Annotated in this window: 51 protein-coding genes and 1 pseudogene (2 of these 52 running past the window's edge); 24 read left to right on the top strand and 28 right to left on the bottom strand. The window is 73.1% G+C overall.

What is annotated here, in order from left to right:
- From E4U91_RS09125 to E4U91_RS09090, 8 genes are all read right to left on the bottom strand, one after another.
- Nucleotides 1–679, bottom strand: partial view of an ABC transporter ATP-binding protein gene (locus E4U91_RS09125; RefSeq protein WP_137306379.1) — the 5' portion only. 233 nt of this gene lie to the left of the window's left edge; 679 of the gene's 912 nt are visible here — the first part of the coding sequence; its start codon is at nt 677–679; the stop codon falls past the left edge of the window.
- Between the two features lie 5 nt (nt 680–684).
- On the bottom strand, nt 685–2511 hold the full coding sequence (locus E4U91_RS09120; RefSeq protein WP_137306378.1) for a branched-chain amino acid ABC transporter permease: 1827 nt from the start codon (nt 2509–2511) through the stop codon (nt 685–687).
- 5 nt (nt 2512–2516) lie between these two features.
- Nucleotides 2517–3449, bottom strand: a complete 933-nt coding sequence (locus tag E4U91_RS09115; protein ID WP_067231986.1) for a branched-chain amino acid ABC transporter permease — start codon at nt 3447–3449, stop codon at nt 2517–2519.
- A 120-nt stretch (nt 3450–3569) separates the two neighbouring features.
- On the bottom strand, nt 3570–4796 hold the full coding sequence (locus tag E4U91_RS09110) for a branched-chain amino acid ABC transporter substrate-binding protein (protein WP_137306377.1): 1227 nt from the start codon (nt 4794–4796) through the stop codon (nt 3570–3572).
- 265 nt (nt 4797–5061) lie between these two features.
- A complete protein-coding gene (locus tag E4U91_RS09105; RefSeq protein WP_137306376.1) occupies nt 5062–5691 on the bottom strand; it encodes a Tat pathway signal sequence domain protein in 630 nt (209 codons plus the stop codon).
- Nucleotides 5688–6110: a hypothetical protein gene (locus E4U91_RS09100; protein WP_241678538.1), complete on the bottom strand. Its 423-nt coding sequence runs from the start codon at nt 6108–6110 to the stop codon at nt 5688–5690. The genes E4U91_RS09105 and E4U91_RS09100 overlap by 4 nt, the downstream gene beginning before the upstream one ends.
- Nucleotides 6111–6250: 140 nt before the next feature.
- Entirely contained in the window at nt 6251–6727 is a 477-nt protein-coding gene (locus E4U91_RS09095; RefSeq protein ID WP_137306375.1) for a PaaI family thioesterase, read from the bottom strand.
- Nucleotides 6728–6794: 67 nt separating this feature from the next.
- Complete coding sequence (locus E4U91_RS09090; protein WP_137306374.1) at nt 6795–9074, bottom strand: FdhF/YdeP family oxidoreductase; 2280 nt, start codon at nt 9072–9074, stop codon at nt 6795–6797.
- A 328-nt stretch (nt 9075–9402) separates the two neighbouring features.
- On the opposite strand from E4U91_RS09090, the gene polA reads away from it, so the two are divergent.
- Nucleotides 9403–12129, top strand: a complete 2727-nt coding sequence (gene polA / locus E4U91_RS09085; RefSeq protein ID WP_137306373.1) for a DNA polymerase I — start codon at nt 9403–9405, stop codon at nt 12127–12129.
- A gap of 118 nt (nt 12130–12247) precedes the next feature.
- Nucleotides 12248–12616 carry a hypothetical protein gene (locus E4U91_RS09080; RefSeq protein WP_137306372.1) on the top strand — a complete coding sequence of 123 codons (369 nt, stop codon included), beginning with the start codon at nt 12248–12250 and terminating at the stop codon, nt 12614–12616.
- Here the strand turns inward: E4U91_RS09080 and E4U91_RS09075 are convergent.
- Nucleotides 12582–13589 (bottom strand): DUF4184 family protein, encoded by a 1008-nt coding sequence (locus E4U91_RS09075; protein ID WP_137306371.1) that lies wholly within the window; start codon nt 13587–13589, stop codon nt 12582–12584. The two genes, E4U91_RS09080 and E4U91_RS09075, sit on opposite strands and share 35 nt — an antisense overlap.
- A 372-nt stretch (nt 13590–13961) precedes the next feature.
- Between E4U91_RS09075 and E4U91_RS09070 the strand changes: the two genes are divergently transcribed.
- Nucleotides 13962–15752 (top strand): lytic transglycosylase domain-containing protein, encoded by a 1791-nt coding sequence (locus tag E4U91_RS09070; RefSeq protein WP_137306370.1) that lies wholly within the window; start codon nt 13962–13964, stop codon nt 15750–15752.
- 37 nt (nt 15753–15789) lie between these two features.
- Here E4U91_RS09070 and hrpB read toward each other — a convergent pair whose 3' ends face one another.
- Complete coding sequence (hrpB, locus tag E4U91_RS09065) at nt 15790–18384, bottom strand: ATP-dependent helicase HrpB (protein WP_137306369.1); 2595 nt, start codon at nt 18382–18384, stop codon at nt 15790–15792.
- Between the two features lie 40 nt (nt 18385–18424).
- Nucleotides 18425–19306, bottom strand: coding sequence for a class I SAM-dependent methyltransferase (locus E4U91_RS09060; RefSeq protein WP_422070892.1), 882 nt, complete (start codon nt 19304–19306; stop codon nt 18425–18427).
- Between the two features lie 324 nt (nt 19307–19630).
- Here E4U91_RS09060 and rpsA point away from each other — a divergent pair, with 324 nt between their 5' ends.
- The 4 genes from rpsA to E4U91_RS09040 all read left to right on the top strand — a co-directional run bounded on the left by rpsA (nt 19631) and on the right by E4U91_RS09040 (nt 23407).
- Nucleotides 19631–21127, top strand: coding sequence for a 30S ribosomal protein S1 (gene rpsA, locus E4U91_RS09055; protein WP_137306368.1), 1497 nt, complete (start codon nt 19631–19633; stop codon nt 21125–21127).
- A 193-nt stretch (nt 21128–21320) separates the two neighbouring features.
- On the top strand, nt 21321–22259 hold the full coding sequence (locus E4U91_RS09050) for a PAC2 family protein (protein WP_137306367.1): 939 nt from the start codon (nt 21321–21323) through the stop codon (nt 22257–22259).
- Nucleotides 22260–22337: 78 nt separating this feature from the next.
- Nucleotides 22338–22976: a dephospho-CoA kinase gene (coaE, locus tag E4U91_RS09045; RefSeq protein WP_137306366.1), complete on the top strand. Its 639-nt coding sequence runs from the start codon at nt 22338–22340 to the stop codon at nt 22974–22976.
- Nucleotides 22977–23026: 50 nt separating this feature from the next.
- Nucleotides 23027–23407 (top strand): tetratricopeptide repeat protein, encoded by a 381-nt coding sequence (locus E4U91_RS09040; RefSeq protein WP_137306365.1) that lies wholly within the window; start codon nt 23027–23029, stop codon nt 23405–23407.
- Nucleotides 23408–23488: 81 nt separating this feature from the next.
- Here E4U91_RS09040 and E4U91_RS09035 read toward each other — a convergent pair whose 3' ends face one another.
- A complete protein-coding gene (locus E4U91_RS09035) occupies nt 23489–23755 on the bottom strand; it encodes a DUF6343 family protein (RefSeq protein WP_174867778.1) in 267 nt (88 codons plus the stop codon).
- Nucleotides 23756–23808: 53 nt separating this feature from the next.
- Between E4U91_RS09035 and E4U91_RS09030 the strand changes: the two genes are divergently transcribed.
- The 3 genes from E4U91_RS09030 to E4U91_RS09020 are packed head-to-tail and all read left to right on the top strand — an operon-like array spanning nt 23809 to nt 26032.
- The gene (locus E4U91_RS09030) at nt 23809–24735 is read left to right on the top strand and encodes an acyltransferase domain-containing protein (RefSeq protein ID WP_137306363.1); all 927 of its coding nucleotides are present in this window, start codon (nt 23809–23811) and stop codon (nt 24733–24735) included.
- A 49-nt stretch (nt 24736–24784) separates the two neighbouring features.
- On the top strand, nt 24785–25480 hold the full coding sequence (locus E4U91_RS09025; RefSeq protein ID WP_137306362.1) for a class I SAM-dependent methyltransferase: 696 nt from the start codon (nt 24785–24787) through the stop codon (nt 25478–25480).
- Between the two features lie 60 nt (nt 25481–25540).
- Entirely contained in the window at nt 25541–26032 is a 492-nt protein-coding gene (locus E4U91_RS09020; RefSeq protein ID WP_137306361.1) for a DoxX family protein, read from the top strand.
- Between the two features lie 60 nt (nt 26033–26092).
- Here the strand turns inward: E4U91_RS09020 and E4U91_RS09015 are convergent, their stop codons facing one another.
- A complete protein-coding gene (locus E4U91_RS09015) occupies nt 26093–26683 on the bottom strand; it encodes an RNA-binding S4 domain-containing protein (protein ID WP_137306360.1) in 591 nt (196 codons plus the stop codon).
- A 68-nt stretch (nt 26684–26751) separates the two neighbouring features.
- Here E4U91_RS09015 and E4U91_RS09010 point away from each other — a divergent pair, with 68 nt between their 5' ends.
- A complete protein-coding gene (locus tag E4U91_RS09010; protein ID WP_137306359.1) occupies nt 26752–27498 on the top strand; it encodes a uracil-DNA glycosylase in 747 nt (248 codons plus the stop codon).
- 44 nt (nt 27499–27542) lie between these two features.
- Here E4U91_RS09010 and E4U91_RS09005 read toward each other — a convergent pair whose 3' ends face one another.
- Together E4U91_RS09005 and E4U91_RS09000 are read right to left on the bottom strand one after the other, a co-directional pair.
- Nucleotides 27543–27848 (bottom strand): GNAT family N-acetyltransferase, encoded by a 306-nt coding sequence (locus E4U91_RS09005; RefSeq protein WP_137306358.1) that lies wholly within the window; start codon nt 27846–27848, stop codon nt 27543–27545.
- On the bottom strand, nt 27845–28267 hold the full coding sequence (locus tag E4U91_RS09000) for a RidA family protein (RefSeq protein ID WP_137306357.1): 423 nt from the start codon (nt 28265–28267) through the stop codon (nt 27845–27847). Before E4U91_RS09000 ends, E4U91_RS09005 begins: the two co-directional genes overlap by 4 nt.
- A 277-nt stretch (nt 28268–28544) precedes the next feature.
- Here E4U91_RS09000 and E4U91_RS08995 point away from each other — a divergent pair, with 277 nt between their 5' ends.
- The gene (locus tag E4U91_RS08995; RefSeq protein ID WP_137306356.1) at nt 28545–30503 is read left to right on the top strand and encodes an FUSC family protein; all 1959 of its coding nucleotides are present in this window, start codon (nt 28545–28547) and stop codon (nt 30501–30503) included.
- Here E4U91_RS08995 and E4U91_RS08990 read toward each other — a convergent pair.
- Nucleotides 30473–31426: an endonuclease/exonuclease/phosphatase family protein gene (locus E4U91_RS08990; RefSeq protein WP_137306355.1), complete on the bottom strand. Its 954-nt coding sequence runs from the start codon at nt 31424–31426 to the stop codon at nt 30473–30475. The genes E4U91_RS08995 and E4U91_RS08990 overlap by 31 nt on opposite strands.
- Nucleotides 31427–31741: 315 nt before the next feature.
- On the opposite strand from E4U91_RS08990, the gene E4U91_RS08985 reads away from it, so the two are divergent.
- Entirely contained in the window at nt 31742–32431 is a 690-nt protein-coding gene (locus E4U91_RS08985) for a DUF899 domain-containing protein (protein WP_137306354.1), read from the top strand.
- A 173-nt stretch (nt 32432–32604) separates the two neighbouring features.
- Nucleotides 32605–32763 (top strand): hypothetical protein, encoded by a 159-nt coding sequence (locus E4U91_RS08980; RefSeq protein ID WP_168218026.1) that lies wholly within the window; start codon nt 32605–32607, stop codon nt 32761–32763.
- 89 nt (nt 32764–32852) lie between these two features.
- Here the strand turns inward: E4U91_RS08980 and E4U91_RS08975 are convergent, their stop codons facing one another.
- The 3 genes and pseudogenes from E4U91_RS08975 to E4U91_RS08965 all read right to left on the bottom strand — a co-directional run.
- Nucleotides 32853–34715, bottom strand: a complete 1863-nt coding sequence (locus E4U91_RS08975; protein WP_174867919.1) for an ABC transporter ATP-binding protein — start codon at nt 34713–34715, stop codon at nt 32853–32855.
- Nucleotides 34716–35156: 441 nt separating this feature from the next.
- Entirely contained in the window at nt 35157–35609 is a 453-nt protein-coding gene (locus E4U91_RS08970) for a hypothetical protein (RefSeq protein ID WP_137306352.1), read from the bottom strand.
- 365 nt (nt 35610–35974) lie between these two features.
- Nucleotides 35975–36673 (bottom strand): annotated as a pseudogene (locus E4U91_RS08965) (ATP-binding protein); the annotation flags it as partial.
- Between the two features lie 240 nt (nt 36674–36913).
- Between E4U91_RS08965 and E4U91_RS08960 the strand changes: the two are divergent.
- Both E4U91_RS08960 and E4U91_RS08955 read left to right on the top strand, forming a co-directional pair.
- Nucleotides 36914–37774 carry a helix-turn-helix domain-containing protein gene (locus E4U91_RS08960; RefSeq protein WP_137306351.1) on the top strand — a complete coding sequence of 287 codons (861 nt, stop codon included), beginning with the start codon at nt 36914–36916 and terminating at the stop codon, nt 37772–37774.
- The gene (locus E4U91_RS08955) at nt 37775–38047 is read left to right on the top strand and encodes a DUF397 domain-containing protein (RefSeq protein ID WP_137306350.1); all 273 of its coding nucleotides are present in this window, start codon (nt 37775–37777) and stop codon (nt 38045–38047) included.
- A 163-nt stretch (nt 38048–38210) separates the two neighbouring features.
- Here the strand turns inward: E4U91_RS08955 and E4U91_RS08950 are convergent, their stop codons facing one another.
- The 3 genes from E4U91_RS08950 to E4U91_RS08940 form a co-directional block, all read right to left on the bottom strand.
- The gene (locus tag E4U91_RS08950) at nt 38211–39698 is read right to left on the bottom strand and encodes a glutamate synthase subunit beta (protein ID WP_137306349.1); all 1488 of its coding nucleotides are present in this window, start codon (nt 39696–39698) and stop codon (nt 38211–38213) included.
- A 135-nt stretch (nt 39699–39833) separates the two neighbouring features.
- Nucleotides 39834–40313: an anthrone oxygenase family protein gene (locus E4U91_RS08945; RefSeq protein ID WP_137306348.1), complete on the bottom strand. Its 480-nt coding sequence runs from the start codon at nt 40311–40313 to the stop codon at nt 39834–39836.
- 241 nt (nt 40314–40554) lie between these two features.
- Entirely contained in the window at nt 40555–41316 is a 762-nt protein-coding gene (locus E4U91_RS08940) for a DUF2293 domain-containing protein (protein ID WP_137306347.1), read from the bottom strand.
- Between the two features lie 50 nt (nt 41317–41366).
- Between E4U91_RS08940 and E4U91_RS08935 the strand changes: the two genes are divergently transcribed.
- Nucleotides 41367–42017: a nucleoside/nucleotide kinase family protein gene (locus E4U91_RS08935; protein WP_174867777.1), complete on the top strand. Its 651-nt coding sequence runs from the start codon at nt 41367–41369 to the stop codon at nt 42015–42017.
- 30 nt (nt 42018–42047) lie between these two features.
- Here E4U91_RS08935 and E4U91_RS08930 read toward each other — a convergent pair whose 3' ends face one another.
- Nucleotides 42048–43175: a magnesium and cobalt transport protein CorA gene (locus E4U91_RS08930; RefSeq protein ID WP_137306345.1), complete on the bottom strand. Its 1128-nt coding sequence runs from the start codon at nt 43173–43175 to the stop codon at nt 42048–42050.
- 317 nt (nt 43176–43492) lie between these two features.
- Here E4U91_RS08930 and E4U91_RS08925 point away from each other — a divergent pair, with 317 nt between their 5' ends.
- On the top strand, nt 43493–44287 hold the full coding sequence (locus E4U91_RS08925; protein WP_137306344.1) for a methyltransferase domain-containing protein: 795 nt from the start codon (nt 43493–43495) through the stop codon (nt 44285–44287).
- A gap of 47 nt (nt 44288–44334) precedes the next feature.
- Here the strand turns inward: E4U91_RS08925 and E4U91_RS08920 are convergent, their stop codons facing one another.
- From E4U91_RS08920 to E4U91_RS08905, 4 genes are all read right to left on the bottom strand, one after another.
- Nucleotides 44335–45276 (bottom strand): carbohydrate kinase family protein, encoded by a 942-nt coding sequence (locus tag E4U91_RS08920; RefSeq protein ID WP_137310733.1) that lies wholly within the window; start codon nt 45274–45276, stop codon nt 44335–44337.
- Nucleotides 45261–46169, bottom strand: a complete 909-nt coding sequence (locus tag E4U91_RS08915) for a pseudouridine-5'-phosphate glycosidase (protein WP_241678536.1) — start codon at nt 46167–46169, stop codon at nt 45261–45263. Before E4U91_RS08915 ends, E4U91_RS08920 begins: the two co-directional genes overlap by 16 nt.
- An 84-nt stretch (nt 46170–46253) precedes the next feature.
- Nucleotides 46254–46808 (bottom strand): methylated-DNA--[protein]-cysteine S-methyltransferase, encoded by a 555-nt coding sequence (locus E4U91_RS08910; protein WP_137306342.1) that lies wholly within the window; start codon nt 46806–46808, stop codon nt 46254–46256.
- Between the two features lie 76 nt (nt 46809–46884).
- Nucleotides 46885–47775 carry a glycerophosphodiester phosphodiesterase gene (locus E4U91_RS08905; protein WP_137306341.1) on the bottom strand — a complete coding sequence of 297 codons (891 nt, stop codon included), beginning with the start codon at nt 47773–47775 and terminating at the stop codon, nt 46885–46887.
- Nucleotides 47776–48058: 283 nt separating this feature from the next.
- Here E4U91_RS08905 and E4U91_RS08900 point away from each other — a divergent pair, with 283 nt between their 5' ends.
- The 6 genes from E4U91_RS08900 to E4U91_RS08875 all read left to right on the top strand — a co-directional run bounded on the left by E4U91_RS08900 (nt 48059) and on the right by E4U91_RS08875 (nt 56435).
- Complete coding sequence (locus E4U91_RS08900; protein ID WP_137306340.1) at nt 48059–48922, top strand: MHYT domain-containing protein; 864 nt, start codon at nt 48059–48061, stop codon at nt 48920–48922.
- A 40-nt stretch (nt 48923–48962) separates the two neighbouring features.
- Nucleotides 48963–51119: an excinuclease ABC subunit UvrB gene (uvrB, locus tag E4U91_RS08895; RefSeq protein WP_137306339.1), complete on the top strand. Its 2157-nt coding sequence runs from the start codon at nt 48963–48965 to the stop codon at nt 51117–51119.
- A 194-nt stretch (nt 51120–51313) separates the two neighbouring features.
- Nucleotides 51314–51892, top strand: coding sequence for a TerD family protein (locus E4U91_RS08890; RefSeq protein WP_137306338.1), 579 nt, complete (start codon nt 51314–51316; stop codon nt 51890–51892).
- A gap of 47 nt (nt 51893–51939) precedes the next feature.
- Complete coding sequence (locus tag E4U91_RS08885) at nt 51940–53985, top strand: TerD family protein (RefSeq protein WP_137306337.1); 2046 nt, start codon at nt 51940–51942, stop codon at nt 53983–53985.
- Nucleotides 53986–54208: 223 nt separating this feature from the next.
- Entirely contained in the window at nt 54209–55186 is a 978-nt protein-coding gene (locus tag E4U91_RS08880; protein WP_137306336.1) for a TerC family protein, read from the top strand.
- A 148-nt stretch (nt 55187–55334) separates the two neighbouring features.
- Nucleotides 55335–56435 carry a calcium:cation antiporter gene (locus E4U91_RS08875; RefSeq protein WP_137310732.1) on the top strand — a complete coding sequence of 367 codons (1101 nt, stop codon included), beginning with the start codon at nt 55335–55337 and terminating at the stop codon, nt 56433–56435.
- Nucleotides 56436–56483: 48 nt separating this feature from the next.
- Here E4U91_RS08875 and E4U91_RS08870 read toward each other — a convergent pair whose 3' ends face one another.
- Nucleotides 56484–56781, bottom strand: the final stretch of a protein-coding gene (locus E4U91_RS08870) for a S66 family peptidase (RefSeq protein WP_137306335.1). It continues 749 nt past the right edge of the window; only the last 298 of its 1047 coding nucleotides appear in the window; the start codon falls outside the window, past its right edge; the stop codon is at nt 56484–56486.

The raw sequence follows: 56781 nt of genomic DNA, 5'->3' as shown, positions 1-56781 counted from the left end.
CGTGCTCGATGACCAGGACCGCGATGCCCATGTCGCGGATCGCGAAGACCAGTTCCTCGGTGGCCCGGGTCTCCTGCGGGTTCATGCCCGCGGTGGGCTCGTCCAGCAGGAGCAGGCCCGGCTCGCTGGCGAGGGCGCGGGCGATCTCCAGCTTGCGCTGCTCGCCGTAGGGCAGGTTGCGGGCCAGGTGCTCCGCCTTGCCCGCGAGGCCCACGAACTCCAGGAGTTCCATGGCGCGGGCGCGGGAGGCGGCCTCGGCCCGGTGGAAGCCGGGGCCCCGCAGCAGGGCGGACCAGAGCCCTTCCCTGGTGCGGGTGTGCCGGCCGACGAGGACGTTCTCCAGGACCGTCATGTTCGCGAACAGACGGATGTTCTGGAAGGTCCGGGCGATGCCGGCCGCGGTCACCTTGAAGGACTTCGGCGGCAGGACGGTGCCCTTGTAGCGGACCTCGCCCTCGGTGGGGATGTACAGGCCGGTCAGGCAGTTGAAGAAGGTCGTCTTGCCGGCGCCGTTGGGGCCGATGAGCCCGACGATCTCACCGGCGTTGACGGTGAGGTCGACGTTGCGCACGGCGGTGAGGCCGCCGAAGCGCATGGTCACGCCGCGGGCGTCGAGGACGGTCTCGCCGGGCACGGCGGGGCCGGGTGCGGTGTCCCTGGTGGTGGTGTCGGTGGTCATGGTGGTCAGGCCCCTGCCTTGGTGAGGACGGCGGGTGCTTCCGTCTCTTCGTGGAATTCCAGCTGGCGGCGGCGGTTGGGGATGAGGCCTTCCGGACGGAACCGCATCAGCAGGACGAGCGCGAGACCGAAGGCGAGGAGCTGGTAGTTGCCGAGGAACTGGAGCTTGGCCGGGATCAGGTAGAGCAGCGCGGCACCGACGAGCGGGCCGGAGATGGTGCCCATGCCGCCGAGCACGACGGCCGCCAGCAGGAAGGCCGAGTTGGGCGGCACGACGTGGGCGAACTGGTACTGCTCCGGCGTCACCGTGTAGGTGACGTGCGCCTGGACCGAACCGGCGAGGCCGGCCAGGCAGGCGCCGAGGGCGAACGCGATCAGCTTCACGCGGAAGCCGTTGATGCCCATGGCGAGGGCCGCGGTCTCGTCCTCGCGGATGGCGATCCAGGCCCGGCCGATGCGCGAGTCGCTGCTGCGCCGGAAGACCACGACCACGATCAGCGTGATCAGCAGCATCAGCAGGAAGTAGTTGGCGAAGCGGGCCAGGGTGAAGCCGAGGATCGTGTGTTCCTGGCCGAAGTCGAAGCCGAGGATGTCCAGGTTCGGGATGGACGAGATGCCGTTCGAGCCGTTGGTGACGTCCGGACCGGAGGTGCCGTCCATGTTCAGCACGGTGATGCGGAAGATCTCACCGAAGCCGAGGGTGACGATGGCCAGGTAGTCGCCGCGCAGCCGGAGCGTCGGGGCGCCGATGATGACGCCGAAGATCATGGCGACCACGGCACCGCACAGCGCCGACGCCCAGAACGGCCACTGCACGTGCAGCGGCGACGAGGGCGACCCGGAGACCAGGGCGGAGGTGTAGGCACCGACGCCGAGGAACGCCACGTAACCCAGGTCGAGCAGGCCGGCGAGGCCGACGACGATGTTCAGGCCGAGGGCGACGGTGGCGAAGATCAGGATGTAGACGCCGATCGTCGCGTACTGGTCGTCGGACTGGGTGAAGGGGAACAGGGCCGCGGCCACGAAGGCGCTGATCATGGTGAGGGTGCGGTGCCGGGCCGTGATCGCCGAGACCCGGGCCACGAGCCCGGCCTTGGCGAGGGCGCCGAAGCCGAAGCCGACGATGATCAGGAAGCCGATGAACTGCTGGTCGTACTCGGTGCCGATGCCGTACGTGAAGACGATCAGGCCGACCGCCATGACGGCGACGATGACCAGGATGTCGACGAAGGCCGGCCGCTGGGGGGCCGGGCCGGGGCTCTTGGCGGCCACGGCGGCCTTGACGACGGCCCAGTTCTGGCGCCGCTGGTGCTTGAACTGCTCCCAGGACGTGTCCTCGGGGTCGATCGGCTCGGGCTCCGGCCAGGTGAAGGGCAGCGCGAGGACACCGACGAGGGCGATCAGGGTGGCGAGGGCGACGACGTAGGCGCCCGGTTCCAGGTTGACGACACCGCCGAGTTCGGCGCTGATGTCGATGACCGTGTACCAGGCCGTCACGAACGTGCCGAGGACGGCGAGCTTCAGCGCGCTGTCGGCGGAGCCGGGGAACAGCCTGCCGAGGCCCCACAGGCCGTACGACGCGAGCCCGAGCAGGACGCCGAGCAGGCCGCCGATGAGAACCAGGACCTGCAGGCCGCCCGGGTAGCCGTAGACGGTGAGGTCGCCGGGGTACTCGGAGGTCCACGTCCACGCGAGGAAGGTGGAGACCACGGCCAGGGCGCTGCCGCCCGTGGCGAGGGCGCGGCCGGCGGCGGTGGGGAGACCGATGAAGCCCTTGGGGGTGCCCTCGACGGGCGCACTGGGGCTGAGCGGAGCGGTGGTCTGCGTCGTCATCGGTATCACGCCCTGTCCGCCACGCGCTCGCCGAGCAGGCCCTGGGGCCTGAACAGCAGCACGAGGATGAGGAGTACGAAGGCCCAGACGTTGGCCCAGGACTGCCCGCCGAGCTGGTCGAAGCCGGGGATGTCGGCGATGTAGGCGGTGGCCATGGTCTCGGCGAGGCCGAGGACCAGCCCGCCGATCATGGCGCCGTAGATGTTGCCGATGCCGCCGAGGACCGCGGCGGTGAAGGCCTTCAGACCGAGGATGAAGCCCATGCGGAACTGCACCTGGCCGTACTTCAGCCCGTAGGCGACGGCGCCGACCGCGGCGAACGCGGCACCGAGGGCGAAGGCGACCACGATGATGCGGTCGGTGTTGATGCCCATCAGCTTGGCGGTGTCGGGGTCCTGCGCGGTGGCCTGCATGCCGCGGCCGGTGCGGGTCTTCATGACGAAGTACGCGAGGATCGCCATGCTGATCGGGGCGGCGACGATCAGGAACACATCACCGGTCTGGATGGTGACGCTGCCGATCTCGAAGGGCCCGCCGGCGATCTCCGGGAAGTTGATGGACTCCTTGGCGCCGGGGTACCAGGCCCAGACGGCCTGCTGGAGCGCCAGGGAGAGGCCGATCGCGGTGATCAGCGGGGCCAGGCGCGGAGCGGTGCGCAGCGGCCGGTAGGCGAATCGTTCCGCTCCTACGGCGACCAGGACGGCGGCGATGACGGCTCCGACGAGCATCAGCGGCAGGGCCACCCACATCGACGTTCCGTCCGGCAACACGTACAGGTAGACCGTGAGGGCGCCGAACCCTCCGATCATGAAGATCTCGCCATGGGCGAAGTTGATGAGCTGGACGATGCCATAGACCATCGTGTAGCCGATGGCGACCAGCCCGTACATGGATCCCAGTAGCAGGCCGTTGACCAGCTGCTGCGGCAGTTCGTTCACCGCATGTCCTCCGAGACGGTTCGGATAGTTTCGACGGATGGAACCGGATGCGAGTCCGCGCGGGGCGCCAGTGGTACAGCGCCCCGCGCGGCTCTGTGGTTCTGAGTGGTGCGGGGTGGGTCAGCCGGTGAAGGTGCCGGACTTGACCGCCTTCCAGGCACCGTTCTCGACCGCGTAGACGGTGAGCTGCTTGTTGGTGGCGTCACCGAACTCGTCGAAGGAGACCTTGCCGGTCACCCCGTCGAAGGAGACGTTCTGCACGGCGGCCGTGACCTTGGCGCGGGCGTCGTCCGGGAGCTTGCCGTCGTTGTCGTCGACGACCTTCTTCACGCCCTCGATGATCGCCCAGGCGGCGTCGTAGGAGTAACCGCCGTAGGCCGCGTACTCCTCCTTGTAGCCGCCCGCCTTGTAGTCGGCGACGAACTGCTTGGCCGAGGCGAGGGTCTCGACCGGGGCGCCGACGGAGGTGGCGAGGTCACCGGCGGCGTTGGCGCCGGCGAGCTTGATGAAGGTCGGGTCGTAGATGCCGTCGCCGCCGACCACCGGGATCTTGGCGCCGCTGGCCTTGATCTGCTTGCTCAGCGGACCGGCCTGCGGGTACTCACCGCCGTAGTAGACGACGTCGGCGCCCGAGTTCTTGACCTTGGTGGCCACCGCGGAGAAGTCCTTGGTGTCCGGGTCGATGTGGTCGGTGCCGACGACCTGGCCGCCGATCTTCTTGAACTCGGCGGTGAACGTCGAGGCCAGGCCCGCGCCGTAGGTCTTCTTGTCGTCGATGACGAAGACCTTCTTCTTCTTGGCGTCGTTGAAGACGTACTGCGCCGCGAACGGACCCTGGATGGCGTCCGTGGTCGCCGTGCGGAAGTACGACTTGTACTGGCGCTCCTTCTTGGTCTGCCAGTTGGCGCCCTGGGTCAGGCCCGGGCCGGTGTTGGCCGGGGATATCTGGACCAGCTTGGCGTCGTCGAAGACCTTCTGCATGGACTCGGCCACGGAGGAGTTCAGCGGACCGACGACACCCAGGACGTCCTTGTCGGCGACGAGGGTGGAGGCGTTCTGCTGGCCCGAGGAGGGCTGCGCCTGGTCGTCGAGGGCCTTGATCTCGAACTTGACGCCGTCGACGTAGTTCTTCTTGTTGGCCGTCTTGGCGGCCAGATCGACCGAGTTCTTGATGCCGAGGCCCAGCGCGGACAGGTCACCGGTCAGCGGGGCGTCGACACCGATGACCACCGTGGTCCCCCCGGAGTCGGAACCCTTGTCGCCACTGTCGCGCGAGCCGCAGGCGGTGAGGGTGAGTGCTCCCGCTGCCAGCGCGGCGGTGATGGCGATGAGCGAACGTTGACGCACGATCCAGTCCTTTCCCTGGCACGGCCCCCTCCCCCTGGAAGAGGCCGAGTCGAGCGCTGGGCCGAAGTGACAATCCGACCTCGCGGTGACTGGCCGTGACTCTAGGCGCGTGAAGGGAAGGTGGAGGAGACCCTGACCAAGGCTGTGACGCTCTTGTTATGACACGAGGTAATGCAGAGCGGTACTGAGGGGGTGGAACAGCGGAATTCCGGCCGATTCGCCCTGTCCGCATGCTGAGAACCCGCAGGACGCGCCGTTTTCCCGATCAGGCGTCTCGGGCGTTTTGGTGATGACCGGATTCGTTGCTGCAGGCTACCTGCAGCGCCCGGGAGAGGGCCTGCGCATACCTCGCCCCCAGGATGAAACTCTGCTCTTGTATTGCGCGCGTATTACGTAGAGTTACGTCGAGGAAAGGAAGTCCGGCGTTTTCCGGCACCGTTCCGCATTCCGTGACATGCATGGTGATCACGATCGTGCGGGCGGCACCCGCCTCCGTCCGGAAGGGCGTGCGCGGGGCCGTGGTCAGGGACAGCCCGGCGTACGGCTGCGACACCCGGGTCACGGTCACCTCCGGACCCGCGTCCACGCTCAACAGCACCTCGAACGCGAAGGATTGCGGCCCGGAGCCGGGCGGCGGGGCGTGCGGTCCGACGAAGGTCACGTACACCACCTGGGCGGGGTACGGCAGTTGGGACGGCGCGGGCGGCGTGGGCGGCGGGAGGTGGGGGCGGGTCGCGTAGAGGCAGCCGCCGGCGACCAGGAGGAGGGCGGCGGTCAGGGCCGCGGCAAGGGGGCGTCCCCGCAGGGCAGTTGGGCGGCCCGGGGTGGGACGTCGTCCCACGGGCCGGGGGACCGCCGTGCCCTCGCCGGGTTCGACCGGGCCGATGGCGTTCACTGCCAGGGGCCCTCGCCCGGACCGCCGGAGCGGTACCACGCGACACACCCCTCGCGGGCCCGGCGGTCGATCAGCGCGTCGGCCGCCGCGGCGCCGGCGCGCCCCTTCTCGGCGCGGGCCTCGTCCACCACGTTCCGCAGGATCTCGTACTGCCCGTTGGACAGGCCCATCGACTGGTAGTCACCGTACGTGGTGCCGTCCAGCACCTCGCGGGACCAGTGGGCGACCACCCGGGTGCACAGGTCCTCGGGTGGCGCGGGTGGCGCGGGGGAGGCGGCGGGCGGTGCGGTGGTGTGCGCGTCGTCCGCTCCGGTGGCCGCCGGGGCGCCGCAGCCGGTCGCCAGTACGCCGGCCAGGGCGCCCGCCAGCAGTGCCGCCCCGAGGCGTCCGGTCCCCGGTCGGAGCCTTCGCGTTGCCATGGCCCGACGCTAGGGCGCGGGGCGGGGTGGGGGCAACGGGGCGGGGGCGACGGGGACGGGGAGGGCGGGGGCGACGGGGACGGGGACGGGGAGGGCGGGGGCGACGGGGACGGGCAGGGCGGGGGCGACGGGGACGGGCGTCAGCCGTTGGTGTCCTGGCCCGTGCGCACGTCCCGCAGCAGACAGGTCAGCCGCGCGGTGCACACCCGCCGCCCCTCCTCGTCGCTGATCACGACCTCGTACGTGGCCGTGGAGCGCCCCCGGTGCACGGGCGTGGCCACACCGGTCACCAGGCCCGAGCGGACCCCGCGGTGGTGCGTGCAGTTCAGGTCCACGCCCACGGCGATCCTGGAGCTGCCGCCGTGCAGCATCGACCCGACGGAGCCCAGGGTCTCGGCCAGCACCGCCGAGGCCCCGCCGTGCAGCAGCCCGTACGGCTGGGTGTTGCCCTCGACCGGCATCGTGCCGACCACGCGCTCGGCGGAGGCCTCGAGGATCTGCACGCCCATGCGCGTGCCCAGGTGCCCGGCGGAGAACATCGCGTGCAGGTCCACGCCGAGCGCGGCGTACTCGTCGATGACCTCTTGCGGGAACTTCACGTGCTGCTGCTCACCCATGGTGCCCGGGCTCCGTTCGTCGTCGTACAGGACGGGCAGCGCCGGCCGGCGCCGCCTGAGCAAACGCTCAGTCGGTGGCCGATTGTTCCAGACGCACCACGACGGACTTGCTGGCCGGGGTGTTGCTGGTGTCCGCGGTGGCGTCCAGCGGCACCAGGACGTTCGTCTCCGGGTAGTAGGCCGCCGCACAGCCCCGTGCCGTCGGGTAGACCACCACCCGGAAGCCCGGCGCCCGCCGCTCCACCCCGTCCTTCCACTCGCTCACCAGGTCCACGTACGACCCGTCCGCCACGCCCAGCGCCCGTGCGTCCCCGGCGTTGACCAGGACGACCCTGCGGCCGCCCCGGATGCCCCGGTAGCGGTCGTCCAGGCCGTAGATCGTGGTGTTGTACTGGTCGTGCGAGCGCAGCGTCTGCAGCAGCAGCCGGCCCTCGGGCAGCTCCGGGTACTCGACCGGCGCGGCCGTGAAGTTGGCCTTGCCGGTCGCCGTCGGGAAGCGGCGCTCGTCGCGCGGGGCGTGCGGCAGCGCGAAGCCGCCGGGCCGCGCCACGCGCGCGTTGAAGTCCGTGAAGCCGGGGACCACGCGCGCGATGCGGTCCCGGACCGCCGCGTAGTCCCCCTCGAACTCCTCCCACGGCACGACGCTGCGCCCGCCGAGCACCCGCCGCGCGAGCCGGCACACGATGGCCGGCTCCGACAGCAGGTGCCCGCTCGCCGGCTCCAGCCGGCCGCGGGAGGCGTGCACCATGCCCATCGAGTCTTCGACGGTCACGAACTGCTCGCCGCTGTCCTGCACGTCGCGCTCGGTGCGGCCGAGGGTGGGCAGGATCAGCGCCCGCGCGCCCGTGACGACGTGCGAGCGGTTCAGCTTCGTCGACACGTGCACCGTCAGCCGGGCCCGCCGCACGGCCGCCTCGGTGACCTCCGTGTCGGGGGAGGCGGAGACGAAGTTGCCGCCCATCGCGAAGAACACCTTCGCCTCGCCGTCGCGCAGGGCGCGGATGGCGCGCACCACGTCGTAGCCGTGGGCGCGCGGCGGGGTGAAGCCGAACTCCTCCTCCAGGGCGTCCAGGAACGCCGGGGCGGGCCGCTCGAAGATGCCCATCGTGCGGTCGCCCTGCACGTTGGAGTGGCCGCGCACCGGGCACACGCCCGCGCCGGGGCGGCCGATGTTGCCGCGCAGCAGCAGGAAGTTGACCACCTCCCGGATCGTCGGCACCGAGTGCTTGTGCTGGGTCAGGCCCATGGCCCAGCAGACGATGGTGCGCTGCGACGCGAGGACCATGTCCAGGGCCCGCTCGATCTCCGCGCGCGTGAGGCCGGTCGCCCTGAGGGTCTCGTCCCAGTCCGCGGCGCGGGCCGCCGCGGCGAACTCCTCGAAGCCGTGGGTGTGCTCGCGGACGAACTCCTCGTCGACCGCGCCCTCCGTCTCCAGCACCAGCTTGTTCAGGAGGCGGAACAGGGCCTGGTCGCCGCCGATGCGGATCTGCAGGAACAGGTCGGTGAGGGCGGCGCCCGCGGTGAGCCCCTTGGCCGTCTGCGGGTTCTTGAACCGCTCCAGCCCCGCCTCCGGCAGCGGGTTGACGCTGATGATCCGCGCGCCGTTCGCCTTGGCCTCCTCCAGCGCGGTCAGCATGCGGGGGTGGTTGGTGCCCGGGTTCTGGCCGGCCACGATGATCAGGTCGGCCCGGTGCAGGTCCTCCAGCAGGACGCTGCCCTTGCCGATGCCGATGGTCTCGTTGAGCGCCGAACCGGACGACTCGTGGCACATGTTGGAGCAGTCCGGCAGGTTGTTCGTGCCCAGCTCGCGCGCGAAGAGCTGGTAGAGGAACGCGGCCTCGTTGCTGGTGCGGCCCGAGGTGTAGAAGACGGCCTCGTCGGGGGAGGCGAGGGCGCCGATCTCCTCGGCGACGATGTCGAACGCGCGCTCCCAGGTGACCGGTTCGTAGTGGTCGCCGCCCTCGGGCAGGTACATGGGGTGGGTGAGGCGGCCCTGCTGTCCCAGCCAGTAGCCGCTGCGGCCCGCCAGGTCGGCGACCGGGTGCGCGGCGAAGAACTCCGGCGTGACCCGGCGCAGGGTGGCCTCCTCGGCGACCGCCTTCGCGCCGTTCTCGCAGAACTCCGCCTTGTGCCGGTGGTCCGGCTCGGGCCAGGCGCAGCCCGGGCAGTCGAAGCCGTCCTTCTGGTTGACGTTCAGCAGGGTCAGCATCGTGCGCCGGACGCCCATCTGCCGCTGGGCGGCGCGCAGCGTGTGCCCGATGGCGGCCAGCCCGGCCGCGGCGTGCTGCGGTCCGGCGACCTGCGGCGCGTCCTGCACCGGATCGGCCTGGGGCGGCTTCGTTGCCATCGCGCACTCTCCTTCGCGCACACCGACGAACTTCCGCCCCGATCCTCGCACGCACGACCGACGGGGGGACGGGCCGGGCACGACAGCGGGCACCGGCGCCGGCACCCACTGTCACCGCACCGCACCGCACCGCACCGCACCGCACCGCAGCGCGGCGCTCCGCGGCGCGTCCCGGCCGGCGCTCCCGGCCCGCGCCCGTCACGTCCCTGCCGTCACGTCCCTGCCGTCATGCCCCCCGGGGGGGGCACCCCCTCCGTCACCGCCCGGTCATCGCCCCCGGTCGAGCCGACGGACGCTCGTGTCAGTGGGGCGTGGCAGGATCGGGGGCGTGGCAGAGACAGCAGCGAAGAAGACCGAGACGACCCCCGGCGGCAGCCGGCCCCGCCTGATGCTCATGGACGGGCACTCGCTGGCCTACCGCGCGTTCTTCGCGCTGCCCGCGGAGAACTTCACCACCGCGACGGGCCAGCCGACCAACGCGATCTACGGCTTCGCGTCGATGCTGGCGAACACGCTGCGCGACGAGGCGCCCACGCACTTCGCCGTCGCCTTCGACGTCTCGCGCAAGACGTGGCGCTCCGAGGAGTTCACCGAGTACAAGGCCAACCGCTCCAAGACCCCGGACGAGTTCCGCGGCCAGGTCGAGCTGATCGGCGAGCTGCTCGACGCGATGCACGCCCAGCGCTTCGCCGTGGAGGGGTTCGAGGCGGACGACGTCATCGCCACCCTCGCCACCCGCGCCGAGGCCGAGGGCTTCGACGTGCTGATCGTCACCGGCGACCGCGACTCCTTCCAGCTGGTCTCCGAGCACACCACGGTGCTGTACCCGACCAAGGGCGTGTCGGAGCTGACCCGCTTCACCCCGGAGAAGGTTTTCGAGAAGTACGGGTTGACGCCCGCCCAGTACCCCGACTTCGCGGCCCTGCGCGGCGACCCGTCCGACAACCTCCCGGGCATCCCCGGCGTCGGCGAGAAGACCGCCGCCAAGTGGATCAACCAGTTCGGCTCCTTCGCCGAGCTGGTCGAGCGCGTCGACGAGGTCAAGGGCAAGGCCGGCCAGAACCTCCGCGACCACCTGGAGTCGGTCAAGCTCAACCGCCGCCTCACCGAGCTGGAGCGCCAGGTCGAGCTGGACCGCACCGTCGCCGACCTCGAGCGCGCGCCCTACGACCGCAAGGCGGTCGCGATGGTGCTGGACACCCTGGAGATCCGCAACCCGTCGTTGCGCGAGCGGCTGCTCGCCGTCGACCCGGGCGCCGAGCAGGCCGACCCGGCCCCGGTGGTCCTGGCCGGCGTGGAGCTCGACGGCACGGTCCTCGGCACCGGCGAGCTGGCCGGCTGGCTCAGCGAGCACGCCGGGCAGCCGCTCGGCGTGGCCACCGTCGACACCTGGGCGTTGGGCACCGGTTCGGTCGCCGAGGTCGCCCTCGCCGCGGGCGGGGGAGCGGCCGCCTGGTTCGACCCCACCGAGCTCGACGAGGCCGACGAGCGCGCGTGGGCGGCCTGGCTGGCCGACCCGGAGCGGCCCAAGGTCTTCCACGACGTCAAGAGCGCCATGCGGGTCTTCGCCGAGCACGGCTGGGGCATCACCGGCGTCTCGATGGACACCGCCCTCGCCGCGTACCTGGTCAAGCCGGGCCGCCGGTCCTTCGACCTCGACGCGCTGTCCCTGGAGTACCTCAACCGCGAGCTGGCCCCCGCCGCCACCGCCGACGGCCAGCTGGCCTTCGGCGCGGACGACGGCGCCGAGGCCGAGGCGCTCATGGTGCAGGCCCGCGCGGTCCACGACCTCGGTGACGCCTTCCGCGGCCGGCTGGAGGAGGTCGGCGCGGCCGACCTGCTGCGCGACGTGGAGCTGCCCACCTCCGCGCTCCTCGCGCGCATGGAGCGGCACGGCATCGCCGCCGACCGCGCCCACCTGGAGGCCATGGAGCAGATGTTCGCGGGCGCCGTCCAGCAGGCCGTCAAGGAGGCCCACGCGGCCGCCGGGCACGAGTTCAACCTGGGCTCGCCCAAGCAGCTCCAGGAGGTCCTCTTCGGCGAGCTGGGCCTGCCCAAGACGAAGAAGACCAAGACCGGCTACACCACGGACGCCGACGCCCTCGCCTGGCTGGCCGGCCAGACGGACAACGAACTGCCGGTGATCATGCTCCGCCACCGGGAGCAGGCGAAGCTGCGCGTCACCGTCGAGGGCCTGATCAAGACGATCGCGACCGACGGCCGCATCCACACCACGTTCAACCAGACCGTCGCCGCCACCGGCCGGCTGTCCTCGACGGACCCGAACCTGCAGAACATCCCGGTCCGCACCGACGAGGGCCGAGCGATCCGCCGCGGGTTCGTCGTGGGCGAGAGCTTCGAGTCCCTGATGACGGCCGACTACAGCCAGATCGAGCTGCGCGTGATGGCCCACCTCTCCGAGGACGCGGGCCTGATCGAGGCGTTCACCTCCGGGGAGGACCTGCACACCACGGCGGCCTCCCAGGTGTTCGGCGTGGAGCGTTCCGCGGTCGACGCGGAAATGCGCCGCAAGATCAAGGCCATGTCCTACGGCCTGGCGTACGGGCTGTCGGCGTTCGGCCTGTCCCAGCAGCTGAACATCGAGGCGGCGGAGGCACGCGCCCTCATGGACGCCTACTTCGAGCGCTTCGGCGGCGTGCGGGACTACCTGCGCCGCGCGGTCGACGAGGCCCGGGCCACGGGCTACACGGCGACCCTCTTCGGCCGCCGCCGGTACCTGCCCGACCTCAACAGCGACAACCGCCAGCGCCGCGAGGCCGCCGAGCGCATGGCCCTGAACGCGCCGATCCAGGGCACCGCCGCGGACATCGTCAAGATCGCCATGCTCAAGGTGGACGAGGCCCTGCGCGAGGCCGGCCTCGCCTCCCGGATGCTCCTCCAGGTGCACGACGAAATCGTCCTGGAGATCGCCCCCGGCGAGCGCGAGCGGGTCGAGGAGCTGGTCCGCCGGGAGATGTCCACGGCGGTCACCCTGAGGGCCCCGCTGGACGTGTCGGTGGGCGCGGGCCCCGACTGGGAGTCGGCGGCCCACTAGCGAACCGGCCTCACGACCGAGGTGAGGGCGGCCCGCGCCCCGGCGCCCCGCCCTCACCCCTCACCCGCGTGGCCCCCGACAGAGCGCCCCGCCACCCCCGCGGCGCCAAGATGCCGCCATGGGTATACGCATGCTCCACCGCCGGACGGCACACGCACGCGTTGATGCCACGTCCGCCGCAAAGACGCAGGTCAAGCCCGACACACCGCCCTTCGCGACGGTCCCCGCCCGCGCCCCCGGCGCCGCGAGTCCCCGGCTTCCCCGCACCGCCCGCACGGCCCTGCGCGACGCCGTCGCACCCGCCCGCCGGGGCCTGAACCGCCTGTGGGACAGCACGGCCTGGCAGGTGACCCGCGGTTACCTGGACCTGGCTCTCGGCGCCTTCGAACGGCTCCCCAGACCTCGCCGCACCCTGAGGATCGTCCTCACCCCTGCACCGGCCCCCGCGCCCTTCACCGCGCGCCCGGACGGCTCCGCTCCCCGCTGACCCCGGAGCCGCCAGAGCCGTCAGAGCCGTCAGGCACCCCGGTGACCCCGGTGACCCCGGTGACCCCGGACCCCCGGGACGCCGACGCTCCGTCCGTCCGCCCGAGCGCACCCGCACCCTCGCCCGCACCACCACCAGCACCACCGCTCCGGGCGGCCGGACGCCGCACCCGCGGGCGCAACCGCACCCGCACCCGCACCACCACGGCGTACACCACCACCCCCAGCACCAGCCCCGCGCCCGCCCCGAAGCACACCGTCGGGATGAGCTCCCACGGCTCGGCCCGCGGTCCCCAGTGGTCCCGCCACGCCAGGGCCCGCCGCACCGCGGCGACCAGCGCGCAGCCGCCGACCAGCGCGAGCGCTCCCCACCGCCCGCGCGCCGACAGCGCCGGCACCCCCACGGGTTCGTCCGCGGGGGAGCACCGCAGGGCATGGGTGACGAACGCGGCGATCACCACCGCGGCCAGGGCCGAGCCGCCGTACTGGAGGTACCAGTACAGAGGTGAGCCGGCCACCTGGGCGTCGAGCACGGGGAACAGCCGCACGCCCCACCGGTCGTGGTGCGTGAACGCGTCCCAGAAGACGTGGGTCAGCGCGCCGAGCACCGCGCACGCGTACCAGCGCAACAGCAGCGACGGGCGTACGCGTGCGGGGGGTGCGCCGCAGCGGGTGAGCGCGGCCGGCCTCCCCTGCCGGGCACGGGGCAACAGGGCCACCAGCGGCTCGCGCACCAGCAGCCACAGGCCCACCAGCAGCCAGGCGATCAGCACGTCGACGGTGAAGACGCCCGGGAGGGAGTGCGTGACGGCGCCGAACTCCATCCCGCCGGGGACGGCACTCGCCGCGTAATAGGTCATGTCCGGCGCGAAGGAGCCCGCGACGAGGACCGCCGGCACCAGCCGCGCCCGCCCGGACCCGTCCGCGCGGACCGCGGGCAGCACGGCTGCGGCATGACTGAGGGTGAACGGCAACGGGGCTCCCCGAGCAGGACGTTGACGGACGGCCGACACGAAGATCGACTCCACTCAGTATGCGGGACCCCGCCCACGCGCCGATGGGACGTGGCCGAACGGTGAAAAGCGGGCGCGAACGGGTGCCGGTGCAAAAGAAGTTGTCGTAGGGTCGCCTGGGCGCCGTGCCGTTCGGCGCGCTCGGACAACTGAACAGACCATCGCAAACCACCGCACCGCGCCCCCGGGGGCAACCGGCCGGGCCGCTCGGTCGTCACACCTGACGGACGAACACCGTCCGGCACACCAGCGGTCACCGCCGGCCGGTACGGAACGCGACCACGACGGCAGACGGAGACGGGCGCCCGGGCGTCCACGGGAGGGGTTCACCACATGGCGGCGCACTTCGGCAGGCGACTGCGCAAGGGGGCGGTCACCACCGCCGTGGCCGCAGCGGCGGTCGCGGCACTGTCCGCGTCCCAGGCTCCCGACGTCACCACCACGGACGGCCAGGAGAGACAGTCCGCCGCCGACGCGCAGGCCACCCCGGACCCGACCGCCGCGGACGCGGGCGCGACCGGCAACTCGCCGTACTACACGGACCTGCCGCCGCTGAACAGCCCGACCCCCGTGCCCAGCACGACCGTCGGCCCGACGACCGGCACGGGCACCACCTCCCAGGCCGGCATCCCCGCGACCGTCCTGGACGCCTACCAGAGGGCCGCGGCCGAACTCACCGCCTCCAAGCCCGGCTGCAACCTGCCCTGGCAACTGCTCGCCGCCATCGGCCAGGTGGAGTCGGGCCAGGCCCGCGGCGGCCGCGTCACCGCCGACGGCACCACCGTGTCGCCGATCCTCGGCCCGGTCCTCAACGGCGTCGGCTTCGCGCACATCAAGGACACCGACCACGGCGCCTACGACGGCGACGCCACCTACGACCGCGCCATCGGCCCCCTGCAGTTCATCCCGTCCACCTGGGCGTGGGCGGGCCGCGACGGCAACGGCGACGGCAAGGCCGACCCCAACAACGTCTACGACGCCGCGCTCGCCGCCGGCCACTACCTGTGCCGCAACGGCTGGGACCTGTCCGTCGAGGCCGACCTGAAGAAGGCCATCCTCAGCTACAACTACTCGCAGGACTACCTGCACACCGTCCGCTCGTGGATGGAGTTCTACCGCAGGGGCACCCACGAGATCCCGGACGGCTCGGGCTCCCTGCCCGGCAACCGCAGCGACGAGCACGACACCCCGATGTCGCCGTCGGTGCCCGTGACCCCGTCGCCGGCCCCGAAGCCGTCGAAGCCCGGCGGCACCACCAAGCCGTCGACCCCGGCCACGCCGTCGAAGCCCGGCACCCCGAGCACCCCGTCGACGCCCACCCCCAGCCCCACCCCGACGCCGACGCCGACCGACACGGTCGCCCACCTCGAGGACGCGGGCACGGCCACGCTGAGCGCCCGGGCCGGCGACACCTTCGCCGACCGGATCAGCGCCCGCGCCGAGACCTCGTCCGGCAAGCCGGTCGCCAAGGTGCGCGTCCGCTTCACGATCGTCGGCGACACGGACGCTGCCTTCGCCGGCGGCGAGTCGCACGCCACGGTCGTCACCGACGCCAAGGGCGTCGCGCTCGCGCCCGCGCTGCGGGCGGGCGAGAAGACCGGCGACTTCACCGTCCGCGCCCTGCTGGTCGGCCGGGCGGTCACCGCCGTCGACTACCGGGCCACGGTCACCGCGCGTGCCGCCGACGCCCTCACCCGCACCGGCGACACCGCGCTGACCTGCACCGCGGGGGGCGAGTTCGCCGACCGGGTCGAGGTGAAGGCGACGTACAAGGGCGCCGCCGCGGGCAAGGTCGCGGCCACCGCCACGCTGGTGGCGTCGGCCGACGCCACGACCGCCAACGACAAGGGCCCCTACTTCAAGGACGCCTCCGGCAAACCGGTGCGCACCCTCACCGGCCTGGAGACGGACGCCAACGGCCTGCTGAAGCTGCCCGAGCTGTACGCGGACGACACCACCGGCACCTTCGTGCTGCGGGTCACCACCACCGGCGGCGCGACCCTCACGGTCGAACTGACCGTCACGGCGCCCGCGTCGTCGACCCCGACCCCGTCGGACAGCCCGAGCCCGTCGCAGAGCCCCGCCGCTGCCGTAGCGCCGCCAGAACGGGTGTTCGTGCCGTAGAACTGCCCCGTGAGCCTCGGTGTCAGCGGGGCACCGGTCAGCGCCTGAGGCGTGCCGTCGTGTGCCGGGTCGGCTCCGCGGTGGCCGGGTCCTCCGGCCACGGGTGCTTGGGGTAACGGCCTCGCAGCTCCGCCCGTACGCCCCGGTAGCCGTCCTTCCAGAAGGACGCCAGGTCGGCGGTCACGGCCGCGGGCCGCCCGGCGGGGGACAGCAGGTGCACCAGCAGGGGCACCCCGGCCACCCGGGGCGTCTCGGTCAGCCCGAACATCTCCTGCAGCTTCACCGCGAGCACCGGCCGCTCCGGGTCGGCGTAGTCGACACGGATCCGCGAGCCGCTCGGCACGGCGACCCGCTCGGGCGCCAGCTCGTCGAGGCGCGCGGCCTCCCCGGTGGCCCAGGGCAGCAGCCGCCCGAGCGCCTGCCCGGCGTCGATCCGGGCGAGGTCGGCGCGGCGGCGGGCCCGGCCGAGCTCCGGCTCCAGCCACTCGTCCACGCGTGCGTGGAGCGCTTCGTCGGACACGTCGGGCCACGGCCCGCCGAGGTGCAGCCGCAGGAACGTGAGCCGCTGCCGCAGCACCAGGGCGTCGGGCGTCCACCGCAGCAGGCCGAACCCCTCCTGCCGCAGCCCCTCCAGCAGCGCGCCCCGCACGAGCAGGGGGTCGGCGTGCTGCAACGGCCGCACGGCCAGCTCGACCGCCCCCAGCCGTTCGACCCGCCGGGCGACGACGTCCCCGTCGGACCAACGGACCTCCTCCGCCTCCCCGGCCAGCGCCCCGGCGGCGAGCCGTGCGACGTCCTCGTCGATCGCGGCCCCCAGCTGTACGCGCGCGTGCCCGCGCCCGACGGGCCGGTCGGCGACGGCGACGGCGATCCACGGCGCCCCGCGCAGCGCGGACCCCTCGGCGAGCTCGGCCCGCGTCCCGGAGACCATCAGGTACGACCCGCCGTCGAGCCGGGCGACCCGCTCCGGGAAGGCGAGCGCGGCGACCCGCCCGGCGATCCGGTCGTCACCGGCCCCGGCCCCGCCGCCCGCGGGGGAACCGGCGTCACGAGCGGGCGGGCGCGCCGCTCCTTCCGACGCGACGGCCTGTACCGCCCCCTTCGACGTGACGGCCTGCGCCGCCCCCTCCGACGCGACGGCCCGCAGCCGCCGGACCTCCGTCCGCCACCGCTGGGCGTACGCGTCACCCCCGCGCCGCGCGGCACGCACCGCCGACACCAGGTCGTTCCCGTACTCGCGGGGCGCCTCCTCGCTCAGCAGCGCGACGACCTCCGCACCCTCGCCCGAGGTGTCGAGCAGCGCCCGGCCCAGCCGGGGGTGCAGCCCGAGCCGCGCCAGCCGCACACCCCGTTCCGTGGCCCGCCCGTCCGCGTCGACCGCCCCGATCGCCGTCAGCACCGCCCGCGCCGCCGCCATCGCCCCGCCCGGCGGCGGGTCGAGCAGCGCCAGTCCGGACGCCCCCGGATCACCCCAGCAGGCCGCCTGGAGGGCGAACGCCGTCAGGTCGGCCACCTTGATCTCCGGCGACGGGTACAGCGGCAGCCGCGCGTCCTCGGCCTCCGCCCAGCACCGGTACACCGTGCCCGGCGCCTCGCGCCCGGCCCGCCCCGCCCGCTGCCGTCCGGCCGCTCGGGAGGCCCGTACGGTCGTCAGCGCGCTCAGCCCGCGCGCGTGGTCCACCCGCGGTTCGCGCGCCAGCCCCGAGTCGACGACCACCCGCACCCCGGGCACCGTCAGCGACGACTCCGCGACCGACGTGGCCAGCACCACCCGGCGCCGCGCACCGGGCGCCAGCACCGCGTCCTGCACGGCGGCCGGCGCCCGCCCGTGCACCTGGAGCACCTCGACGTCCCCCAGGTCGCCCTGGGCGAGCGCGGTGCCCAGCTGCCCGGCGACGCGCGTGATCTCCCCGACGCCCGGCAGGAAGCACAGCACGTCCCCGGACCGCTCGGCCAGCGCCCGCCGCACCACCGACGCGACGTGGGCCAGCAGCGCGGGATCCACGCGCAGGCCGTGCGGCGGCCGCACCGCGCGCGGGGGCGGCGCCCAGACCACCTCGACGGGATGGGCGGTGCCCTCCGCCTCGATCACCGGCGCACCGCCCAGCAGCCGCGCCCACCCCTCGGCGTCGGTCGTGGCGGAGGCGGCCACCAGCCGCAGCTCGGGGCGCAGCGTCTCGCGCACGTCCCACAGGAACGCCGCCGCCGTGTCCGCGTCCAGGTGCCGCTCGTGGCACTCGTCCAGCACCACCACGTCCACGCCCGCCAGCTCCGGGTCGCGCTGCAGGCGTTGCAGCAGCACACCGGTCGTGACGACCTCCACGCGCGTGTGCCGCCCCACGACCCGCTCGCCGCGCACCGTGTACCCGACGCTCCCGCCGGTCCGCTCGCCCAGCAGCCACGCCATCCGGCGCGCCGCGGCCCGCGCGGCGATCCGGCGCGGCTCCGCCACGACCACCCGCCGCGTCGGGCCCCCGCCGAGCAGCCCGGCCAGGGCCGGCGGCACCAGCGTCGTCTTGCCCGTGCCGGGCGGCGCCACGAGCACCGCGGTGCCGGGCCCGTCCAGCGCGGCGCGCAGCCCCGGCAGGGCCGCGCGCACCGGAAGGGCGTCCAGCGCGTCGTGGCGGATCACGCCCCCGGTCGTGCCCCCCGTCGTACCCCCGGCCATCACCTCAGTCCCGTACGCACACGAAGATCGCCGTCCCCGGGAGCAGCGCACCGCGCAGCGGCGACCAGCCGCCCCACTCCGAGGTGTTCCAGGACGGCCACTCCGGCTCCACCAGGTCCACCAGGCGGAAGCCGGACGACACCACGTCCCGCACGCGGTCGCCGAGCGTGCGGTGGTGCTCGACGTACACCGCCCGGCCCTCCTCGTCCTGCTCGACGTACGGCGTGCGGTCGAAGTAGGACGCCGACACGGTCAGCCCCTCGGGGCCGGGCTCGTCGGGGAACGCCCAGCGGATCGGGTGCGTCACGGAGAACACGAGACGGCCGCCCGGGCGCAGCACCCGGTGCACCTCGCGCAGCACCAGCCGCGGGTCCGCCACGAACGGCAGCGCGCCGTACGCCGAGCAGGCCAGGTCGAAGGAGGCGTCCGCGAACGGCAGCGCGCCGGCGTCGGCGCACACCAGCGGGACCGTCCCGCCGATGCGCAGCGCGTGCTGGAGCTGGCGGTGGGAGATGTCCAGCGCGACCGGGCGGGCGCCCTGCGCGGCCAGCCAGCGCGAGCACTGGGCGGCGCCGGCGCCGATCTCCAGGACGTCCCGGCCCTCGAGGTCCTCCGGCGGGCCGAGCAGCTCGGCCTCGACCTCGTCCAGGCCCTCCGGGCCCCACACGAAGCGGTCGTCGCCGAGGAACGTGCCGTGTTCGGTCTGGTACTCGTCCGCGTTGCGGTCCCACCAGCCGCGATTGGCCCGGGAGCTCTCCACCACGTCGGCGTCGCGCCGGGTGGCCTCCGGCTCGGGTTCGGTGGGCTCGGACGATACGGGCTCTTGGATGATCGGCTCCCTCGTCGTACTCTTCCGTCCAACCCCGTCCCGGCGGGGTCCGCGCACGGCGGCGAGCGCGGCTCTCCGCGCGGCCCTCACGGCCCGGCGGGACAGGATGTGTGCCGGGTTTGCGCCGTTCGCCCCCCGTGGGCGGCTTCGCGCATTGACCCTGCCCGGCTGCCCCCGTATGCTACAAGTTGCGCTGCGGGCCTGCGCACCTCAGACGTAGCAGGTCGCGCTCGCATCTGTTGTATGTCCCCTCGGTTGTCGAGGCGCCATCACCATTCCTGGTGGGGCGCTTCCTAGGCTGTCCGGCTTCTGCAGAGCGAAACGGGCTCCCGGCGTAAGCAGTACCTACGACTCAATGTCCGTACCGGAGCCCTTTCCCACATGACGAGCAGCACCGAGACCACCGCCACCACCCCGCAGGTAGCGGTCAACGACATCGGTAACGAGGAAGCCTTCCTCGCCGCGATCGACGAGACGATCAAGTACTTCAACGACGGCGACATCGTCGACGGCGTCATCGTGAAGGTCGACCGGGACGAGGTCCTGCTCGACATCGGTTACAAGACCGAAGGCGTCATCCCGAGCCGCGAGCTCTCCATCAAGCACGACGTCGACCCCAACGAGGTCGTCGCCGTCGGTGACGAGATCGAGGCCCTTGTTCTCCAGAAGGAGGACAAGGAAGGCCGCCTGATCCTCTCGAAGAAGCGCGCCCAGTACGAGCGTGCCTGGGGCACCATCGAGAAGATCAAGGAAGAGGACGGGATCGTCACCGGTACCGTCATCGAGGTCGTCAAGGGTGGTCTCATCCTCGACATCGGCCTCCGTGGCTTCCTCCCGGCCTCCCTGGTCGAGATGCGCCGCGTTCGCGACCTCCAGCCCTACGTGGGCAAGGAGCTCGAGGCCAAGATCATCGAGCTGGACAAGAACCGCAACAACGTGGTCCTGTCCCGCCGTGCCTGGCTGGAGCAGACCCAGTCCGAGGTCCGCCAGACGTTCCTCACGACCCTCCAGAAGGGTCAGGTCCGTTCCGGCGTCGTCTCCTCGATCGTCAACTTCGGTGCCTTCGTGGACCTGGGTGGCGTCGACGGTCTGGTCCACGTCTCCGAGCTGTCCTGGAAGCACATCGACCACCCCTCCGAGGTCGTCGAGGTCGGCCAGGAGGTCACGGTCGAGGTCCTGGACGTCGACATGGACCGCGAGCGCGTCTCCCTGTCGCTGAAGGCGACCCAGGAAGACCCGTGGCAGCAGTTCGCCCGCACGCACCAGATCGGCCAGGTCGTGCCCGGTAAGGTCACGAAGCTGGTTCCGTTCGGTGCGTTCGTCCGCGTGGACGAGGGCATCGAGGGTCTGGTCCACATCTCCGAGCTGGCCGAGCGCCACGTGGAGATCCCGGAGCAGGTCGTCCAGGTCAACGACGAGATCTTCGTCAAGGTCATCGACATCGACCTCGAGCGCCGTCGCATCAGCCTCTCGCTGAAGCAGGCCAACGAGGCGTTCGGTTCGGACCCGGCCTCGGTCGAGTTCGACCCGACCCTGTACGGCATGGCCGCGTCGTACGACGACCAGGGCAACTACATCTACCCTGAGGGCTTCGACCCCGAGACCAACGACTGGCTCGAGGGCTACGAGACCCAGCGCGAGGCGTGGGAGCACCAGTACGCCGAGGCGCAGACCCGCTTCGAGCAGCACCAGCAGCAGGTCATCAAGAGCCGCGAGGCCGACGCTGCCGCTGCCGCCGAGGGCGGCGACGCCGCCGGTGCGGCTCCGGCCGCGGGTGGCGGTTCGTACTCCTCCGAGGGTGCGGACACCTCCGGTGCCCTGGCCTCGGACGAGGCGCTGGCTGCGCTCCGCGAGAAGCTCGCGGGCGGCCAGAGCTGAGCCCAGCTCACTCTGAGCAGTAGCTCCTGACTGAGGGGCCGTACCTTCCGGGGTACGGCCCCTCAGCCGTGCCGGCACGGGCCCGCGGCCTCCCGGCGCGCCGGAGCGATCATGCCTTCCCGCGTCCCTCCTCGGGGAATGCCCACGCCCGCAAGGGCGTTGTGGACTACGAACACGAGGAGGAGCGGTCACTGTGCTTGATCCGCAGGGTTTGTACACGTGGGAACCGAAGGGCCTGGCCGTCGTCGACATGGCGCTCGCCCAGGAGTCCGCCGGCCTTGTCATGCTCTACCACTTCGACGGCTACATCGACGCGGGCGAGACCGGCGACCAGATCGTCGACCGGCTCCTCGACACGCTGCCCCACCAGCTCGTCGCACGCTTCGACCACGATCGCCTGGTGGACTACCGCGCCCGCCGCCCCCTGCTCACCTTCCGGCGCGACCGCTGGACCGAGTACGAGGACCCGGCCATCGAGGTCCGCCTCGTCCAGGACACCACCGGGGCGCCCTTCCTGCTGCTGTCCGGCCCCGAGCCCGACGTCGAGTGGGAGCGCTTCGCCGCCGCCGTACGGCAGATCGTGGAGCGCCTCGGCGTCCGCCTCTCGGTGAACTTCCACGGCATCCCCATGGGCGTCCCGCACACCCGCCCGGTGGGCCTCACGCCGCACGGCAACCGCACCGACCTGATCCCCGGCCACCGCAGCCCCTTCGACGAGGCCCAGGTGCCGGGCAGCGCCGAGGCGCTCGTCGAGTACCGCCTCATGGAGTCCGGCCACGACGTCCTGGGCGTCGCCGCGCACGTGCCGCACTACATCGCGCGCTCCGCGTACCCGGACGCCGCCCTGACCGTCCTGGAGGCCATCACGGCCGCCACCGGACTGGTGCTGCCGGGCGTCGCCCACGCGCTGCGCACCGACGCGCACCGCACCCAGACCGAGATCGACCGCCAGATCCGCGAGGGCGACGAGGAACTCACCGCCCTCGTCGAGGGCCTGGAGCACCAGTACGACGCCGTCGCGGGCGCCGAGACCCGCGGCAACATGCTCGCCGAGCCGGTGGACATCCCCTCGGCGGACGAGATCGGGCAGGAGTTCGAGCGCTTCCTGGCGGAGCGCGAGGGGGACGGGTGAGCGGACCGGTCCGGTACGAGGGGCGGCGCGGGACACCTCCCGTACGGCTCTCCGCGTGGAGCGTCTAGGCTTCCGGTCATGCTGAAGGTGGGCCTGACCGGCGGGATCGGCGCCGGCAAGAGCGAGGTGTCGCGGCTGCTGGTGGAGTGCGGTGCCGTGCTCATCGACGCGGACCGCATCGCGCGCGAGGTCGTCGAGCCCGGCACGCCCGGCCTCGCGGCCGTCGTCGAGGCGTTCGGCGAGGACGTGCTGACCGCGGAGGGCCGTCTGGACCGCCCCAAGCTGGGCTCCGTCGTCTTCGCCGACCCGGAGAAGCTGGCGCTGCTCAACTCGATCGTCCACCCCCTGGTCGGCGCCCGCTCCCGCGCGCTGGAGGAGGGTGCCCCCGAGGACGCCGTCGTCGTGCACGACGTCCCGCTCCTCACGGAGAACGGCCTGGCCCCGCTCTACGACCTCGTGGTCGTCGTCGACGCGCGCCCCGAGACCCAGCTCGACCGGTTGGTCCGGCTGCGCGGCATGAGCGAGGAGGACGCGCGCGCGCGGATGGCCGCGCAGGCGACCCGCGAGCAGCGCCGCGCGATCGCGGACATCGTGGTCGACAACGACGTACCGCTTCCGGACCTGCACCGACGCGTGCGCGAGGTGTGGGCGGACCTGGTCCGCCGGGCGCGGGGCGCGCGGGGGACCGCCGGGGAAGCCGGGCAGGCCGGGGAATAGGGGTACTCGGACCGGGCGTTGAACCTCCTCTGCGAGGGAAGGAATTCGCCGTGCCCGACATCAGCGGTTCGACCGGACGCACTCCGGAGACGCACGTCATCGACTTCCGTGCCGCCGAGCAACTGCTCGCCGCGCGGGACCCGCGGGGCGCGGTGAAGCTGCTCGACGGGGTCATCGCCGCCCACCCCGAGAACACCGCCGCCCGGCTGCTGCGCGCGCGTGCGTTCTTCGCCGCCGCGCAACTGCGACCCGCCGAGCTGGAGTTCACGGTCGTCCTGGAGCGCGAGCCGGACAACGCCTACGCCCACTACGCCCTCGGCCGCACCTACGAGCGGCAGGGCCGCGACGACCAGGCCAAGCGCCACTTCCGCCTGGCCGCCGCGCTGGACCCCAACCCGCGCTACTTGAAGGCCGCCCGCTTCGACACGTGAGGCGAGGGCGGCGCCGGGGCGCCGGGAGTGCCGCCCTTCAGATCGCGGCTCGCGGCCCCCTGGGCGCGGCACCGGGGGCCGTCAGCGCGGACGCTGCTCAGGCGGGCGGTACGGCGGGACGTCCGGGCCGGGCTGGTAGTGCGGGCCCTGCCGGATGTGCCGCAGCACGCGCGTCAGGTCCACCGTGATCACCAGCCACAGCACCCCGCACGCGGCCGCCCAGCCCGGACGCCCGGCCAGCGCGAACGCCGCCGTGCCGAAGACCGACCAGGCGAGCCCCCACAAGCACAGCCAGAACCGCGCCCGCAGCGCACTGCGCGCCGTCCTCGGTTCACTGCCCGTACGCATCAGGTGCTCCACTCCTCACTGAGACACGTACCCACCGGCGGAAGGGGTCGCACGTGCTGCCGGAGCCCGACGAGCTGGCCGGGGCGCTCCTCGACCTCGCGGTGCCGCACGAGGACATCGACACGGCGGTCCGGCTCGGCCGCCGGGTGACGGACGACCCGCGGGCGCTGGCCTGCCTGGAGCGGTCCGTGGCGCTGCTCGTGCAGGACATGGGCGAGGTCCGCGCACCGGTCGACCTGCCGGCCTACCCGGGGAGCTGCGAAGCCACGGCGCGCCACTTCCCGCTGTACGTCTTCGCCGCGGCCCTCCCGCACGTGCGCGCGTACCACCGCGAGCTGGGCGTCCCCGAGGAGATCAGCCGCCACACCCTCGCCGACGTGGGCCGGGGCGTGGCCAAGCACCACCGTCGGCACGGCACCGGCGGGCTGCTGAAACCGCGGTGGCTCCACCTGCACTTCCACGGCGAGCTCTACCAACTGGGCCGGCTCCAGTTCCAGCGGACCCGGCTCGGCAGCTGGACCGGCGACGCCGTCGCGGCGGCGGGCCTGCCGGCCGGCCCGGGCGACCCGGCACTCGGTGTGCACGTGCCGGACTTCCTGGGACCCCTGACCCCGGAGGCCTGCGACCGGTCCGTCGCACTGGCCCGCGCCTTCTTCGCCCGCCACTTCCCGCGCGAGCCGTACGCGGTGGCGACCTGCGGTTCCTGGCTGCTCGACCCGCAGCTGAAGCGGTACCTGCCGCCGGACTCGCACATCGTCCGTTTCCAGGAGCGCTTCCGCCTGAGCCACCTGCCCGAGGAGCCGGACGACATGGCTCCGGTGCGATACGTCTTCGGCACCACGGACGTCCCCCTGGACCGGCTGCCGCGCCGGACGCGACTGGAAAGGGCGCTCGTGGACCACCTCCGGGACGGAGGGCACTGGTACGTGGGACACGGCTGGTTCGCGTGGAAGGGGATGGGAGGGGACTCGAACGGGTGAACCGGCGTGAGGGAGGAACGGCCGGGCGGGGACCGGCCGTTGGACGGGCATGACACCGGAACTGCGAGACGGATACGAAGGCACGGGCCCCGGCGCGATCACGCCCGACGGCTGCGCGGTCGAGCTCTACTCACGGCTGCCCGTGGGCGGTGAGCCGGACATCGTCGCGGCGGCGGTGCCCGCGGGCGCGCACATCCTGGAACTGGGCAGCGGGGTGGGCCGGGTGACCCACGCCCTGCTGGAGCGCGGGTTCACGGTCACGGCGGTAGACGAGTCGCCGCAGATGCTGGAGCGCGTCCGGGGGGCGCGCACGATATGCAGCCCGATCGAGACCCTCGACCTGGGCAGCGAGACGTTCGACGTGGTGATGCTCGGGTCGTTCCTCGTCCACGCGGGCGACGAGGACGTCCGCCGGGGCATGCTGCGCACCTGCGTCCGGCACCTGGCGCCGGGCGGCTGCGTCCTCATCCAGCGCGAGGGGGAGGACTACCACACCGGCCTGCCGCGGGAACGCGTCGATCCCAGCGGCTTCACGGTACGGATCCTGTCGGCCGACCCGGTCGGCGACGGGGTGCACTCGGTGCACGCCGAGTACGCGTTCCCGGACGCGGTCTGGACCCAGACGTTCCTCTCCCGGCCCCTGACCCGGGAACAGTTCGAACGGGCGCTGGAGGAGGAGGGGTTGAGAGTCGACCGCTACCTGACCGAGGACCGGATCTGGGTGCGGGCGGTGCCGATGAGTTAGGGACACGGGCGGGGTCTATCCGGTGACAGCACGATGGACCGCTTCCCCCAGGAGACCCTCATGTCCGAGACCACCGCTCCCGTCGCCGGCGCCGCCTCCACCGCCTCCCTCGCGCAGCCGGCCGGGTCCGGCCCCGCCGTCGCCGGGCCGGTGACCGTGACCGCCCGACGCCGTCGTGCCCGGATGGCGCTGCGCGGGCTCCAGGTGCTGCTCGCCCTGTTCTACGCGGTCGCGAGCGCGCTGCCGAAGCTGATCGCCCACCCGACGGCCGTCGAGTCCTTCGACAAGCTGGGCTGGGGGACGGCGGGGATGTACACCATCGGCGTCCTCGAACTGGCCGGCGCCGTCGCGCTGCTGGTGCCGGTGCTCCAGTCGGTCGCGGCGATCGCCCTCAGCGGGCTGATGGTGGGCGCGTTCGTCGTCCAGCTCACGGCCTTCGGCGGGGAGAACGCGGCCACGCCCCTCGTCCTGATCGTCCCGCTGGCGCTGATCGCCTGGGCGCGGCGTGACCGCAACGCCGAGCTACTGCGGCTGGTCCGTGGCGGGAAGTGAGCGGCGCGGGCCATCGCGGGATCCGGCCGGTCGGTTCCGTCAGCGTGGGGTCAGTGAAGGTCAGCGCGAACCTGGGCGACCAGGGCCGGAGCCCTGACCGGGGCCCTTGCCGGGGACGGCCCCCGGCGTGCCGCTCAGGCCGCGCAGGGCCCGCAGCCGTTCCATCTCGCGGCGGTCGCGCTTGGTGGGACGGCCCGCGCCGCGGTCCCGGATGCCGGCCGGGGCGATCGCCTCGCGGGGCGGGGGCGGCGGGCTGTTGTCGATGTAGCACTGCGCGGCGACCGGCGGACCGACCCGCTTGCGGATGAGACGGGTGACGATCACGACCCGCTCCCGGTACTCCTGGCGGACCCGCACCTCGTCGCCGATACGGACGGAGTAGGCGGGCTTCACCCGCTCCCCGTTCACCCGGACGTGCCCGCCCCGGCAGGCGGTGGCGCCCTGGGAACGGGTCTTGACCAGCCGGACCGACCAGATCCAGCTGTCGATGCGCACGGACTCACCGGCCGCCGGTCCGGCCGCCTCGGCGGCGGCCACCGCGGCGGCGGTCTTCGGGTCCGGCGCCGAGCCCTCCGCAGCGGCGGGCGGACGCTCGGCGGACGTGCCGCCGGCCGTGCCCGTCGTCTCCTGCTCCGCACCCTCAGCAACCATGCACCCGACGATAACCGCTCGACCCACGCGACCCGGAACGGTTTCCGCTCCCGGCCTACCGTGGGGGCATGAGCACCCACAGCCCCGCCGGTCTCACCGACCTCGACCACCGCATCGCCGGTTGCCGCGCGTGCCCCCGGCTGGTCGCCTGGCGGGAGGAGGTCGCCCGGGTCAAGCGGGCCGCCTTCGCGGACTGGACGTACTGGGGGCGCCCGGTGCCGGGCTTCGGGCCGGCCGACGCCCGGCTGCTGATCCTGGGGCTCGCCCCGGCCGCGCACGGCGGCAACCGCACGGGCCGGATGTTCACCGGCGACCGCTCGGGCGACGCGCTGTACCGGGCGCTGTACGACGTGGGGCTCGCCTCCCAGCCTGAGGCGGTCACCGTGGACGACGGACTGGAGCTGTACGGCGTCCGGATCACCTCACCGGTGCACTGCGCGCCGCCCGAGAACAAGCCGACGCCTACGGAACGGGACACCTGCCGCGCCTGGCTGGTGCAGGAGCTTCGACTGCTGCGGCCGACCGTGCGGGCGGTCGTCGTGCTGGGCGCGTTCGGCTGGCAGGCCGCGCTGCCGGCGTTCGCCGAGGCGGGCTGGACCGTGCCGAGGCCCCGCCCGGCCTTCGCCCACGGGGTCCGGGTCACGCTGGCCCCGGCGGAGTCCCCGACGGCCGCCGCGTCCGACGGTGCCGCCCCGCTCGACCTCTTCGGCTGCTTCCACGTCAGCCAGCGCAACACCTTCACCGGCCGCCTCACCCCCGAGATGCTCCGCGAGGTCCTGCGGACGGCGGCGACCACGGCGGGGCTGCTGCCGTGACGCCGACACGGGCTGCAGGGTGGGGTGCGCCAGGTGCCGCCCGCTCAGGGGCGCCACTCGTACCGCACGTCCGGCTCCCGCTCCTCGTTGCCGCTGCCGTCCGTGAACTCGACGGCGGTGAAGCCGTGGCGTTCGTAGAAGCGGTGCGCGGGCTCGTTGACCTGGAAGGTCCACAGGGTCAGCCCGCGCGGACTGCGCTGCCGGGCCAGGGAGACGAAGCGGTCGCCGATGCCGCGCCCCCGCCCGACGGTGGGCAGCGCGGCGGCGAAGGACCGCAGGTAGACGTCGGCGACGGCGGGGGCGTCGGCCGCGGTGGCACGTCGGAGGACGACGGGGGAGTCGGTCCTCATGCGCCCGCACCGCCCTCTTCCGCCGGTACGACGGCGGTGGCCGTGATCTCGACCAGTTGCCCGGGATAGCCGAGGCAGGCCACACCGAGGAGCGTCGACGCGTGCGGGCCGGTGCTCAGGCCGGACGACACGACCACGTCCCACACGGCGGACAGGGCGGCGGTCTCACTGCTCACCACGTACACCTCGGTGACGAGCACGTGCTCCAGGTCGCTGCCGACGGCCCGCAGTTGCTCGCGCAGGTTGGCGATGACCTGCTCGGCCTGCCGGACGGGATCCCCGGCGCCGACCAGCTCCCCGTCGGCGTCGAGCGGAACCGACCCGGCCAGGAAGGCGAGCTTGGTCCCGGCCTCGACGACGGACGCGTGCGAGTAGCGGGGTGGAGGGAAGAGACCCGGGACGGTGACACGCTGGATCAAGAGTGGCTCACTTCCACGGCAGACGGCAGACGGCAGACGGCAGGTCGGACGAACGACGGTCAACTCACCGATCATTGGGCCCCCTGGGCCCGACCGCACCCGAATTCGCTGCCGCCCGCATGAAGAAACCGCCCCCACACCCCCTCCCGCCCCTCCCGTCACCTCCCCGAAACCCCACCGCCCCACCATCTCCAAGATCTCCCCGTACCGTGGAGGGAGCGCCCGGCCGCTGTAGTCCGACGGTGTTGTTCGCCCGCCCCGTTCGGACAGGAGTCATGTGTCGCGTTCCGTGTTGTCGTTGCCGCCCTGGATCACGCACGCGTTGCGGGCCCAGCGCGGGCCCGTGCCGTGGGCCGCGGTCGGGCGGGGGGCGCTGGCCGCCGGGCCCGTGCTGGTCGCGGGGATGGCGGTGGGGCGTACCGCGCTCGGGGTGCTCGCCGCCATCGGGGCCATGCTCGCCGGGATCAACGACCGGCCCGGCAGCCGGCGGGCCTCCGTCAAGCGGCTCGGTGTGCCCGCGCTCGCGGGGGCGGTCGGGCTGGTCGTCGGGACGGCCGCGGGGGAGCGGGTCCCGCCCCTCGCGCTGACCCTGCTGCTCACCGGGCTCGGTCTGCTCGCCGGGTGTGCCAGCGCCGTCGGGCCGGTCGCCTCCGCCGCCGGCACGCAGGTGCTCGTGGCCGCCGCGCTCGGCGCCGGGATGCCCCTGCCCGAGCCCGGCTGGGCGCGGGCCCTCGCCCTCCTCGCCGGCGCCGCCTGGCTGCTCGCGCTGCGGCTGGCCCTGCCCACGCCCGGCGCGCTCGCCGGTGACTTCCGGTTCGACGGCGAGCGGGCGGCCGTCGCCGACGTGTACGACGCGATCGCCCGGCTCCTCGGTGCCGTCGGCACCGCCGACGCCCGTACCCGCCGCTTCGCCCTCACCGCCGCCCTCGACCACGCCCAGGACGCCCTCACCGGGCCCCGGCTCCGGCGCTGGGCCTCCTCCGCCGCCGAACGGCGCCTGCACACGCAGTACGCCGCCGCCCTGCCCCTCGCCGAAGCCGCCACCGCCCTCGCCTGGGCCGGGGACCCCGTTCCCGCGCGGGCCGCCGAAGGACCCCGGCGCCTCGCCGCCGCCGTACGGGCCCACGCGCCCACCGGACCGCTGCCCGCACCCTCCCGCGACGCGCCCGGACTGCGCGCCCTGGACGACGCCCTGCTGCACGCCGCCCACACCTTCGACCGCGACGGCGGACACCGGGACCTGCACACCCGCCGCCGTACCGTCCGCGGCCTACTGCACAGCGCCTTCGGCCCCGGCGGGCGCGAGTACGGCCTCCGGGTCGCCCTGTCCTTCGGCGCCGGTGCCGGGATCGCCCAGGCGCTGCACCACTCCCACTGGTACGGGCAGCACGCGCACTGGTACTGGATGCCCGCCACCGCCGTCTTCCTCGTCAAGCCCGACCTCGGGCCGCTCGTCTCGCGCGTGCTGTGCCGGGCCGCCGGCACGGTGCTCGGCGCGCTCCTGTTCGCCGCCTTCGCCGCCGTCCTGCCGCGGCCCGGGGGGCTCGTCGCCCTGGTCGCCGTGTGCGGTGCCCTGGTGCCCGTCGCCACCCGGCACTTCGCCGCGCAGACCGCCGTGGTCACCGTGCTCGTGCTGGCCCTGGTGATGGTCGGCGGCGAACCCCAGGCCTCCGTCAGCCGCATCGCCGAGACGCTCCTGGCCTGCCTCATCGTCCTGATCGCCGGACACCTGCCACTGCCCGGCCGGCGTGGCGGCCAGGTCCGGGCCCGGCTCGCGGCCGCGGGGGACGCGGCGGGCGCCTACCTCCGCCATGTCCTCGACGGCGCCGGGAGCCCCGGCAGTCCTGCTGGCTCCGACGGCTCCGGCCGTCATGAGGGCCCCGACGACCGCGCCACCCGCTGGACCCTGCGCCGCGAGGCGTACCGGGCGCTCGCCGAAGCCCGTACCGCCATCGCCCTCGCCGCCGCCGAACTGCCCGCCCTCGCCCGGCACTCCGCGGGCACCGACGAGGTCGCCGTCCTCCTCGAACGGCTCGTCGACACCACCACCGCCTGCGCCGTCCACCTCGACGACACCGGCCGGCTCACCCCGCACCTCACCGAACGGCTCGCCGACGTCCTCGACGAACTCGCCGCCCGCGGGGAGGGCGTGGGCGACGAGGTCCCGCGCTCGCACCCCGCCAGGCCGTCCGCCGGCACTCCGTCTCACTCCACCCGGATCCACACCGGCGCGTGATCCGACCCGGGCTCGCCCTTGCGCGCCCCCGGATCCGTGCCCACCGACGGCAGCCGCAGGGCGCCGTCACCGGGCAGGCCGGTGTCCGCCGCCGTCACCCTGCGCACCAGCCGGTGGCTCACCAGGACGTGGTCGATCAGCTCCCGCCTGCCGGAGTTGATCCGCGAGTACCGCCGGTCCGCGGGGATCAGCGGGGCCACGTCCCACAGGCGGGCCGCGTCGCCCTTGTCGGGGTGGTCGTAGCCGGGGGTGCCGATCTCGGAGCCGGGCGGGCCGAGGACGATCTGGGTGGTCGCGGCCTGTACCTCGTCGTTGAGGTCGCCCACCACCGCCACGTCCCGCTCGCGGCCGTCCCCGGCCAGCAGTTCGTCGGCGAGCGCGCGCAGCGACGCCGCTTCGGCGGACCTGCGGTAGAGGGCGTAGGCGCCGTAGCGGGCGCGTTCGCCCTCGTCGTGGGGGAAGAAGCGCTCACCCGGATAGGTGAGGAGCTTCGACTTCAGGTGGGCGACCCCCAGCCACAGCCCGTCCCGCTGCCGCCCCTCCGTGCGTACGGCGAGGAAGCCCCGGCCCGGCTGCGCCGTCGTCGTGCCCGCGTCGTCCACCTGGACGGGACGCAGTGCGGGCGGGAACGCGTGCGTGTCCGCCACCACCTCCAGCGCCGTCCGGCTGATCACGCCCACCCGGATGCCCCTGCTGTCGGGGTGCGCCGACAAGGCGACGTGCCAGTCGCCGCCCACCGTCCGCAGCAGGTCGTCCAGCGCCTCCGGCTCCCCGACCTCCTGGACGCCGAGCACGTCCGGCGCGAGGTCCCTGACGACGGCGGCCAGCGCGGCCAGCTTCGCCTCGTAGGCGGCCTCGTCGGGCGGGCCGAACTCCCCGCCGGGCCGGTACAGGTTCTCGAGGTTCCAGGTGCCGAGGAGCATGCGGGGTCCCTTCCCGAGTCCCGAGTCCCGCCGCAGGAGGACGTGGTGCTGTCCGGTCCCGAGGGCGTCCTACGGCCAGCGTGCCCGTGCCCCGCCTCCGGCGACACCTCCCGGACGACATGCGGGTGACGACTCACGCGCGGTGACCACCCCGTCGTACGTCGACGGGATGACGCCCCCTGGCGCCGTCGCCCTTGTCGCCGTCCCGGACGACAGGTGAGGGGGCCCGCGCGACGAACTTCCGCCGCGGCGATGAGTTCCGGCGCCCGCTCCGGTCACCCCTGCGGACCGCACCGTCGTACAGGAGGAGGATCCATGTCGCTCCCCGAGGTCGTCTCGCGCGCGCAGTGGCGCGCGGCGCGCGAGGAACTGCTGCTCAAGGAGAAGGCGGCCACCCGCGCGCGTGACGCGCTGAACGCACAGCGGCGGCGGCTGCCGATGGTCGAGGTCGACGAGGAGTACGTCTTCGAGGGCGGCGACGGCAAGGCCACGCTGCCCGACCTGTTCGAGGGGCACCGCCAACTCGTCGTGTACCACTTCATGTTCGCCCCGGAGTGGGAGGCGGGCTGCCGCAGCTGCTCCGCCTTCCTCGACCAGATCGGCCACCTGGCCCACCTGAAGGCCCGCGACACCGCCTTCGCGGCCGTCTCCCGGGCGCCGTACCCGAAGCTCCTGCCGTTCAAGGCGAGGATGGGCTGGACGGTGCCCTGGTACTCGTCGCACGCCTCCGGCTTCAACCGTGACTTCGAGGCGACCCTGGAGCAGGACGGGGAACTCGTCGAGCGGCCCGGGGTCAGTTGCTTCCTGCGGGACGGCGACCGGGTCTTCCACACCTACTCGACGTACGAGCGGGGCCTGGACGGGCTCGGCTCGACGACCACCTTCCTGGACCTGACGGCGCTGGGCCGGCAGGAGGAGTGGGAGGAGCCCGCGGGGCGCGCGTCGGCGTTCGGTGCGCCCGCGGGCAGCGCGCAGCTCCGCTATCACGACGAGTACGACTTCTGACGCGTTCGGTGACGGACTCGTTCGGTTCGTGACCGGATGCTCACGTTCCGTGGTGAACGGGTGTCAACTATGTCTCAGTAGCGTCACTGGCCGAGGCCAACGACCTCTTGAAGGCGTTAACTCTCACAAGCACAACGCTTTCTGGAGGTTGCGAGATGGTGAACGGTCGAACAGTGGTCGAACGCTTTCCCGCCGGTGGCCCGCGAGGCTCCTGGCCCGCGGAGGAGTTCGCGCAGGCGCGACGCCTGGAGGGACTGCCGGCCGAGGTCATCATGGACCTCGCCACGGACACCTTCCTCGTGATCGTCCGTCGGACGGACGCCGTCGAGTGACGCCCCCTGCCGCAGGGCGGACGCCGGTCGAGTGACGTCCCCCTGCCGCAGCGCGACAGCCCCCGCGGGGCATTCCCGCACCGCCGTCCTCAGCCCGCCCCCGGAGCGGATGCCCGCGCCGTGAACTGGTCCGCCTGGAGCGCGTACAGCTCCGCGTACACCCCGCCCGAGGCCAGCAGCTCGTCCGGCGTGCCGGACTCCACCAGCCGGCCCTGGTCCAGGACGTGCACCAGGTCGGCGTGGCGCACCGACGCCAGCCGGTGCGTGATCAGCACCACCGTCTGGCCGTTGTCGGCCAGCGCCCGGATCGTGTCGAAGACCTCCAGCTCGGCCCGCGCGTCCAGCGCCGCCGTCGGCTCGTCCACGATCAGGATGCGCCCCCGCCGGTAGGCCGCCCGCGCGATACCGAGCCGCTGCCACTGGCCGCCGGACAGCTCGTGGCCGCCGCTGAAGTGGCGGGCCAGCAGGGTGTCCAGGCCGCGCGGCAGCTCCTCCACCACGTCCCCGGCGCCCGCCTCCGCGACCGCCCCGGCCAGCCGCTCCTCGGTGAGCGGCGCGGCGGAACGGCCGATCGCCACGTTCACCCGCGCCGTGAACGGCCAGCGCTTGAAGTCCTGGGCCACCATCGCGACCCGCTCGGCCAGCAGGTGCCGGTCGGCTTCGGCCGCGTCCACGCCGTCCCACAGGATGCGGCCCGCGTCCGGCCGGTAGAGCCCGGCCAGCAGTTTCACCAGCGTCGTCTTGCCGGAGCCGTTCTCGCCGACCAGCGCGATGATCCGGCCCAGCGGCAGGGTGAGCGTGACGTCGTCGAGGGCGGGGCGGGTTGCGTCGTCCCGGTAGCGGAACGTGACGTTCTCGAACCGGATCTCCCGGGGGTCGTCCGGCAGGGCCAGCCCGCCGACCGGGATCGCCCGCTCGGCCGCCTCGACGTACAGGCGCTCCAGGTCGCCCACGAACAGCGCCTCCTCGTGGAGCGCGTTGACCTCCAGCACCAGGGTGTTGAGGCTCGCCGAGCCGGTGCGGATCGCGATCACCGCCGTCCCGGCCACGGCCAGCGCCATCGCCCCGCCCAGCAGCAGCCCGCCCAGCGTGGCGTACGTCGCCACCGTCGCCAACCCCGTCCAGACGGCCGCGATCAGCCCGGTGCGGGCCGCGAGCCGCGCCAGCCGGGCCTGCTCCGCCTCCGCCGTCTCCGACATGGCCCGGAAGTGCCGCAGCAGGAACGGTCCCACTCCGTGCACCCGGATCTCCGGTGCCGCCTCCGGCTCCGTGAGCAGCCCGGCGATCAGGTGCCCGGCACGCGCGTGCTGCACCCACGTGTGGAACGACTCGTACCGGCGCCGCGCGTTCGTCAGCGCGCTCCACGCGCTCGGCAGCGTCATCGTCACCAGCAGCGGCAGCAGCAGCGGGTGCAGCACGGTGAGCACCCCGGCCGCGGCGACCAGCGAGATCATCGCGTTGATCACGCGCGTGCCGTACATGATCATCCGGCGGGCGGAGGAGGCGCCGTACTGGGCCGTGTCCAGCAGCTTGTGGAAGGCGTGGTCCTCGATCGCGGCCAGCTCCACCGCGGCCGCCCGCTCCAGGTACAGCTCGGTCGCCACCCGCTCGACCTTGGGCTCCAGGCGCCCGGCGCCGTACGTCGACACCGCCCGCAGCACCGCGCCCACCAGCAGCACGGCGGCCATGACGGCCAGGGCGGGCGCGGCACCCCGCAGCCGGTCCTCGATCGGGCCGCCGCCGATGAGCCGTTGCAGCACGCTGTTGACCGCGAGCAGGCCCACCGCCTGGGCCACGCCCCGGCCCACCTCCGCGGCCAGCACCAGCCCGGTGGCGCGCGGATCGGCCCGCCGGGCCAGGCGCAGGCTCACGGCGAGCAGGGAGGGGAGCCGGGCGAGCAGCGCGCGGAAGCTCAGCTCGAGGAAGGCTTCCCGGTGCTGGTTCCAGCCCATGTCGTAGCGGAGCGGGCCGCCGAAGAGGAGCCGCTCCGACTCCGAGACGTCGCGTTCCCCCGGGTCTCGCTGCTGACGCCGCGTGCGCACCGTCCTCCGCCTCCCCCGATCGGCTGCCGATGGCCGTACGGACGGCCACTATCGCGGGAGCGGAGGCGCGGGGGCAGGGCGCAAGAAGGGGGAGCGGGTGCGCGCGGGGCGTGCGCGGGGGATGGGTGGGGTACGGGTGGCCGTGCGCAGGGGGTGAGTGACCGTATGGGTGCCCATGCGTGCGCACGTGTGGGGGACGCGTGTGGCCGTGCGCTTGGGGGCTACGGCTGTCGGCCACCCGGGAGCGTCGCCCGGCGGCGTCGGCTTCTGCGCGTTCGGCGTCGACCTCTGCGCGCTCGGCGTCGGCTTCTGCGCGTTCGACGTCGACCTCTACGCGTTCGGCGTTGGCTTCTACGCGCTCACCGGCCGCGACCACGTCGGCGTCGTGCCCGTGATGCGGCACAGGGCCAGGTAGAGCGGGATCGGCGGGGTGTAGGGGACGTCGCCCTCCGGCCGGTGGATGAGGCCGGGGGCGCGCGGGAGGTCGGGGAGGAGCGCGCCCGTCGTGTAACGCGCCGGGACGGGCCACTCCAAGGCGTAGTCCGAGTCCGACGGGACCAGCCACCACCAGTGAGCCGCGTCGGCGTAGACGCAGCCCACGCGCGGCAGCCGGGGCAGGATCAGCGGCCCGAACCGGGCCGGTACGGTCACGGCGTCGCAGCCCAGCGGCGCGGTCATGCCCTCGGGCAGGACCAGGCGGCGGGAGGCGTCGACGGCCGGGGTCCGCGGCGCGGCCAGCTCCCGCCGGACCCGCACCAGCGTGTCCATGCTGAGCACTGGCCCACGGCCGAACGTTCCGGTCATGCGCGCCCCCACTCTCGGCCGCGTGCGAGCGGAGGGAATCCCAGGGTGCGCCCCACGGGGTGCGGGCGCCAGGCGGTGGCGTCACCGTCGGCGGTGGAAGCGTGCGCCGTGCGGTGCGCCTGCCGGCCGACCCTCGGCAGGACGCCGGCGGTCCGGGGCTCGGGAGCGGGCTTCGCGGCACGCTCGTGGCCGTGCGCGTCCGTGGCGTCGGGGCCGGCGCCGTGCGCCTCGCGGCGGGTCTCCCCGTGCGTCACCTCGTACGCACCAGCGTCATGCGTCACGCCGGTGGGGCCACCGTCGTGCGTGCCGTCGTGCGGATGGCTGCCGTGCGTCTCGTCGTACGGGTCGCCGAACGCTGCCAGCAGCCGCTGCTCGGCCTCGCCGTCCGCGTCGTGCGTCCCCGGTGCGTCCTCCTCGCCGGAACCGCCGGATCCGCCGGGCTTGGGGCGGGCGCCCCAGCCGAGGTCGCAGTGCGGGCCCGCCGGTGCGACGGAGGCGTCGGGCTCCCAGTCGACCGCGTTGTGCGGCTCGGACGGGTCGCGGGGCTTGTCCGCCTTGCGCGGGAGCTCCGCCCAGACCAGCAGGCCGGGACCGTGCTCCTGGGCGCCCCAGGCGTGACAGAGGGCGTCGACGAGGAGCAGTCCGCGGCCGTGTTCCTCTTCGCCCCGCTGCGGGGACGGCTGCGGCTCGCCGGGGGCGCAGCCCTGGTCGCGCACGGCTATGCGCACCAGGTCGTCGCCGTCGTGCAGCTCGCACACGACGACATCGCTGGCGGTGTGCACGATGGCGTTGGTGACCAGCTCGGAGACGATCAGGGCGGCCGAGTCACAGGTGTCCTCGCACACCGACCAGCCGGTCAGCCGGGCCCTGGTCAGACGCCTGGCCTGCGCGGGCGACCCCGGGTGCGCGGCCAGCTCGAAACGGAACCGGCGCTCGGCAGCGGCCTGGTCGGGGCCTGCTCCCGCGGCACCGAGAGCCGGCGGGCGGCCTGCGGTGGCGTCTGTTCCTAAGGGCGGGGACGGAATCACGCTTGCCACTATCGCCCCGGCGTGGACACTTGGCAAGTGTCACTCTGAAAAATGCAGAGTGCTGTGTGACGCGGTGGGGGGCCGTGGCACACTGCTTCGCAACAGCACGTCGAGCGGCGCCAATTGAGATCACCGAAGATCCGTACGCACGCATACCGATCTTCGAACAGGTCTTCGAATGGCGCCGTAAGGCTGTCAGGATTCTTTTGTCGTCCCCGGTCGCCGCCGACCGGGCCGTCGGGCCCCGCAGGCCCGGGCTCTTCGTGGAGGTGGAGCGTGAGCGAACCGCGGTCCGCGCCGACCGTGGGCCAGGTGGTCCTCGGCCGGCGCCTGCTGGACCTGCGGGAACGCGCCGGGCTCAAGCGCGAGGAGGCGGCCCGCATCCTGCGCGTCGCGCCCGCTACCGTCCGCCGGATGGAAATGGCCGAGGTCGCCCTCAAGATCCCGTACCTCCAGCTGCTGCTGAAGGCCTACGGCGTGACCGACGAGGAGGCCGAGGGCTTCGTCCAGCTCGCCGAGGACGCCAACCGGCCCGGCTGGTGGCAGCGCTTCCACGACGTCCTGCCCGGCTGGTTCTCGATGCACGTCAGCCTCGAGGGCGCGGCCGCCCTGATCCGCCAGTACGAGCCCCACTTCGTCCCGGGCCTGCTGCAGACCGAGGAGTACGCCCGCGGCGTGCTGAGGTCCGGAGCCGTCGGCCAGACCCGGCCGGAGGACATCGAGCGCCTCGTCGCCCTGCGCCTGCAACGCCAGCAACTGCTCACCCGTGAGGACGCGCCCCGGCTGTGGGTCGTCATGGACGAGACGGCCCTGCGCCGCCCGGTGGGCGGCCCGGAGGTGATGCGCGCGCAGATCGACAAACTGCTCGAGGCGACGAAGCTGCCCAACGTGACCCTGCAGATCGCCCCGTTCGCCAACGGGCCGCACCCGGGCACCTACGGACCCTTCGTGCTCTTCCGATTCGCCATGCCGGAGCTTCCGGACATGGTCTACAGCGAGTACCTGACCGGCGCGGTCTACCTCGACGCGCGTGCCGAGGTGGCCACCCACCTCGAGGTCATGGACCGCATGGCGGCACAGGCCGCTACGGCACATCGCACGAAGGAGATCCTCCTGGATCTCCGCAAGGAGTTGTGAATGGATCGCATCACATCCCAGCCGAAGCGGGTCCGCACCGAGCGGATCTACAACGGCATGCCCGCGCGTGAGCTGGGCAGCGAGGGCTGGCACAAGCCGTGGAGCGGTGGCAATGGCGGCAACTGCCTGGAGGCCATGAAGCTCGCCGACGGCCGGATCGCGGTCCGGCAGTCCACCGACCCGGACGGTCCGGCCCTGATCTACACCACCGCCGAGATGACCGCGTTCATCGAGGGCGCCAAGGCAGGGGAGGCGGACTTCCTGCTGTCCTGAACCTGCTGCTTTCTTGTTGAACTCCGCACTCACTCCTGGCTCGGCTCACTAAATCTGATCCTTTTGTCCTCTTGACCCTCTGTCCCCCTCGTCCCCTCGTCTTTTTGTCCCCTTGTCCTCTCGTCTCCTTCGGTTGCTGCGAGCCTCCCGGTCTGTGGGGGTGTCAGACGCTCATCGGGCGGTCGTACGGCGATATCGGCGCCGGCAGCCGGGAACTGCCCGTGAGCCGGCGGTCGACGGCGGCGGCCACCGCCCGCCCCTCCGCGAGGGCCCACACGATCAGTGACTGCCCGCGTGCGGCGTCCCCGGCGGCGAACACCCCGGGGACGTTCGTCGCGAAGTCCCGGTCCCGGACGATCGTCCCGCGCGGGTCCATCGCCAGCCCCAGCTGGTCGACGAGCCCGTCCCCCCGGTCCGGTCCGGAAAACCCGAGCGCCAGCAGGACCAGGTCGGCGGGCAGCGCCCGCGCGGTGCCGGCGACCGGACTGCGCCGTGCGTCCACCTCGACCAGGTGCAGCCGCCGCACCTGCCCCTCGTCGTCCCCCGTGAAGCGCAGCGTCGACGCCGCGAACACCCGTGCGTCGGCGTCCGCGACGGGTGCCGTGCCCAGGTCGCGCGCCTCCTCGTGCGCGGCCGACAGCCGGTACAGCTTCGGGTAGGTCGGCCAGGGCTCGGCGTCGTCGTCGCGCGCGGTGCCGGGCTGGGCGTAGATGTCGAGCTGGGTCACCGAGGCCGCGCCCTCGCGCACCGCCGTGCCCAGACAGTCCGCGCCGGTGTCGCCGCCGCCCACGATGACGACGTGCCGGCCCGCTGCGGACAGCGGCGAGACCTCCAGGTCGCCCTCGCGCACCCGGTTGGCCAGCGGCAGGTACTCCATCGCCTGGTGGATCCCGGCCAGCTCCCGGCCCGGCACGGACAGCTCCCGCCACGCCGTCGCCCCGGTCGCGATCACCACGGCGTCGTGGCGCGCCCGCAGCTCGGCCGCCGCGACGTCCCGACCGACCGTCGTCGACGTACGGAACTTCGTGCCCTCGGCCCGCATCTGCTCGATCCGCCGGTCCAGGTGGTGCTTCTCCATCTTGAACTCGGGGATGCCGTACCGCATCAGCCCGCCGAGCCGGTCGTCCTTCTCGTACACGACGACGGTGTGCCCCGCGCGCGTCAGCTGCTGCGCGGCCGCCAGCCCCGTCGGTCCCGAGCCGATCACCGCCACCGTCCGCCCGGACAGGCGGTCCGGCGGCCGCGGCGGCACGAAGCCCTCCGCCCAGGCCCGGTCGGCGATGGCGCACTCGACGTTCTTGATGGTGACGGCGGGCTGGTTGATGGCCAGCACACACCCCGCCTCGCACGGCGCGGGACACAACCGCCCGGTGAACTCGGGGAAGTTGTTCGTCGCGTGCAGCCGGTCGCTCGCCGCCCGCCAGTCCTCGCGCGCGACCAGGTCGTTCCACTCCGGGATGAGGTTCCCGAGCGGGCACGCCTCGTGGCAGAACGGTACGCCGCAGTCCATGCAGCGGTCGGCCTGCTCGCTGATGACGGGGAGGAGCGCCCCGGGGACGTAGACCTCGTTCCAGTCCCGCACCCGCTCCGCGACCGGCCGGCGGGGCCAGTCCTGGCGGGGCGTGGTCATGAATCCCTTGGGATCGGCCATGGGCGTCTTCCTCGCCTACGCGTGCGACGGGCCGAGCGTCATCGGGCGGCACTCTTCCGGCCACGATACGTGCCCCCGGCCACTGGCGCAGAGGGGGACGACAGCGCTTTCCCACCGCCGGGCCGCGTGCACGGCTCAGACGAGCGCCAGCGCGTACGTGACCGCAGCCGCCAGCGAAGCCAGGGCGCGTATGTGGTTCCACACGCTCCACTCGCGCACGTACGTCGGCCAGTACCGCACCGCCTCCGACGTCCCCGCCTCCAGCTGCCTCAGGGCGTCGTTGCGCGGCACGTTCGCGGCGACCGTCACCCCGAACGCGCCCACCAGGTACAGCCCGCTGCCCAGCAGCAGCTCCACCGTGCCCCTCTCCGGCCACAGTACGAACGTCACCACGGCGATCACCGCGCACAGCGCTCCCGTCCCGAGGAACACGACCATGAACGCCGGCGTCAGCGCCGAGGTGTTGATCGCCTTCATCGCCGCCACCCCCTGCGCGGGCGGCAGCGCACCGAGGCCCCGCATCACCAGCACCGAGAAGGCGTAGAACACCCCGGCCATCAGGCCCGTCGCGAGCACACCCAGCACCCCGAGCACCAGATACGGCCCCTCGATCATGACTCTCCCCGCTCCTACAGTCCCGTCGGCGGCCCGACCGGACCTTCCGTCACCCCAAGTGAAGCCCGGACCATGATCCGTGACCATGGCCGGAACGCGCGACCCCATGCGCGGACGTCCACACACCCGTCGCCGGGCGCCCGCCTCCACCCGCCCGTCGCCGGGCGCCCGCCTCCACCCGCCCGTCGCCGGGCGCCCGCCTCCACCCGCCCGTCGCCGGGCGTCCGCCTCCACCCGCCCGTCACTGGTCGACGGCGGCCACCCCCGTGCGCGGACCTGGGGCGGGAAGCGGACCCGGTGCGGGAAGCGGGCCCGAGTCCGCCGTCCTGTCCCGCCACTGCCGCAGCACCGCCTCCACGCCCGCCGCGATCCGCCGCCGCGCCTCCTGCCGCGGCACGCCCGCCATCAGCAGCCGGTCGTACGGCGTGTCCACGTGCCGTACGGACGCCACGACCGCCGAGACCACCGCCCCCTCGGACAGCGCACGGCCCGCCGCGCTGCGGCCGACCCGCCCGCTGCCGCGCACCGACGCATGGGCCGCTATCTCCCCCGCGCGCTCGACCGGGCACCCCGGGAAGAGACGGCGGACCTCGGCCGCGAAAGCCGCCGCGAACCGCACGTCCTGTGCCGCCCGCCGCCGCGCGTCGCGCACCCTGCGCCGCCGCCGGGCCTCCGCGTCGGCGAGGCACCGCCCCTCCGCCCGGGTGAGCGCCGCCTCCTCCACGAGGACGCCCTGCCGCTCGTAACGCGCCCTGCGCCGGTTGAACCGCACGACCACCGCCGACAGCGTGCTCTCCTCCCGGGACCTGCGGGTGAGCGCGGTGTCGCCGCGCGGCAGGAACACCAGGTGGCCCAGATCGGCACAGCCCAGGCACCGCGGCGCCGCGTCCTCCAGGACGAGCATCGACAACGGCCCGCGCCGGCACGCCACGCAGTACCGGCGCTTCAGCGGCTGAATGACCAGGAACCCCCGGCGCTCCGGGGGCCTTGCGGACGGTGCCATACGACGTACCTCCTCGGTCGGTTGCGACGGCCCGTGCCGGTCGGCGCATCATGGGCCGTGTGCGATTCGAAGCGATCACCTGGGACCGGCTCGGCGACCTCCTGGCCGACCGGCTGCTCGACCTGAAGCCGGCCGACGGCAGCCCCTGGCCGCGCGTCGCGATCGACGGCGCACCGGCGGCCCACCCCGGCGACCTCGCCGACCGCGTGGCCGAGGCGCTGCGCGTCCGCGGCCGGGCCTCCCGCGTGGTCGACGCCCACGGCTTCCTCCGCCCCGCGTCCGTCCGCCTGGAGTACGGCCACCAGGACCTGGACGCCTACTACGACGGCTGGCTCGACACCGGCGCCCTGTGGCGCGAGGTGTTCAACCCCCTCGAACCGGACGGCGACGGCCGTGTCCTGCCCGACCTCTGGGACCCGGTGGCCGACCGCGCCACCCGCAGCGCCTACGTCCACCTACCGCCCGGTGGCGTGCTGTTGCTGCACGGCCCCCTCCTGATGCGTCACTGGTTCCCGTTCGACCTCACCGTCCACGTGCTGATGTCCCCGCCCGCCCTGCGCCGCCGCACCCCCGACGCCGACCGGTGGACGCTGCCCGCCTTCGAGCGCTACGAGCGGGAGACCGACCCGGCGGGCACGGCGGACGTCGTCATCCGCGCCGACGACCCGCGCCACCCCGCCTGGAACCGGGGGGCCGCGTAGCCCGGTCGGCCAGTGTCCCGAACCCCCGGGTCAGAGCCAGCCGTTGCGCCTGAAGCCCCGGTACAGCACCAGGCAGGCCGCGGATATGACCCCGATGACCAACGGGTAGCCGAACCTCGAGTGCAGCTCCGGCATGTGGTCGAAGTTCATGCCGTACACCCCGCACACCATCGTCGGCACGGCGATCACCGCGGCCCACGCGGTGATCTTGCGCATGTCCTCGTTCTGCGCGACCGTCACCTGTGCGAGGTGGGCCTGCAGGATGGAGTTCAGCAGTTCGTCGAAGGCCGCGATCTGCTCGGTGACCCGCAGCAGGTGGTCGGAGACGTCACGGAAGTAGGCCTGTATCTCCGGCTCCACCACCCGCATCGGCCGGTCGGCCAGGTCCAGCAGCGGGCGCCCGAGCGGCACCACGGCCCGCTTGAGCTCCAGCAGTTCACGCTTGAGCTGGTAGATGCGGCCCGGGTCGGCCCGCGCGCCGTTCTCCGCGAAGACGTCCGTCTCCACCTGATCGATGTCCGCCTGCATCAGGTCGGTGACGGTGAGGAAGTCGTCCACCACGTGGTCCGCGATCGCGTGCAGCACCGCCGACGGCCCCTTGGTCAACTGCGCGGCATCGGCCTCCAGCTCCTCGCGCAGCGGGCCGAGCGAACCATGCCGGCCGTGCCGCACCGTGATCACGAAGTCCTGGCCGACGAACACCATGATCTCGCCCGTGTCCACGACCTCGCTGGTGGCCGTCAACTTCTCGTGCTCCACGTAGCAGACGGTCTTGAACACCGCGAACAGCGTCTCGCCGTACCGCTCCACCTTCGGACGCTGGTGCGCCTCGACCGCGTCCTCGACGGCCAGCGGGTGCAGGTCGAACAGCTCCGCGACGCCCGCGAACTCCTCCACCGTCGGCTCGTGCAGCCCGAGCCAGACGAAGCCCTCCCCGTGCTTGCGTACGCGGCGGACCGTGTCGACCAGGTCCGCGCCGACCGGTGCGCGCCGTCCGTCCTGGTAGGCCACGCAGTTCACCACGGAGGAGCCCAGCGGCGACCGTGCGGGGTGGCTCAGGTCGACCCGTGGGCGCCGACGGGCCAGCCGTGCCACCTTGCGGAGGCCACCGACCCTGCCGAGGCCGGTGACCTTCCGCAGATTTCCTGCCATGGTCATCTGGATCTCCTTGCGTGGATCTCCCGCGTCCGCTGCGCGGAGCGTCCCTTCGTCTTCCTGCATCGGGTCGCGTTCCCGCGTCCTGGCTCGTCAGTGTGTCAGTCCCGCGCAGACGCCGGGCAAGCCTGTGGAAAAGGTCGGATCCCGCCGTGTTCCCGCCTGTGGAAAAGTTCGGGTCCCGTTCTGTTCCCGCCTGCGGACAGGGCGACTTCGGGTGGTGCGACGTGCGACGCGTCGGCCGTCCGGGGCCTGCCGTCGGCGGTACGCTCGCCGCCTCGACCCCTTCCGACATCCGGAGCGACCGGGATGACCACGGCATGACGCGACCCGACGGCTACCTCCTCGACAACCGGCAGAGCGAGGCCGGCGAGCGCTTCGACGCCTTCGCCTCCCTCTTCGACCCCACGACGTTCCGTCACCTCGAACGGCTCGGCGTCGGCCCCGGCCTGCGCTGCTGGGAGGTGGGCGCCGGCGGCACCTCCGTGGTGTCCTGGCTGGCGAAGAAGGTCGGCCCCACGGGCCAGGTCGTGGCGACGGACATCGACACCTCACGCCTCGGGCCCGTGGCCCGCCCGCCGGTCGAGGTCCGCGTCCACGACGTGGGCGCCGAGGAGCCGCCGGGGGAGGACTTCGACCTCGTGCACGCCCGGCTCGTCCTCGTCCACGTACCCGACCGGGACCGGGCGCTGCGGTCGATGGCCCGCTCCCTGCGCCCCGGCGGCCGTCTCCTCGTCGAGGACGCCGACCCGGCGCTCCAGCCCCTGGCATGTCCCGACGAACACGGACCCGAGCAGCAGCTCGCGAACCGGCTCCGCACCGGCTTCCGCCGGCTCCTCGCCGAACGCGGCGCCGACCTCTCCTACGGCCGTCGCCTCCCTCGCCTCCTGCGCGAGGCCGGCCTGCAACGGGTCGAGGCCGACGCCTACTTCCCCCTCACGTCCCCCGCCGGCGCGGCCCTGGAGTCCGCCACGATCCGTCAGGTCCGCGCCGAGCTGGTGAGGACGGGCCGCGCCACGGACGACGACATCGACCGCCACCTCGCCCACATCGAGGCCGGCGGCATGGACTTCGCCACGGCACCGATGATCTCGGCGTGGGGGAGGAAGGAGTAAGGACGCCGCGGGACGAAGCCCTCGGGCCGCGCGGTCGGTACCTCCGCTCACCCTCGCTCCGGTGGCCTGCCCCCCACCCGCTCCACCGCCCGCGCGCCCGCCCGGCACCCCTGCGCCGCCGCGGCCTCCAGCTCCGTGCCCGACATCAGCGCCGCGAGGAACGCCCCCGTGAAGGCGTCCCCGGCGCCCGTGGTGTCCCGGGGATCCGCCGGTGCCGCGGCGACGCGGGCGACGAGGGTGCCCGCCCGGGCCACGACCGCGCCGTCCGAGCCGCACTTGGTCACCACCAGCGGCACCCGCCGGCTCAGCTCGGCCGCCGCGTCCTCCGGGTCCGGCAGCCCCGTCAGCAGACAGGCCTCGTCCCGGCTCGGCAGCAGCACGTCCACCTCCTTCACGAGGTCGAGGAAGCGCTCGGCACCCAGCTCGCGGAGGAACCCGGCCGACGCCGGATCCAGACTCGTCGACACACCCCGCGCGCGGGCCGACGCCGACGCCACGCGCACGAGGGCACGCCCGGACGACGAGAACAGCAGGTAGCCCGACAGGTGCAGCCGCACGACCCCGTCGAGCAGGTCCTCCGACCAGTCCGCGGGCTCCAGCCGCAGCGACGCCCCGCTGTCGGTGAGGAAGGTGCGCTCCGCCGCCGCCCCCGCGTCGACCAGGCAGATCACCGTCCCGGTCGGTGCCTCGGGATCGACGACGAGCACCGGACGCACCCCGGCCGCGCGCAACGCGCGCTCGTGCCAGGCCGCCGCGTCCGCGCCCACGCGGCCCAGCAGGCGCACGTCCGCGCACCCCGTGTATGCCGCCCAGCACGCCACGTTGGCGCCGGCTCCGCCCGGCAGCGTGCGGATCTCGGCGGCCGTGTCCGTGCCCGCGGCCGGCGGCTGCCGGTGCCGCGCCACGACGTCGGTCACCACGTCCCCCACGACCAGCAGGGCCCCGCCACCGGGGCCGCCCGCCGCCTCCGTCGTCACGCCCCGGCCCAGGCCGCCGCGATGCGCGCCGCCAAGCGCACGTTGCCGCGCACCGCCGCCAGGTTGGCCTCCAGGGAGGCGCCGTCGGTGTGGAGGACGAGGTGGTCCAGCAGGAAGGGGGTGACGGCCTGGCCGGTGACGCCTTCCGCCGCGCAGGCCCGCAGGGCCTCGGCGAGCACCCGCGCGTGCAGCTCCGGATCCAACTGCTCGTCTTCCGGGACGGGGTTTGCGACGATCAGCGCCGACTCCGGCCCCCCGACCGCGTCCTGAGCCCGCATGACCCCGGCCACCTGCTGCGGCGTCTCCAGCGTCCAGTCCACCGGGTGCCCGGAGTCGGACAGGTAGAAGCCGGGGAAGCGGTCCGTGCCGTAACCGGCCACCGCGACACCCAGCGTCTCCAGCCGCTGGAGCGTCGCCGGCACGTCCAGGATCGACTTCACCCCGGCGCACACCACGGTGAGCCTGGTACGCGCCAGCAGTCCCAGGTCGGCCGACTCGTCCTGCGTCACCGTCCACTCCCGGTGCACTCCGCCGAGCCCACCGGTCGCGAACACCCGTATCCCCGCACGCGCCGCCAGCAGCGCCGTCGCCGACACGGTCGTCGCCCCGCTGGCGCCCGCGGCCACCGCGAGCGGCAGGTCACGGTGGCCCAGCTTGCGGATCCCGTCCTCGTTCGCGATCCGCTCGACCTGCTTCTCGTCCAGACCGATGTGCGGCCGCCCGTCGAGCACGGCGATGGTCGCCGGTACGGCGCCCTCCGCGCGGACCGCCGTCTCCAGTTCCAGCGCCACCTGGAGGTTGCGCGGGCGGGGCAGCCCGTGGGCGATGATCGTGGACTCCAGCGCCACCACCGGGCGACGCGCGCCCACCGCTTCCCGTACCTCTTCCGACACCACCGACGTCACGCGCCTGCCTCCTGTCCGTCGCCCTCCCCTCATCCCTGGCGGGCGGCACGCCCCGCCAAACCCCCGCCCGGACCCGGCACGACCTCAGAACAGCGGCTCGGGCAGCACGCCCTCCAGCGCCAGCAGCTTGCGCTTGGTCTCCAGACCGCCCCCGAACCCGCCGATCCCGCCGCCGCTCTCCACGACCCGGTGGCAGGGCACCACGACCGGCAGCGGATTGGAGCCCATCGCCATGCCCACCGCCTGCGCGGCCCCCGGCTGCCCCACCCGCCGGGCCAGATCGCCGTACCCGACCACCGCGCCGTACGGCACGCCCTCGGCCAGCGCGCGCAGCACCTGGCGGTTGAAGCCGGAGATCAGCGACCAGTCCAGCGGCAGCGCGAAGCCGTGCCGCTCGCCCGCGAAGTAGGCGTCGACCTGGCGTATCGCCTCGGCCAGCAGCGGTGAGTCCGGCGCCTCGACGGGCGTCGTGCCGAGCCGCTCCGCGAGCCGGGCGAGCGCCTTCTCACGGACCGGGTCCGTCGCGTGGAACACGACGTTGACCAGACCCTCGCGGGTCGCGGCCAGCAGCAGGGGGCCGATGGCGGTCCCCACGACGGCCCACACGACCTGCTGCTCGTACTGCCCCTGGCTGTCCATGCCCCCACGGTACGGCGGCCCACTGACAGCGCTGCGGGGAGCCGAGCCCGGCCCGGCCGCGACGCCGTTCGTCCGATCAGTGCCCGGACACCGCCTGCCGCACCACGTCCGGCTTGTTGCTGATCAGTCCGTCGGCGCCGTACCCGACGACGGTGCGCGCGGTGTCCGCGTCGTCCACCGTCCAGGCGAACAACCGCAGCGGCACACCGTGCGGCCCCGTCTGCGCGTGCACCGCGGAGACGTAGGCGGCGGACAGCGACGTGTGCGAGGGGTTGACCAGGTCGACGAACCGCGCGTACCCGGGCAGGTCGGCCGCCTTAGGCATGCCGAGCAGGCCGGTGCGCACCTCCGGCTGCAGCGCGTGCACGGTGCGCAGGCTGTCGGCGCTGAAGCTCTGCACGATCAGCCGGCCGGCGAGGTGCCGCTGGTCCAGCCAGCTGTCGTCGCCGAGCTCCTTGAGGATCTGCTGCTCGATCCCCGGGTACAGCTCCGGATTCTTGATCTCCAGGAGGAGGCCCTGGTGGTGGGACTCGACCGTGCGCAGGTACTGCTCCAGCGTCGGCACACGCGTGCCCGCGTACGCGGGGGAGAACCAGCTGCCGGCGTCGAGCCGGGCGATCTCGGCGGCGGTGAAGTCCTTCACCTTCCACGGAGCACGGTCCGGGAAGACGTCCTCCACGTCCGTGGTCCGGCCCAGCCCGTCGTCGTGGATCACCACGAGCTCGCCGTCCTTGGTGCGCTGGACGTCGTTCTCCACCCAGCGGGCGTCCCGGGCGGCGGCCTCGTCGACGGCGGCCAGGGTGTTCTCGGGCGCGTAGGCGGAGGCACCCCGGTGCGCTACGACGACCGGCGCCGGAACCCGCGCCGGCTCGGTGCCGGTCAGTCCCGCCCGGGCGTCGGAGGCCGGCAGCAGGAGGGCCACTAGGCCCAGGAGCGCGGTGGTCAGGGCGGCAACGCGCACGTGCATGCGTACTCCTCGTGTCGAGCGGACTCCGGGCCCTCACGTACAGCTCCACTGTGACAGCACAGAGTCAACGACGCGGGGGTGCGGCACGACGGCACGCTGAGCGTGGTTGTCCGAGCCTGCCCGGTCCTGCCGCAGATGTGGCAAGGTCGTGTTTCTTTGCCGCAGAGTCGTTCGACCGTTCCGGTGGCAGTCATACTTTCTGCGTCGACCACGACCGCCCGTGCGGTCGTGGGAGGGGGCGCTTTCGGGCAATTCGAGTACCACGGCGGAAGGGCAGCCGCGCATGCAGGGCACGGTCGACGGATTCAGCTACGGACTCGTCACCCCGCTGGTGGCCTACCTGATGGCCTGCCTCGGTGGTGCCCTCGGCCTGCGCTGCACGACCAGGGCCATGCTCGTCGCGCACTCCTGGCGCCCCGGCTGGCTCGCCCTCGGAGCCGCGGCCATCGGCTCCGGCATATGGACCATGCACTTCGTCGCCATGATGGGCTTCACGGTCCACGGCGCACCGATCCACTACGACAAGCCCCTGACGTACGCCAGCCTGGGCGTCGCGATCCTCATGGTGGGCGTCGGGATCTTCATCGTCGGCTACAAGGGCGCCTCCGGAACGGCGCTGTTCACCGGCGGCACCCTCACCGGGCTCGGCATCGCCTCCATGCACTACCTGGGCATGGCGAGCCTGGAGCTGAACGGACAGCTGGAGTACAACACCCTGACCGTCGGCTTCTCCGTGGTCATCGCGATGGCCGCCGCCACCGCGGCCCTGTGGGCCGCGGGACAGGTGCGGGGACTCGTGTGGAGCGTCGGCGCGAGCCTCGTCATGGGGCTCGCCGTCACGGGCATGCACTACACGGGCATGGCCGCGACGAGCGTCCACCTGCACTCCGGCGCGCCCGTCACGGGTGACTCGCCCGCCGCGCTCCTCGCGCCGATGCTGATCGGCCCGCTCGCCTTCCTGTGCCTGGCCGGGGTCGTCGTCCTGTTCGACCCGCTGATGGTGATGGGCGGGCCGGACTGGACGCCGGTCGAGCACAAGCCCGGCGTACCGGCCCACGCGCCCGCCCCGCGGGCCGGGCGGCGACCCGCCGTGCGCCCCGGCCGCAGGGACCTCCGGCTGGAGCACCGCACGGCCCAGAACCGCTGACCCGAGCCCGTTGTCAGTGGGGGGTCGTACGGTTGATGGCATGCGGCCCGTTTCCCAGATCGAACGCACGGTGGCGCCCTTCGAGGTCGTCAGTCCCTACCAGCCCAACGGCGACCAGCCGGCGGCCATCGCCGACCTGGCCCGGCGCATCCAGGCGGGTGAGAAGGACGTCGTCCTGCTGGGCGCGACCGGCACCGGCAAGTCCGCCACCACCGCGTGGATGATCGAGAAGCTTCAGCGACCCACCCTGGTGATGGCGCCGAACAAGACGCTGGCCGCCCAGTTGGCCAACGAGTTCCGCGAGCTCCTGCCGAACAACGCGGTCGAGTACTTCGTCTCGTACTACGACTACTACCAGCCCGAGGCGTACGTCCCGCAGTCGGACACCTACATCGAGAAGGACTCCTCGATCAACGAGGAGGTCGAGCGCCTGCGCCACTCGGCGACGAACTCGCTGCTCACCCGGCGTGACGTGGTCGTGGTGGCCTCGGTGTCCTGCATCTACGGCCTGGGCACCCCGCAGGAGTACGTGGACCGCATGGTGCCGCTCCGGGTCGGTGACGAGATCGACCGGGACCTGCTGCTGCGCCGCTTCGTCGACATCCAGTACACGCGCAACGACATGGCGTTCACCCGCGGCACCTTCCGCGTCCGCGGCGACACCATCGAGATCTTCCCGGTGTACGAGGAGCTCGCCGTCCGCATCGAGATGTTCGGCGACGAGATCGAGGCGCTCACCACGCTGCACCCGCTCACCGGCGAGATCATCAGCGACGAGCAGCAGCTGTACGTCTTCCCCGCCTCCCACTACGTCGCCGGCCCCGAGCGCATGGAGCGGGCCGTCAACGACATCGAGAAGGAGCTCGGGGACCGGCTGGCCGAGCTGGAGAAGCAGGGCAAGCTCCTGGAGGCGCAGCGCCTGCGCATGCGCACCACGTACGACATCGAGATGCTCCGCCAGATCGGCACCTGCTCCGGCGTGGAGAACTACTCGATGCACTTCGACGGCCGCCTGCCCGGGTCCCCGCCCAACACGCTGCTCGACTACTTCCCGGAAGACTTCCTCCTGGTCATCGACGAGTCGCATGTGACCGTGCCGCAGATCGGCGCCATGTACGAGGGCGACGCCTCCCGCAAGCGCACCCTCGTCGACCACGGCTTCCGGCTGCCCTCCGCCCTGGACAACCGGCCGCTGAAGTGGGAGGAGTTCCAGGAGCGCATCGGCCAGACCGTCTACCTGTCGGCGACCCCGGGCACCTACGAGCTGTCCCGCGGCGACGGCGTCGTCGAGCAGATCATCCGCCCCACCGGCCTCGTCGACCCGCAGGTCGTCGTCAAGCCCACCGAGGGCCAGATCGACGACCTGGTGCACGAGATCCGCAAGCGCACCGAGAAGGACGAGCGCGTCCTGGTCACCACCCTCACCAAGAAGATGGCCGAGGACCTCACCGACTACTTCCTGGAGCTGGGCATCCAGGTGCGCTACCTGCACAGCGACGTCGACACCCTGCGCCGGGTCGAGCTGCTGCGGGAACTGCGCAGCGGCGAGTACGACGTCCTGGTCGGCATCAACCTGCTGCGTGAGGGCCTGGACCTGCCCGAGGTGTCCCTGGTGGCCATCCTGGACGCCGACAAGGAGGGCTTCCTGCGCTCCGGCACCTCGCTGATCCAGACCATCGGCCGCGCCGCGCGAAACGTCTCCGGCGAGGTCCACATGTACGCCGACAAGATCACCCCCGCGATGGAGCGGGCGATCGACGAGACCAACCGCCGCCGGGAGAAGCAGGTCGCCTACAACAAGGCGAACGGCATCGACCCCCAGCCGCTGCGCAAGAAGATCAACGACATCGTCTCCCAGATCGCGCGCGAGGAGATCGACACCGAGCAGCTCCTGGGAACCGGCTACCGGGCGAAGAAGGACGGGCGGCCCACCAAGGCGCCGGTGCCCTCGCTCGGCGACAAGTCCCTCAAGGGCGCCAAGGGCTCGAAGACCGTCAAGCCCGCGCACGGCAAGGCCCGCGAGACCGTCCCGACCGACAGCCCCGCCGCCGACCTCGCCGCGCAGATCGAGGAGATGACCGAGCGCATGCGGGCCGCCGCCGCGGACCTGCAGTTCGAGATCGCCGCCCGGCTGCGCGACGAGGTCTCGGAGATGAAGAAGGAACTGCGCCAGATGAAGGAAGCCGGACTGGCCTGACGTGCGGCCGGCCCGCCCCGGTCCGGCCGCACCGTCCACGCCCGGCGCCGACGTGCCGTACCCGCCCACGCGCTGTGTTGCAAGACCGACACAAAGTGCGTTCCCGGGTACGGCACTGTCAGTGCCCTTGCGTAGGGTTCAGGTCAACCGCGCAGACCGCGGCAACAGGGGACGTTCGAGAGGGGAATCAGCGCGTGACCGTCAACATGACCAAGGGTCAGGCCATCAGTCTGCAGAAGAACGACGGGGGCAGCCTGACCGCGGTGCGCATGGGTCTCGGCTGGCAGGCGGCCCCCCGGCGTGGCCTGTTCGGCTCCCGTACGCGGGAGATCGACCTCGACGCCTCGGCCGTCCTCTTCGCCGACAAGCAGCCCGTCGACGTCGTCTTCTTCCGCCACCTGGTGAGCGACGACGGCTCCGTGCGCCACACCGGCGACAACCTCGTCGGCGGTGTCGGCCAGGGCGGCGACGACGAGGCCATCCTCGTGGACCTGTCGCGCGTGCCCGTCCACATCGACCAGATCGTCTTCACCGTGAACTCCTTCACGGGCCAGACGTTCCAGGAGGTGCAGAACGCGTTCTGTCGCCTGGTCGACGAGACCAACGGCCAGGAGCTGGCCCGCTACACCCTCGCGGGCGGCGGTGCCTACACGGCCCAGGTCATGGCGAAGGTCCACCGCTCGGGTCCGGGCTGGACGATGACCGCCCTCGGCACCCCGGCCAACGGCCGCACCTTCCAGGACCTGATGCCGGCCATCCTGCCGCTGCTGTAGTACGGCGACCGCACCGACAACACAAGACGCGACACAGGGGGAAGGCGATGACGGCCGAGCTGGTGCGGGGGCAGAACCACCCGCTGTCCCAGGCCCACCTCGAGATCAGGGTCTCGGCCGGCACGCCCGTGGTGGTCGCCGCGACGCTCGGCGACGACGGCGGCACCGTGCGGGGCGTCGAGTGGGTGGCTCACCCCGGGACGCCCACCCTGCCCGGCCTGGAGGTCTCCCGGCAGGCGGCCGCCGATCACCGTCTGGCGGTCGACCTGGACGCCATGCCGGAGAGTGTGCACCGGGTGCACGTGCTGCTCTCCCTCCCGCAGGCGGGCGGCGGCCCGGTCCGCTTCGGCGCCGTCGCCGCCCCCTTCGTCGCCGTCACCGGACTCGACGGCAGCGAGGTCGCCAGCTACACCCTCACGGGCCTGGGCAGCGAGACGGCCGTCGTCGCCCTGGAGCTGTACCGGCGCCAGGGCGCCTGGAAGGTCCGGGCGGTCGGCCAGGGGTACGCCGGCGGACTCGCCGAGCTCCTCACCGACCAGGGCCTGCCGCAGGCCCAGCAGCTCGCGTCCGGGATCCACGAGGCCGTGGCCCAGGGGCTCGCCCGCTCCGTCCAGGCCCCGCCGCCGCGCACGGCCGACGGCGACCGGTCCCGGCAGACGGCCGCGTCCGCCCTCGGCCCGGACCAGAGCGGTCCCGCGTCCTACGGCACCCAGGACCACCAGAACCCCGCCGGGCCGTACGCCTCCCAGGGCACCCCCGGCTCCCCGCCCGGCCCGCCGGTCGCGGTCCCCGGGACGGGCCAGCCGCCCGGTCCGGCGCCGGCGGACCCGTCGGCCCCCGGCCCCACCCCGCCTCCCACCGGCCCCGCCGGCGGCCCGATCGACTACAGCCACCCGCGCCGCGCGACCTCGGCTCCGCCGCCGCCCCCGCCGACCGCGCCCCCGGCCGCTCCCGGACAGCCCGCCCAACCCGTCGCGGGCGACGCGACCGGCTGGTCCATGGAGGAGCGCCTCTACAACCAGATCTGGGGCATGTTCGAGGACCTGGCCCGTACGACGGCCGCCTACCGCAGCGCCGTCGACTTCGCCGAGTCACGCCTGGAGAAGGAGATCGACCAGGTCCTGTCCGATCCGCGCAACCGGATCGGCGGTCAGGGCGACGCGGCCCGCGAGGCGGCCCTCGCCCGGCAGACCCAGCTCGTCGACCAGGCCCGTCAGGCCCTCGACCGGGACCTGGCCCAGCTCGTCGCCGAGGCCGACGTCGTCGAGCCGGCGCTGCCGCCGGCCTTCGCCGGCTGGGACAACCCCGTGTGGCACGCCTACCGCGTGCCGATGGAGATCCCCATGGCCCTGCGCATCGGGGACCTCGGCCTGCCCGAGAGCGACCGGCTGCGCATCCCGCTGCTGGTCCGGCTGCCGCTGGAGCGTGGTCTGTGGATCGACAGCGGACGCACGGCGATGGCCGACGACGTCTTCGTCGACACCCATGAGCGGCGCCGCCTGGCCATGGAGTCGGCGGTGGCGCACACGGCGCGCCTGCTCGCGGTGTACCCGGCGGACGAGTTCACCGTCCACGTCGTCGACCCGGCCGGCTCGGGCACCCAGGCCCTGGCACCGCTGGTGCGGGCCGGAGTGCTGGCCGCGCCCCCGGCGCGCGGCGCGGCCGGGGTCGCGGACGTCCTGGGCCGGCTGACGCAGCGCGTCGACCTGGTGCAGATGGCGCTGCGCGGTGGCGTGGCGGACTCCCTGCCGCCCGACTTCGACACGGCCCAGCAGCTGCTCGTCGTCAACGACTTCCCGCACGGCTTCGACGACCGTGCCGTGACCCAGCTGCGCTACCTCGCGGACGAAGGGCCGGCCGTCGGCGTGCACCTGATGATGGTGGCCGACCGGGAGGACGCCGCCGGTTACGGTCCGTTGCTGGATCCGCTGTGGCGCTCCCTGCTGCGGCTGACGCCCGTGCCCGACGACCATCTGGCCGATCCGTGGGTCGGTCACGCCTGGACGTACGAGCCGGCGCTCGTGCCGCCCGGCAGCGGGGTCCTCGACATGGTCCTGCGGCAGGTCGCGGCCGCTCGCACCAAGCGTTCGTAAAGGGCCACTGAGCTGGGATTTTGATCTGTCTTTTGCCAAGCACTTTACTCTTTCTTGGTCATTGGGGTACCGTAGTCCGCACGGAGGGGAGTACTCCCTGACTGCGGCGCTCTCGTCAGTACGGATCAACTGGGATCCCGGGACGCCGGCCCTCGCGGGTGGAAGAGACCTCCGGCAGCGCAACGACGCTGACTACCTGCCGTTACGTCCTGCCGGAGGCGCAGTGGATGTTTCCATGACCCTGTGGGTCCTGACGATCGTGGGCCTCGCCGCCCTGATCGCGGTCGACTTCTTCATCGGCCGCAAACCGCACGACGTGTCCCTCAAAGAGGCGGGCATCTGGACGGGCGTCTGGATCGCCCTCGCCGGACTCTTCGGACTCGGCCTGCTGCTCTTCGGCGGCGGCCAGCCCGCCGGCGAGTTCTTCGCGGGCTTCATCACCGAGAAGTCGCTGAGCGTCGACAACCTCTTCGTGTTCGTCCTGATCATGGCGAAGTTCGCCGTGCCCTCGCAATACCAGCAGCGCGTCCTGCTCGTCGGCGTCCTCATAGCGCTGGTCCTGCGGGCCATCTTCATCGCGGCGGGCGCCGCCATCCTCGCCAGCTTCTCGTGGGTGTTCTACCTCTTCGGGGCGTTCCTCATCTGGACCGCCTGGAAGCTCATCCAGGAGGCCCGGGCCGACCAGGAGGACGAGGAGTTCGAGGAGAACAAGCTGCTGAAGGCGGCCGAGCGCAGGTTCGGTGTCGCCGACCGCTACCACGGCACCAAGCTGTGGATCCAGCAGAACGGCAAGCGGGTCATGACCCCGATGCTCGTCGTGATGCTCGCGATCGGCACCACGGACGTCCTGTTCGCGCTCGACTCGATCCCCGCGATCTTCGGCCTCACGCAGGACCCGTACATCGTGTTCACGGCCAACGCCTTCGCCCTGATGGGCCTCAGGCAGCTGTACTTCCTCATCGGCGGCCTGCTCAAGAAGCTGGTCCACCTCAGCTACGGCCTGTCGGTGATCCTGGGCTTCATCGGAGTGAAGCTGGTCCTGCACGCCCTGCACGAGTCCGGCGTCCACGTCCCCGAGATCAGCATCCCCGTCTCCCTCGGCGTGATCTGCTCCGTCCTGGTCATCACCACGATCACCAGCCTGCGGGCCACGAGGAAGCAGACGGCCGAGACCGCGCCCAAGGACCGCATCGACGTCTGAGGAGTTCATGACCCAGCAGCAGGACCACCAGGAGCGGCGCTCGGCGCCGGCCGACCGCCGCTCCGGGAGCACCGGCCACCCACCGTCCACCGACCCCGTGACGAGCAGCCGGAGTGCGGCCCCCGGGCCCCTCTGGGACGATCGCAGCATGATCGCTCGGCTCAGGTCGCTCACACAGCGGTGGACGTCCCTCGTGCCGGTGCTCGCGGTGGTCCTGCTCGTCCTCACCTGGGGACGCGATCTGCCCGGCGCGGTCGTGGCCGTCGTGACGCTGATCCTGGCCGGTGCGGTCCTGGCCGCCGTCCACCACGCCGAGGTGGTCGCGCACCGCGTCGGTGAGCCCTTCGGTTCCCTGGTGCTCGCCATCGCCGTCACGATCATCGAGGTCGCGCTGATCGTGACCCTGATGGCGGACGGCGGGGACAAGAGCTCCACCCTGGCCCGAGACACCGTCTTCGCCGCCGTGATGATCACCTGCAACGGCATCGTCGGACTGTCCCTCATCGCCGCGTCCCTGCGCCACGGCACGGCGGTCTTCAACCCCGAGGGCACCGGCGCGGCCCTCGCCACGGTCGCCACCCTGGCCACGCTCAGCCTGGTGCTCCCGACGTTCACCACGAGCAAGCCGGGGCCGGAGTTCTCCACCGTCCAGCTCACCTTCGCGGCCCTGTCGTCGCTGATCCTCTACGGCCTGTTCGTGGCGACCCAGACCGTCCGGCACCGCGACTACTTCCTGCCCGTCACCCGGCAGGGCGAGGTCATCACGGGCGACGACCACGCCGGCGCGCCGTCCTCGCGCACCGCCCTGATCAGCCTCGGTCTGCTGGGGTTGGCACTGATCGGCGTGGTGGGCCTCGCCAAGGGCGTCTCGCCCACCATCGAGTCCGGTGTGGAGGCGGCCGGACTGCACCAGGCGGTCGTCGGTGTGATCATCGCGCTGCTCGTGCTGCTGCCCGAGACCATCGCCGCCCTGCGCTCGGCCCGCCGCGACCGGGTGCAGACCAGCCTCAACCTCGCCCTCGGCTCCGCCATGGCCAGCATCGGCCTGACCATCCCCGCGGTCGCCCTGGCCTCCGTCTGGCTGTCCGGCCCGCTCGTGCTGGGCCTGGGCCCCACCCACATGGTGCTGCTCGCCCTGACGGTGGTGGTCAGCTCGCTGACCGTGGTCCCGGGGCGTGCCACGCCCCTGCAGGGCGGCGTCCACCTCGTGCTGTTTGCGGCCTACCTGGAACTGGCGATCAACCCCTAGCCTGCTCAACCCCTGGCCGGACGCGGGAGCCCGGCGGCCCAGCGACCGTCAGTAGGTGACGGTGATCCGCCGGGACGGGCCGTCGACGCGGATCGTGCCGCCGTAGGGGAGGACGAGCTGCGGGTCGGTGTGGCCGAAGTCCACGTCGAAGACGACCATCGTGTCCGGGGCGTAGGTCCGCAGCGCGCGCAGGACCGCCTCGCGCTGGCCCGCGGCGTACCGGGCCCCCTCCTCAGGGCTGAGGGGCCGCTGGAAGGACCAGGTCTTGGGCCGGCCGACCAGCAGCGCCGGGAAGCGCCGGAGCAGGCCACGCTCACCCATGTTCCGCAGGGTGCGGAAGACCTCC

It is taken from the genome of Streptomyces lasalocidi, assembly GCF_005280215.1.
GTDB classification, from domain to species: domain Bacteria; phylum Actinomycetota; class Actinomycetes; order Streptomycetales; family Streptomycetaceae; genus Streptomyces; species Streptomyces longwoodensis.
This window is presented reverse-complemented; position numbering and strand designations above follow the sequence as displayed.

What these genes read in the sequence shown, in the direction of transcription:
- E4U91_RS09120 (WP_137306378.1), bottom strand. Translation starts at nt 2,511, where the DNA reads ATGACGACGCAGACCACCGCTCCGCTCAGCCCCAGTGCGCCCGTCGAG.
- E4U91_RS09100 (WP_241678538.1), bottom strand. Translation starts at nt 6,110, where the DNA reads ATGGCAACGCGAAGGCTCCGACCGGGGACCGGACGCCTCGGGGCGGCA.
- E4U91_RS09095 (WP_137306375.1), bottom strand. Translation starts at nt 6,727, where the DNA reads ATGGGTGAGCAGCAGCACGTGAAGTTCCCGCAAGAGGTCATCGACGAG.
- E4U91_RS09090 (WP_137306374.1), bottom strand. Translation starts at nt 9,074, where the DNA reads ATGGCAACGAAGCCGCCCCAGGCCGATCCGGTGCAGGACGCGCCGCAG.
- E4U91_RS09080 (WP_137306372.1), top strand. Translation starts at nt 12,248, where the DNA reads ATGGGTATACGCATGCTCCACCGCCGGACGGCACACGCACGCGTTGAT.
- E4U91_RS09070 (WP_137306370.1), top strand. Translation starts at nt 13,962, where the DNA reads ATGGCGGCGCACTTCGGCAGGCGACTGCGCAAGGGGGCGGTCACCACC.
- rpsA (WP_137306368.1), top strand. Translation starts at nt 19,631, where the DNA reads ATGACGAGCAGCACCGAGACCACCGCCACCACCCCGCAGGTAGCGGTC.
- coaE (WP_137306366.1), top strand. Translation starts at nt 22,338, where the DNA reads ATGCTGAAGGTGGGCCTGACCGGCGGGATCGGCGCCGGCAAGAGCGAG.
- E4U91_RS09035 (WP_174867778.1), bottom strand. Translation starts at nt 23,755, where the DNA reads ATGCGTACGGGCAGTGAACCGAGGACGGCGCGCAGTGCGCTGCGGGCG.
- E4U91_RS09025 (WP_137306362.1), top strand. Translation starts at nt 24,785, where the DNA reads ATGACACCGGAACTGCGAGACGGATACGAAGGCACGGGCCCCGGCGCG.
- E4U91_RS09020 (WP_137306361.1), top strand. Translation starts at nt 25,541, where the DNA reads ATGTCCGAGACCACCGCTCCCGTCGCCGGCGCCGCCTCCACCGCCTCC.
- E4U91_RS09015 (WP_137306360.1), bottom strand. Translation starts at nt 26,683, where the DNA reads ATGGTTGCTGAGGGTGCGGAGCAGGAGACGACGGGCACGGCCGGCGGC.
- E4U91_RS09010 (WP_137306359.1), top strand. Translation starts at nt 26,752, where the DNA reads ATGAGCACCCACAGCCCCGCCGGTCTCACCGACCTCGACCACCGCATC.
- E4U91_RS09005 (WP_137306358.1), bottom strand. Translation starts at nt 27,848, where the DNA reads ATGAGGACCGACTCCCCCGTCGTCCTCCGACGTGCCACCGCGGCCGAC.
- E4U91_RS08990 (WP_137306355.1), bottom strand. Translation starts at nt 31,426, where the DNA reads ATGCTCCTCGGCACCTGGAACCTCGAGAACCTGTACCGGCCCGGCGGG.
- E4U91_RS08985 (WP_137306354.1), top strand. Translation starts at nt 31,742, where the DNA reads ATGTCGCTCCCCGAGGTCGTCTCGCGCGCGCAGTGGCGCGCGGCGCGC.
- E4U91_RS08975 (WP_174867919.1), bottom strand. Translation starts at nt 34,715, where the DNA reads ATGGGCTGGAACCAGCACCGGGAAGCCTTCCTCGAGCTGAGCTTCCGC.
- E4U91_RS08970 (WP_137306352.1), bottom strand. Translation starts at nt 35,609, where the DNA reads ATGACCGGAACGTTCGGCCGTGGGCCAGTGCTCAGCATGGACACGCTG.
- E4U91_RS08955 (WP_137306350.1), top strand. Translation starts at nt 37,775, where the DNA reads ATGGATCGCATCACATCCCAGCCGAAGCGGGTCCGCACCGAGCGGATC.
- E4U91_RS08950 (WP_137306349.1), bottom strand. Translation starts at nt 39,698, where the DNA reads ATGGCCGATCCCAAGGGATTCATGACCACGCCCCGCCAGGACTGGCCC.
- E4U91_RS08945 (WP_137306348.1), bottom strand. Translation starts at nt 40,313, where the DNA reads ATGATCGAGGGGCCGTATCTGGTGCTCGGGGTGCTGGGTGTGCTCGCG.
- E4U91_RS08940 (WP_137306347.1), bottom strand. Translation starts at nt 41,316, where the DNA reads ATGGCACCGTCCGCAAGGCCCCCGGAGCGCCGGGGGTTCCTGGTCATT.
- E4U91_RS08935 (WP_174867777.1), top strand. Translation starts at nt 41,367, where the DNA reads ATGGGCCGTGTGCGATTCGAAGCGATCACCTGGGACCGGCTCGGCGAC.
- E4U91_RS08930 (WP_137306345.1), bottom strand. Translation starts at nt 43,175, where the DNA reads ATGACCATGGCAGGAAATCTGCGGAAGGTCACCGGCCTCGGCAGGGTC.
- E4U91_RS08925 (WP_137306344.1), top strand. Translation starts at nt 43,493, where the DNA reads ATGACGCGACCCGACGGCTACCTCCTCGACAACCGGCAGAGCGAGGCC.
- E4U91_RS08910 (WP_137306342.1), bottom strand. Translation starts at nt 46,808, where the DNA reads ATGGACAGCCAGGGGCAGTACGAGCAGCAGGTCGTGTGGGCCGTCGTG.
- E4U91_RS08905 (WP_137306341.1), bottom strand. Translation starts at nt 47,775, where the DNA reads ATGCACGTGCGCGTTGCCGCCCTGACCACCGCGCTCCTGGGCCTAGTG.
- E4U91_RS08900 (WP_137306340.1), top strand. Translation starts at nt 48,059, where the DNA reads ATGCAGGGCACGGTCGACGGATTCAGCTACGGACTCGTCACCCCGCTG.
- uvrB (WP_137306339.1), top strand. Translation starts at nt 48,963, where the DNA reads ATGCGGCCCGTTTCCCAGATCGAACGCACGGTGGCGCCCTTCGAGGTC.
- E4U91_RS08885 (WP_137306337.1), top strand. Translation starts at nt 51,940, where the DNA reads ATGACGGCCGAGCTGGTGCGGGGGCAGAACCACCCGCTGTCCCAGGCC.
- E4U91_RS08875 (WP_137310732.1), top strand. Translation starts at nt 55,335, where the DNA reads ATGATCGCTCGGCTCAGGTCGCTCACACAGCGGTGGACGTCCCTCGTG.